Here is a 57,671-nt window from a genome sequence, read left to right as displayed (position 1 = left end):
TCTAACCGGGTACTGAACAAGATGAAGGTTTGGTCCAATCCACATATATACATCATCTAAATCTCCATGGCTCGTAACCTCTTCCATCGGGATCGCTCCTCTGTATGCAACATATTGCGAGCAGACCGGTTGATCTTCGACAAAAAGTTTCCGTGCTTTGGACCATAATCCATCAGCTCCGATGACAGCCGTTCCTGAATGTTGGGACCCATTGGCAGAAGTAACCGTCACTTCCCCTTCATTTTCCACTGTATCAATAATCGTTTGGTTCGTTACCAGTTCGATATACGGGTTATTTTCACAGGCTTCAGCCAGTACTTTATGCAAATCGGAACGATGCAAAACAACATACGGTGCTCCATATCTTTCCTTATAAACATCACCTAAATCCAAAGCGGAAAGCTCTTTGCCTGAAAAGGCATCCATCAGCACCAATCTTTTTGGAAATACTGCAATTTCATTGATTTTATCCATGACGCCTAAACGCTGTAAAACGTTGGTGGCATTTGCTGCAAGCTGAATCCCTGCACCAATTTCACCAAATTCGGGAGCTTGCTCCAAGACTTTTACATACTGTTTTGTTTCTGCGATTCCTAAAGCAGTTGCCAATCCGCCAATTCCTCCACCGATAACGATGAATGGTTTTTTTTCTGTGTTCATCATCAATTCCCCCTAAATTAGTTGCTTTTAGCCAAAGTTGCGAAACAATATATAAGTAAGCGTTTTCATTCGACTGGCATATATATTCATCAGGATCAAGATGAAAGCTGCAAACAGATTATTTTCAAACCAAAACCGGCCTGAATTCACTTTCAACCTTTTGGAAACCATTGTTTGCTTCAAATGCCTGTTGCTGTTCTAAATCGAATCTCTCCATTATCGGTAGGTCGTTTACCGAGAATAAGTAAGAATCCGCTTCTGCAATGTGCTCATGCCAAGCCCAATTCGGAACGACGAAATAATCTCCCTTGGACCAGTCAAAACGCACTCCATTAATGACCGTATAGCCTGAACCTTGGTGCACTTGATAGATTGTGGAATGGGTATGGCGATGTGCTTTGGTATGGAAACCTTTTGGAAGTTTCTGCATCCATGCCCCCATCGTCGGATTGGCCGTTTGTCCATTTGAAGGATTGATATATTCCACTGCAAAACCTTCATATGGATCTGGTTCAAAGTTCATTAATCCTTCTATCGCTGCTTTGGTTCCTTTCCACTTGTAGTTGGCAAGCGGTGCCACTTGTGAATAACGGTCGGATACTGGACGAACCATCCCGCCTTGATAACGGAGCTCCGAAAAATTATCCGGCCGTTTAGGCGTTTCAATCCGGTCTGGGTATGGTTCAAAGAAAGTGCCGCCTATGGAATAGATAGTTGGAATATCAAGGGCGTCCATCCAAATCATCGGTTTTTCGCCAACATGACCATGACCATGCCATAGGTTTTTAGGCGTGATCAAGAAATCTCCTTCTTCCATGAAGATCCTTTCTCCCTGCACGATGCTGTAGGCACCTTCACCATTCGTAATGAAACGGAGAGCACTTTGAGAGTGACGGTGTGAAGGAGCCACTTCACCTGGCAACAACAGCTGAACCGCTGCATAAAGCGTTTGTGTTGTCGAAGCCCATCCCCATGGCTGACGATAAGTTAAGCCAGGGTTTTGAAAATAAATGGCCCTGCGCTCCCCTCCTCGATCAGGTGTGAAGATTTCTGCTGCTTCCATCAACTTTTTTGTCAAAAGCTCTTCTTTCCATAAATAAGCATGGGCATGAGGTTTAGGTTCATGGTCCATCAGGGCGGGAATGGCTTCCCACAGAGGCCCAAGGTTATACTGCTGGATATCCTTTGTAAAATCTTTTACGATTGTACTGTTCATGTATTCCGATTTTTCAGCCATATTAATCCCTACTTTCTTTTTTATCTTTCCTCACTGGATTTTAGAAAGATTTCGCTTGATTTGATCATAGTGTCCTGAAACATGCTCATCGATGAAGTGATCCACAATATAAGAAACTGGTTTGTTTCCGAATTTAGCGAAATTCCGGTGTGGCGATTCTTTAGAGAGTGCTTCTTCTTCTAAATTCCCAAGCCTGCTCTCCACTTCATATTTAAGCTCCTCCACTTGCTTCAAGACATCATCAACATCAAGTTTGTCAATATCACCGACTGCTGCCAATCGGGCTGGATCTTGCAATCCACGCCCCCATTTGGCCCCAGGCTTTGCTATTACCGTTTCCACTTCACCTAACCAATAAGGAATGGCTTCAGCTAAATGGGAAAGTATCTGCATGATGGACCATTCCTCTTCTGTAGGCTTTAATCGGATCGTCTCTTCCGGAAGGTTTGCGGCTGTCTCAAGAATGTGGTCGATTGATTGTTGAACCGATTGGATTGATGTCCCGATCTCATGATAAGCCATTTTATTTTCCCTCCCCGACACGTCGAACACGGTTTTCAAGATAACCTATTTTGTCGATTTCGATTTTGACAACGTCACCATCTTTTAAGAACACTTGTGGATCACGGGCCACTCCTACCCCACCAGGTGTTCCTGTAAGAACAATGTCACCAGGTTCAAGCGTCATTAAATTCGATAAGAATTCAACTAAATATTTCACATCGAATACGAAGTTGGATGTATTCGTTTTTTGGCGTTCCTCACCATTTACAGTTAATCGGACATTTAAGCCAGATGGATCGGGTAGCTCATCGGATGTGACTAACCAAGGACCCATCGGAGCACTTCCTTCAACCGTTTTCCCTTGAAGCCATTCAAGTGTACGCCTTTGGATATCACGATACGTAACATCATTGGCAATTGTATAACCCGCTACATAATCAAGTGCATCTTCTTGTGAAACATTACGTGCCTTTTGTCCGACTACAAAAGCGAATTCCGCTTCATAATCCAGTTGTTCAGAAATCGGGAAAAACGGAATGTCATCCTGCGGACCGATTACTGTATTGGCGAACTTTGCGAATACCACAGGGAATGGCGGTAATTCGCGGCCCATTTCAGCAATGTGCTCACGGTAGTTATGTCCTACACAAATAATTTTACCTGGCTTTTGGACAGGTGCCTCAAGCTTTATATCTTCAATTGGATGTATCAATTTATGTCTGAATGAATCACGATTGTTAATTGCGTAGTCAGCAGCCTTTTTAGCGATGGAAAGGCTTTCATTCCCTCCCTCTAAAAATGCCTCCATTGTTGCAGGTACATATGCCTCAGCGATTTGTTCACTGCGAAGTTTCCCTTCGCTTTCCAGAAGCGCTTGATAGGCATAGTTCAAGTCAACTACTACATTATTCGGGTAAATTGCACCAATACGTTTAAATCCTTGAATACTGAAAGTTACTAATCTCATATTTCATTCTCCTTTATTAATCTCGATTTTTTAAAGAACCTCTTCTTGATGCCACGATCCTAATTTGCGGGATAATTCTTTTAGATTCACTTCACAAACCAGAATACGAATGACTGTGCATCTACCAATTTCACTTATAGATAACACTGTTCACTATTTATATAAATAATAACTTAATTTTCGGAATATTGTCAAGAAAGTATTGCAAATTTTTGTGCAAATGTTATCATCTACACCATTATGACTACTTCGGAATCAATAAAATGGTCCGCTAAAGTTATTTATTTAAAAGGAAAGTATATTGATAGCTTCAAGCAGCCTCCGGTTTTTCTTGCTAAATTTCATTTAAATTTTAAAGATTCTGATATACTAGACCTAAATTAAACTGATTAGGGAGATTGACATATGGAAATCGTAAAATCTGGTTCGACAATCCAATCATTACAAATAGGTATGGGCATTATCGATTTACTTGCTTCCCAAAGAAATCCTTTAAGATTCTCTGATATTCAAGAATTAACGGAAATAACGAAGAGTAATCTCTATAAATATTTGAATACTTTGACTCAACTCGGGTTACTTTATCGTGATAAGACAACAGGTATGTATCACCTTGGGAGCAAATTGATTCAATACGGCATGGCAGCCATCGGAAATGAGGACGTCACGAGCAGAATAACCCCTTATTTACAGGCAATCAGTCACCATACCTCTTGCACAGTCCTTTTTTCCGTCTGGACATACGATGGACCAATCACGGCAAAAATATGGAATTCCAACCAAAACTTAAACATCGGGGCCCAGTTAGGTACGCGTCTCCCCCCATCATCCTCTTCAGGAAAAGTATTCACAGTTTTTCAGGATCCTTCCTTGACAGCGGACTGGATTGAAAAAGATCGTCATGTTACAGGCTCGTTCCTTAAAGAAACAAATGAATATGATGAAATTCGGAAATACAAAATAGCTTTTGCCAAAGAGCCTCTTGTACCATCTGTTTCCTCAATGTCCATTCCAGTTTTTAATTATAATTCAGAATTATTGGGAGCGATCACTGCCGTTGGATTCACTGAAAGCATTCCAGATCATTACGAAGATCCCTTAAGCCATTATTTAAGAAAGAGCTATTTGGAAATTTCGAAAATTTTCGGTTTTACCGCTGAATAGAAAAAAGCAGGAAAAAGGATAGCGATCATTCCTTTTTCCTGCTTTTTAATTTTTCATGGCTTTCGCTGATATGTCCATATCCGGTTATGATTAGACGTTTCAGGAAAGGCATCCCCTGCATCAAGCTTAACCATTTTCGGATTCACTACCGTGCTGCCCGTTTCACCGATTTCTACATAGGTCCCATTATTAGGTGCCTTCTGGCCTGGCTTAAATTGACGATTTTGCCCCATAGATTTCACCCCTTTACATGCTTTCCTTGTTATTATTACCAGGTTACTTTCTTTCATGTCTGAAAAATTAAGGAATACAGGAAATTCGGCTGAATTAAAAAAGCGTCTGTTCTCTGAGCAGACACTTAGACTGATAGACCCAAGTATTGATCCATCCAGTTATTATTTCTCTAACTGCTACAAATAAAATCAAAAAGGTTTCGGAATGGGACCATTCCGAAACCTTTTTTTCTACAAACTGAGCGACTGCTCTCTAAGCAGACACTTTTTTGGTTAAGACATTAAATCCACTAGAACCGCCTTTTGGGCATGAAGACGATTTCCTGCTTGGTGGAAAACGACGGAATTCGGTCCATCGATGACTTCAGCTGTTACTTCTTCTTCCCTGTGAGCAGGGAGGCAGTGCATGAATAAATAATCTTCTTTGGCATGTTTCACAAGTTCACTATTGATTTGATAATCTTTAAAGGCTTCTAAGCGAATACTATTCTCGATTTCCTGCCCCATGGAGGTCCAAACATCGGAATAGACGATATCCGCATCTTTTATAGCTTCTGAAGCAGAGGTTGTCACCACAATTTCACTGCCAGTCTCTTCTGCCACTTTTTGAGCATAGGCAACGACCTTTTCATCAGGTTTGTAGGCCTCAGGACATCCAATGGAAAAATCCATTCCCATTTTTGCGCAGCCGACCATCAATGAATTGGCAACATTATTGCCATCTCCGATATAACTCATCTTCAGGCCTTTTAGCTGCCCTTTTATCTCGATGATCGTCAAGAAGTCAGCAAGTACCTGACAAGGATGTGCAAGGTCTGTTAACCCATTGATGACTGGGATAGAGGCATTTTCCGACAACTCTAGGATTTTTTCATGCTCGAAGGTACGAATCATGATTCCATCAATATATTCGGAAAGGACTTTTGCAGTATCGGAAATAGTTTCCCCGCGTCCAATTTGCAAGTCATTACCACTTAAGAACAAAGCGTGTCCGCCAAGCTGCATCATGCCAACTTCAAAAGAAACACGGGTACGGGTAGACGATTTTTCAAAGATCATCCCCAGCGTTTTCCCTTTTAAAGGAGTATATTCCTCGCCAGCTTGCAATTTGCCTTTAATGGTCTGTGCCAGCTTTAACAAATCCGCTATCGCAGTGGGTGTTGACTCCTTCATGGTCAAAAAGTCTTTTCCATTTAAAATCTTCGCTTGTGTCGGTGTCGTCATTGAACTCATACTTGTGACACTCCTTCCGAATATGATACAAGCCATTCCTGAAGCGAAATAACCCCTGGATCAGCATTTTCTAACGATTGTAGATAGGCTTTGAAAGTCTCTTCTTCCGTAAATGCCAGAAGGCGATATTTTGCTGCCATTAACCTTAGCTTCTTATCTTCTTCTGTTGTTCCATATGCCAAAACGACCGATGCATTCCCTTCATTTAACCATTTATCAAAATTTGAATCCCCTAGTGTCAAACCTGCTTCACTGATTTGCACTAGCAAATCTTCGCTTAATTTGACTGATTTGGATTGATAAACACCTGAATTATGATTAGCATTTTGAGCATGGAATACTTTTGTCAATGCTTCTTTTACCGTTACTCCGATGGCGATTCCTTCACCAGTTGATTTCATTTCCGGACCTACCTTTGAATCAAGGCCGCTTAGTGCAAATGTAGAGAATACTGGATATTTGACGACTGCATATGGAATTTCTTCCATTAAGCCCGTTTTTTCGAACACATTCGACAATGAATATTTCCCAAGCAATATTTTTGTCGCTATTTGCACCAAGGGTACATCGGTGACTTTACTGATGATTGGAATTGTCCGACTGGCGCGAGGGTTTACTTCCAATACATATACACTATTTCCTTCAATCACGAATTGAATGTTCATAAGTCCTTTATAACCAAGCTCGATTACTAGTTTTTTCGCATATAGGGTCATTTTATCTTTGATTTCATTGGTTAATGATTGGGCTGGCAGTAATGCCATGCTATCCCCTGAATGGACGCCTGCTTTTTCTACATGTTCCGCAATGATTGGAATATATACATCATTTCCATCAGCAATCAAATCGATTTCGGCTTCTTTCCCTGGAATATAAGAATCGATCAATACGGGGTATGCAAGTGCAGTCCCATTTTCCATTCTATTCAATAAGCTTTCCTTGGAGCGGATGATTTCCATTCCTTGGCCGCCAATTACATATGATGGGCGTAAGAGTACTGGAAAACCGATAGCCTCTGCACGGTCAATTAATTGTTCTTCACCATAAGCCATCGAACCCGGTACATGAGGAATATCCAGTTTTTGAAGAAGCTGATAAAAACGATCACGGTCTTCTAATTGATCGAGTGTATCGAAGGAAGTCCCCAACAAATTGATACCGTAATCTTCCAGACCTTTTGCCAGGTTTATCGCAGTCTGCCCACCAAATTGGACGATAACATCTTCAATACCTTCCGCTTCTATTACATTAAGAACGTATTCCAGAGTTAACGGCTCGAAATAAAGGCGGTCTGCCGTGGCAAAATCCGTACTTACCGTTTCCGGGTTATTATTAATCATGATCGTTTCAACATTTTCATCCTGGAGTGCATAAACCCCGTGAACGGAACAGTAATCAAATTCTATTCCCTGTCCAATCCGGATCGGGCCGCTGCCAATCATCAAGACTTTCTTTTTATCCGTTTTTTTCTGTTCGTTCTCACCGAAATATGTTGAATAGTGATAGTTAGTATGTGATTCGAACTCGGCTGCACATGTATCAACCGTTTTGTAGACAGCCGTAAGGCCAAGTGACTTCCGGTGCGCTCTCACTTCCAGCTCGCTTACATTCCATACGGAAGCAAGATAGCGGTCTGAAAAGCCCTTTTCCTTATATGACTGCAGTTCTTCCTTTGTTACCTGATCGATTCTCCTAGCTTCAATCTTCATTTCGTTTTGGATCAATGAATCAAAGGATTTAAGGAAGAAATAATCTATGGTTGTGGCTTCATGGATTTCTTCAATCGTCACGCCTTTTCTAAGCATTTCAAAAATGACAAATATTCGCTCATCAGATTTTTCGGCAAGCTTCACCCAAAGCTCAAGAACGGTTTTATTTTTCAGCGATGATAGCTGCAGTCCATTCGTTTTTAATTCCAAAGAATCGACGGCCTTTTGGACTCCCCCCTCAAAACTGCGGTGTAAAGCCAGCACTTCACCTGTCGCCTTCATTTGTGTTCCCAATTTGCGGTTGGCGGTCTTGAATTTATCGAATGGCCATCTCGGGAACTTCACCGCTACATAGTCAAGAGCAGGTTCAAAGCTTGAATATGTGCTTTTCGTTACAGGATTGACGATTTCCGATAAATGGTAGCCAACAGCAAGCTTTGCAGCTATGCGTGCTATGGGATAGCCTGTTGCTTTGGAAGCTAATGCCGATGAACGGCTGACGCGTGGGTTTACTTCAATTAGATAATATTGTTTGCTTTTCGGATCAAGTGCGAATTGAATGTTACAGCCGCCTATGATACCTAAAGCAGAGATGATTTTAATTGAAGCGGAACGAAGCATCTGAAACTCATCGTCCGATAAGGTCTGTGATGGTGCCACAACGATGGAATCACCAGTATGGATCCCTACCGGATCAATATTTTCCATATTACAGATAGTGATGCACGTATTGATGCCATCTCGCATTACTTCATATTCGACTTCTTTAAATCCAGCTATGCTTCTTTCAATCAAGCATTGTGTAATCGGGCTTTCTTGGAGTCCGCCCCGGACAAGTTCCTTAAAGGTATCCAATGAATCAGCAATCCCACCGCCAGTGCCGCCGAGTGTATAAGCGGGACGAACGATGATCGGGAAACCGATTTTTTCGGCAAAAGCTATCGCTTCTTCAAGAGTATGGACAATTGTACTGTCGGGAACGGGTTCACCTATTTCAAACATCAGCTCACGGAACAGTTCACGATCCTCCCCTTTTTTGATGGAGTCGATCGGAGTTCCCAATAATTTGACTTTATATTTTTCAAGTACTCCAGCATCATCCAATTGATAAGCAAGATTCAATCCTGTTTGACCGCCTAATGTAGCCAGCAGGCCATCCGGCTTTTCTTTGGAAATGATCTTTTCCAGTACATCAACTGTTAAAGGTTCGAAATAGACAGCATCCGCATTCATATCATCAGTCATGATTGTTGCCGGATTGTTGTTGACCAGTATGACTTTATATCCTTCTTCTTTTAAAGCGAGGCAGGCCTGTGTACCTGCATAATCAAATTCGGCGGCCTGCCCGATGACAATTGGCCCCGAACCAATCACTAAAATGGTCTGTATCGTGTTGTCCTTAGGCATAGGCTTTTTCTCTCCCGCTATAATCATTTATCATTTGTAAAAAGTCGTTAAAAAGAAGTGAACTCTCGATGGGTCCTGGATTAGCCTCCGGATGGTACTGGGTAGTGAATATTGGCAGGTTTTCATGCATAAGCCCCTCAACTGTGCTATCATTCACATTCCTGAATCTCACTTGAAGAGATGTTCCTTGTAAGCTCGGTTCATCAACCTCATAACTATGATTTTGAGAACTCATATACACCTGTTTCGTTTTCAAATCGACCACGGGCTGATTCGCACCCCGATGTCCAAACAGCATTTTTTTTGTATTTCCCCCAAAGGCTAGGGCCGTTAATTGATGACCGAGACATATGCCCATCGTCGGGAAATTCGTAATGACCTTCTTTATGTTTTCTAAAAGGTATTCAAGCTGTTTTGGATCCCCAGGCCCATTTGAAAGCAAAATACCATCCGGCTTCAAGTCCTTGATTTGTTCGAACTCAGTATCGAATGGAACGACTGAAACTCGGCAGCCTTGTTCAATCAAAGAATCCAATATGGATTTTTTATAACCGAAATCAATCATCACCACATGCTTGTCGCCTTCTCCAAAGCTCTCGACCACCTTTGTGGATACCTCAGATACATGGGCTGATAAACAAACCTGGCCAGGTTTGATAGAAAATTTTTCTTCGGCTGTGATGACAGCCTGCATGGAACCTTCCTGTCTTATATTTTTAACGACCGCTCTTGTGTCAACATGGCTTAAAAGCGGAATGTTCCACTTGTCTAAATATTCACCAAGTGAATATTTAGCTTGATAATGGGAATGGCTCATATTCCCTTCATATACAATAACACCGGCAACATGTGGCTTCTTACTCTCAAAATCATTTTCATTGATTCCATAATTTCCGATTAGAGGATATGTGAAAACGACAATTTGGTCCTTATATGAAGGATCTGTCAATACTTCTTGATATCCGGTCATCCCTGTAAAAAAGACAATCTCTCCATTGATTGCTTTTTCAGTCGATTTAGTCAGCAGTTCCCCTTCAAAGACGGAACCATTCTCTAAATATAGAAAGTTTTTCATGATCTTCACCTCTTTAGATGCTGTATATTTATATATAGAATAGCATAATTATTCATTTTGTTCTATAAAAATTCATTAAATTTAAATAGTTTGTTTTATTGCCAATATTTTTTTAATTTTACTTATCGCCATATCGATTTCCGATTCAGTAACTGTCAGAGATGGGAGTAAACGAAGCACTTTAGGACCTGCACTCAACACAAGTAAGCCCTCTTCTTGAAGTTCCATTAAAAACCCCTGAACATCCTGTTTGCATTCAATCCCGACCATCAACCCCAGTCCGCGAATCTCTTTAACTTCTTCCGATTCCTTTAACGCTTTTGCCAATTCACTCTCAAGGTATTCAGCCTTTTTCACGGTCTCTTTTAAAAACCCTGATTGGAAAATTTCCTTTAAAACGGATTCTGCTGCTGCAACACTAATGGGATTACCTCCAAATGTGGATCCATGACTTCCAGGGTTAAAGAAATCCGACAGCCTTTCCTTTCCAATCATCGCACCGATTGGCAGGCCATTTCCCAGCCCCTTTGCTGAAGTGATGATGTCGGGTTGGATATTAAAATGCTGGAATGCAAATGGTTTCCCTGTACGTCCTATCCCAGTCTGAATTTCATCAATGATAAGAAGAGCTCCGTGTTCTTGGCATTGAGTTTGAATCGCATCCAGATAGGATTGCTGTACAACATGGATGCCGCCCTCACCTTGAACTATTTCAATCATTACAGCCGCCGTATTTTCATCTATGGCTGCTGTCATGGCATCATTATCATTAAATGGAACATACTCGAATGAAGCTAGCATCGGTCCGAAACCAGTCTTTATTTTTTCCTGTCCCGTTGCTGCCATCGTTGCAAACGTACGGCCGTGGAAAGACTGCAAACATGTGACGATTTTGCTTTTCCCAGTAGCTTTACGCGCTAGTTTGATAGCTGCCTCATTCGCTTCGGCTCCACTGTTAGCAAAAAATACCTGGCTTAAACCGGAGGCATCTGCCAGCATTTGTGCTGTCCGTTCCTGTATGGAACTTTGAAACATGTTCGATACGTGCCAATATTTATTAAGCTGTTTGGTGACTGCCATTTTTACCAACTCGTGGCAATGACCAAGATTCAAAACCCCGATTCCGGATGTGAAATCCAGATACTCTTTACCTGTTGTACTCGTAATCTTCATTCCTGACGCTTTTCTAGGCTCAATGTTCCACCTTGCATATGTTGGAAATAAAGAACTCATTGAAATACCCCTTCTTCCTGAAGAAATTTCGTACCGATGAATTGTCCGCCTTGATAAAAATGATCTTTTCCACTAACGATCATCACTTCTTCAACCCCTTTATTCAGCACCGATAACGCAGTATTGACTTTCGGAATCATTCCTCCATGGATACTTCCATCCTTTATCAAATCCTTCGTTTCCGTTTCAGTCAATTCCTCAATGATCTGTTCATTCTTTAAGACCCCTTTAACATCGGTCACAAATAAACACATGTCTGCAGATAGCGCCTTCGCTACAGACCCAGCGGCCATATCAGCATTCACATTTAATTTAGTACCTTCTTCGGTAGTTGAAATTGGCGTCAATACGGGACAATAACCATTTTCGAATAATATCCCAAGTAATTCAGTATTGACTTTTTGTATCTCGCCTACAGCTCCAAGTTTTTGTTCATCGATATACTCACCTGTGAGAATCCCGCCGTCAGAACCACTTAAACCGACAGCCTTAATTCCGTGTGCTTCCAATTTATGAACGAGACTGCGGTTAGATTTGCCTGCCAGCATAAGTTCCACAATTCCCATCACTTCAGAGGTCGTTTTTCTTAAACCATTTTCAAAGACTGGTTCAATTTCATATTTTTCAAGCATCGAATTTATATCAGGGCCGCCTCCATGAACAAAGACAATTTGGTAGCCACGGTTTTGTAACTCTATAACACTATTGAAAAACGACTCCGATAACTCATTGATGATACTGCCGCCGCACTTTATGACTAATATGTTCATTATTTTCCCCCCTTACGAACGATAGCTTCCGTTTATTTTTACATAATCATAGGTTAAATCGCAGCCCCATGCCGTTCCGGATTCATTGCCATCTTTCAAATAAACATGAATGATGATACTTTCATTTTCCAAATATGCTTTGGCTTCTTCCTCAGAAAACAGTACTGGCTCACCATCTTTAAGTACGACAATATCACCAAAAACAATCGTCGTTTGATCCGGATTGAATCCCACTCCGCTTCTTCCCATCGCCGCAATGATTCGTCCCCAGTTTGCATCCGCGCCAAAAGCTGCCGTTTTCACTAGATTTGATCCAACGATCGTCTTCGCCATCATTTGTGAATCTTGCTTCGTAGGCATGCCATGAACATTCACTTCTATCAGTTTTGTGGCACCTTCTCCGTCTTTCGCAATTTGTTTTGCTAAATTTTCGGATGTTTGTTTTAATAATTCCAAGAAGACAGACCATTCTGGATGGTTAGCTGTCAAAGGTTCATTTTTCGCTTCCCCATTCGCAAGCACTAACACCATGTCGTTCGTTGAACAGTCACCGTCAACCGTAATTTGATTGAATGTATCGTTGGTTATGGAAGATAGTGCTTGCTGTAAATCATTCGGTTCGATGACGGCATCCGTTGTAATGAAACCGAGCATTGTTGCCATGTTTGGATGAATCATTCCCGAACCCTTCGCTGCTCCGCCCATTTTCACGGTTTTACCGTCTATAATTGTTACATAACCACAGCTCTTCGTTACAATATCCGTTGTTAAAATGGCGGTACCAAAATCATCGGCAGCTTCAGGTGAATTTTCTGGCTGCAATGACTCTATCCCTTTTCTAACTTTTTCCATTTCCATGAATTCCCCTATTACTCCGGTAGAAGCCACTGCAAATGAATGATCCTCCATACCGAACTTTTGAGCCGCAAGCTTCCTCATTTCATATGCATCTTTTAGACCCTGTACTCCTGTACAAGCATTCGCACAAGCACTATTCACTACAATGCCGTGAAGTTTTCCAGAAGCGGCAATGCTATCTTTCGTTACATTGATTGGAGCGGCTTGAACAACGTTTTGTGTATAAACCGCGGCGGCCGACGCTGGAACATCGGTAAAAATGATGCCAACATCCTTTTTGGAGTAGCGCAATCCTGCATGGACACCTGACGCTTTGAATCCTTGAGGCATTAAAATGTTTCCTTCTTGAATTTGTTTAATTTCTTCAACTGGCTGTAGTGTATTCATTATTTCCCTCCAAAGTTTATGGATATAGCGGACTGTTCCATAGTCCTGCCGTTTCTTCTAGTCCCATTAATATATTTGCATTTTGAATGGCCTGCCCTGCAGCACCCTTCACTAAATTATCAATAACCGAAACTACCGTTACCCTACCTGTTCTTTCATCATATGCGACACCAATGTCGCAAAAGTTCGATCCATATACCTGTTTCGTGGATGGGAAGCGATCGAGCGGCTGTACCCGGACAAAAGGATGGTTCTCGTATACTGTTTCGTATAAATCCTTTAATTCAACATTTGAGGTTTCCCGATTTACCTTTATATACATCGTTGCCATAATACCTCTTGTCATTGGTACCAGATGGGTATTAAAGGTAATAGGTTGTAAATCAGCTGACCATCGTCCAAGCTGTTGTTCGATTTCCGGTATATGTTGATGTTGATTTACCTTATATATCTTAAAGTTCTCATTCATTTCACTATAATGTGTAACGGCCGAAAGTGATTTACCCGCCCCTGAAACCCCGGATTTTGCATCGATGATCACTTCTGCAGCTGCTCCGGCCAATCCTTCTGTGAATAGGGGGGCAAGGCCTAAAAGTGATGCGGTTGGGTAGCACCCTGGATTTGCAACAATCGCCGCTTGCCTTATCGCTTCAGCATTCCATTCAGCCAAACCGTATACGGCTTCTTCAATAATATGCTGTGGCGCGGCTGTTTTTTTATACCAGTGTTCATATTCACCTGGGGTTTGAAGCCTCAGGTCTCCTGATAGGTCGATTACTTTAATGTCAAGGTCCGAAAATTCCGAAATCAATTGTGAGGAAACACCAGAAGGAGTTGCAAGAAATACAATATCGGATTTTTTTGCAATCGCCTCCGGATCAATTTCTTCTAATTTATCTTTCATATGCATTAAATGTGCATTTTCTTCATATAAATTTCGACCAAATTGGGATGAAGTATGCAAAGATTTTATCTTGAATTGCGGATGATTATTCAAAAACCTTATTAGTTCCACTCCTCCATAACCCGTTGCACCTACTATTGATACGTTCATAAAACCATCTCCTATATTTCAAGTACCTGTCATTCTTTGATTATACTATTATATGACTGAATAAAAATAAAATCAAATGTATTTTTATAAATTTCTAAACTTAACTTCCAAATGAAAAATTACCCATTTAAACTTCTATAATTATCCAAAGTTGTTGACTACTAGTGTTTTTTCCGTTTAAATCAAAGGTAGTGTAATAACGGTATTTGAAAGGTGGTCATACACATGAATGGTTTTTCGTTATCTAATCGGCTGCATGCAATTTTAGATAAGAGACAGCAAATTAAACATTTGGAAAAAGGGTGCTTCCTTTTTCAGGAAAGCACCCCAGCAAGTGATTTGTATTATATTTTGAAAGGCAAAGTAGAATTGAGTAAGGTTGTTCCCGACGGCCGGGAATTAACTATACGAATTTGTTCGGAGAATGATTTGGTTGGGGAAACAGTCCTTTTTTCTCCAAATCCTAAATATATGGTGAATGCAAAAATGTTGGAAGATGGAACTGTTGCGGTTATTTCCAAAGAGGCATTAGAGGGGAAAATCGCCTCCGATAGCCAGCTTGCAGTTGAAATGATGACATGGTTATCCGCTCAAAACCGTAAAAACCAGGCTAAATTCCGCGATATGCTCCTGCACGGTAAGAAAGGTGCATTATACTCCACCCTCATCCGTTTATCAAATAGCCATGGAACTGAAGTTGAAGGCGGTAAAGTTATCAATCTTCCATTTACAAATCAAGAACTCGCCAATTTTTGCGGCACATCCCGCGAGGTAGTCAATCGGATGCTCGCTCAATTAAGGAAAAATAATGTCATCTCCATTAAAAAGGGCCGCATTACGATTCTTGACTTAGACTATTTGAAACAGGAAATCGATTGTGAAAACTGTCCAATAGAAAACTGTACCATCGATTAAATCCTCCCATAATAAGCAGCGAAATACATAATGCCTTACGATCATAAAATGATCGGATTAATTTTCAGGCTCATTCATCCCTAGGACCATTGAATTATTTTCATTATTATGGGATTCGAATAAAATAATTTCACAATCATCTAAAAATGCATAAAATAAGCATAAAAATCCTTTTAAGCAATTTGGCAAGCATCAGTTGCTCTTATCGACTATACATATTAAATGAAGGGATGGCATAGTGCCATCCCTTCATTTTTTTTCATTCATTCAGACGGAAGTCCTTATTGTTTTGTTACCCTCCAATGAATGACATTTCGATTTTTGCATGTTTCTTCAATGTCCCGGCTTCACGCTCATCTGAATAGCGGTCGTCCCTATGGTTCCAAAGCGATATGATGAATCCAGTCAATTCTTCATCTGTCATGTCGGAACGGATTAATGACTTCAAGTCTTGCCCCTTTCCATTGAACAGGCATGTATATAAACTTCCATTAGCTGAAAGGCGTGCACGTGTACAACTGGAACAAAAAGACTCTGATACGGATGTTATGAAGCCCACTTCTGCAGTAGTGCCCTTATAACGAAAGCGTTTTGCCACTTCTCCGAAATAATCTTCTTCAACCGGTTCAAGCTCGAATTCGGTTTGGAGCATCTCGAGGAGTTCTTTTTTCGTAATGACATTCTTCAGCTGCCAGCCATTTGTATGTCCGACATCCATGAATTCAATATAGCGTAATTGGACGTCCTCTTCTTTACAAAAACGGGCCATCGGCAGGATTTGAGATTCATTGGCTTCTTTTTTCACTACCATATTCACTTTAACGCCAAGCCCTGCTTCTTTGGCAGCAGCTATGCCTTCAATAACCGGCTTTATCCCGATATCTCTGCCGTTCATCTTCTTAAAAAGTTCATCATCGAGGCTGTCTAAACTGATATTCACCCTCTTTAAACCAGCTGCCTTCAAATTCGCGGCATGTTTTTTCAGGAACACACCATTCGTGGTCAATCCTATATCTTCAATACCTTCAATTTTAATGAGCTCTGAAATCAGTGTGGCAAGATCTCTCCGGAGTAATGGTTCCCCGCCTGTCAATCTTAGTTTTTTCACTCCTAAGCTTGCAAATATCTTTGAAAGCCTTACAATTTCCTCATAAGATAAAAGCTCACTTTTAGGCTGGAACTGAAAATTCTCATGAAAAATTTCAGCTGGCATGCAATACTGACAGCGAAAGTTACACCGATCTATGACTGAAATTCTTAAATCCCTTAGTGGCCTGTCCAATGAATCTTTTATATGACTGTTCAATTAACCACTCCTAGCCATAAGTATTAGAAAAAAACCAGACCATAAAAAGTGGCTCCATTGAATGGATTCACTGTTTTTTGACTGGCTTTATATTTCTATTACAACATGGTCATTATTTGATTCCTAATGCAATTTTAGCATACCTGGACATCATGTCTTTCGACCATGGCGGACTCCAGACGATCTTCACATCCGTTTCCTTGACTTCTGGAATATCTTCCAGAACCAATTTCACTTGATCGACAATCGTCCCAGCAAGCGGACAGCCCATTGAAGTCAATGTCATCGATACTGTAGTCAGACCTTCCTCATCCATATCCACGTCATATACCAAACCTAAATTCACGATATCTATACCAAGCTCAGGGTCAATGACCTGCTCCAAAGCCCCCAAAATAATGTCTTTTGTATCTTGATCCACTTCAATCACTCCTTTATGGAAAATTTCTTCCGTTTTAGATAGTCGTTGTCCATTTGGACCTTAACCTATCTCCGTATTAGAATCATAACAGATTTTGAATGAGCACTTAAGCTTTTTGCACTGTTGGCAGTAAATATTTCGCGAACCAGTCTGCAGTCATAAGCACGCCTTCTCTACTGACCCTATGTCCTGCCTTAGGGTCGAGGATAAAATCAATTCTTTCATTTGCATCATTATACCCTGCTTTGACCCCTTCATAAAAGTGATATGCATGTTGATAAGGCACAACTGGATCCTTAGCTCCATGCCAAAAAAGAAGCGGGCGGTTGGAAAGCTTATTTTGATTAAGACTCAAATCAAATGGCTTGAGCTGTTCAATCACTTTGGCTACTTCCTCATCAGTAGCGGGGAAATTAACTTTCCTTTTCTTAATCTCCTCCATTTGGAGCTCTGCATACGCGACATATGATGGGTTCCCCATTAAACTTACTCCGGCGGATATCCATTCATAAGCAGCCAGAGCCCCATTCGTAACTATTCCCCCCATGGAGGTACCCGCTACACCAATTCTGTCAGGATCAATTAATTTTCTGGATAATAAATCATCCTTCATCAAAGATATATCCTGGATGGTTTGTAAAACCATTTCCCAAAACCGGGGCATCATTTGAGAATCACTCAAACCAGCTCCCCTTTTCCCATGATGAATTACATCGGGAAGAAGAACACGAAACCCCTTCTCAGCCAATAAATAAGCATAGTGAAGATTGTGTTCCTTTGCACTTTGATAACCATGTATAAAAATAATAAGCGGCAATTCCTGATGGAAAGTGGTTTGCTCACTTAAGTGTAATACAGGAATATGTCCAATTTGCTCATTTTCAATTATTATCAATTTAACCCCTCCGGATGCTTTGTTACGATCTTTACCTAAAAGAAGTTTCACTACCTTCTCAAAAAGGCATAGGTTTCCTCATTCCATTCCTTTAAACCTATACTTCGCTTTAAGTATTATAATCCTGCATATTAATATCATACAGGAATGCATAAAGAATGAAAAAGATTTACATTTACTTTAAAATAGCCTTAACAATATTCGCATATAATGAAATAAAAAGAACAGAAGGTGTTTACATGACTGAGAAACATTTAATCGTCTTGGATCTTGATGGTACTTTACTTACAGATAAAAAAACAATTTCTCCAAGGACTAAACAAACACTACTGAAACTAAAAAAAGATGGGCATGAAGTTATGATCGCCACCGGTCGTCCCTTTCGCTCAAGTGAACTTTATTACCGGGAATTGGGATTGACTACACCCATCGTTAATTTCAATGGCGCTTTCGTCCATCACCCATTGCTGACAAGCTGGGGGGTATATCACTCCCCATTGGATATAAATGTTGCGAAAGAGATTGTTGAAGCGTGCGATCATTTTCAATATCACAACATCATCGCCGAAGTCCGTGATGACGTTTATGTCCATTATCATGATGAAAAGTTGATGGACATGTTCAATGTAGGAAACCCCAACATGAAGACGGGTGACTTGCGCAATTTCCTTCAGGATTCCCCAACTTCGATGCTAATTCATACAGATAGTGAATTTGTAGGCCAGATTCGCCAGCATTTATCCGATGTCCATGCAGAATTGGTCGACCATCGCCGCTGGGCAGAGCCTTTTCATATCATCGAAATCATTAAGAGCGGGTTAAGTAAAGCCGTGGGTCTAAAACGGGTATCCAACTATCTGGAAATTCCTCAAAACAGGATAATCGCTTTCGGTGATGAAGATAATGATTTGGAAATGCTCGATTACGCGGGAACCGGGGTTGCTATGGGGAATGCAATCTCACCAGTAAAAACGGTAGCAAATACAACTACATTGACGAATGAAGAAGATGGCATAGCCGTCTTCCTCGAAGAAAAATTCAATATAAAACCGTAAAACGACATTTTTTACCTTCATAATATCTCTCTTACAAGTTCAAACTAATATGGACAGCAGCTTCCTTCTGTTGTCGACAACGCTCAGAATCGGAGGAGATAAGTATGGGTAAAAGCAGTAAATCTAAACGATTTGTACAGCAGGGCAAAGAAAGTGTTGCCAGGCATGCCGAAAAAATCCCTTATCACACTACGTTTGAAGAAGCTGAAAAAGACAGGTTGAGAATTATGTCTGAACAAAGCTATGGTGGCTTCTAATGGGAAACAAATTATTCCAGAAAGCTAGAGAATTTGTTGAAGAAGCTCTCCACTCTGAGCATGATGGTGACCAGCATAAGACTGAGGATGTCGCTAGAAACGCTCTTTCATCGGCCTTTGCCAATACGACCGAGGCCGAAAAAGAACAACTGCGAGAACTCCAGGATGAACTGGAAAACCACTCGAAATAAAGTGAAAGCCTCCAGGATTCCTGGAGGCTTTCATTATGTTAAACATGAATTGTTATTTTGTTCCTTTTCGCCTTTTTGTCCAATTTCCCCGCCTTTACGCCCTTCTTCTTGTCTCCCATTTTTTCTTCGTTAGCCATAAGGTTTAATTTGGCGCTTCAATATAAGATTTAGCCGATTTGTACACGCAATAAACTTAAAACGCCGAAAACTTTCCTTTTGTAAAAGTGGTGTAATGGCCTTAATTGTTAATTTCATTCCCTGCGGAAGGTACCAACGATGCCTGAAGTTTCCATTATGTTTGTGAAAGCGTGTGGATCCACTTCCTTGATGATCTTTTCAAGGTCATAAAGTTCATACCTTGTAATGACAATCAATAACATTTCCTTATTTTCGTTAGTAAACGCCCCTTTTGCCGGAATCCTTGTAATTCCACGGACTAACTGCGCGTGGATTGCCTGTTTAAGTTCTTCGCTTTTCTTTGTAATGATCATCGCTGTAAGCTTTTCATGACGAGTATGTATCGCGTCCACAACACGGGTCGATGTGTAAAGGGTAACGAGTGTATACAAAGCTTTTTCAGGTCCATAAACAGCGCCTGCCGTAACAATGATCACGCCATTCAGCAGAAATAAATAAGTACCTACAGGTTTATCTTTCTTCCGTGATAGAAGCATGGCGATAATGTCCATTCCGCCAGTCGATGCACCGTACTTCAAGGTGATTCCCACACCTACTGCAGCTATGACTCCGCCAAACACCGCATTCAATAATATGTCAGGTGACCAGCGAGTAATCGGAATGACTTCCATAAAAAAGGACATCAAGACAACGCTGAGAAAACTATAAAAGGTAAAGGACTTCCCAACTTTTCGCCAAGCAATGATCGTTACTGGAACGTTCAATAAAAGCAATAGAATGCCTGTCGATACATCAAAAGGTGCAAAAGAACCTATCATCCTCGATAGTAGCTGAGCCACTCCTGTAAAGCCGCTTGCATATACGTTTGCCGGTATTAGAAAAAAGTTCATCGCGATAGCATTTAGTAATGCTCCGACCACAACTATGATAATTTTCTTCATTTCACCACTGTACATCCTAAAAAACCTCCATTTCACCCTTATCCTATTATCTTTTTACCCTTAATTATTTATTCTATTTACGTAGAGATTGAATTTTTACCGTTACGTGCTACACTAAAAAGTAGAGTGGTCACTCATTTTCTAAAAATTGTAAAAAGAAAGCAGGTGTATTATGGCTATCACAATTCTTGCAGATAGTGCATGTGATTTGCCATTGTCTTTCTATAAGGAAAACAATGTATCATTAATCCCTTTACAAGTCCATCTTGATGGGAGAAATTATGAAGATTTACTTACTATTAATTCTCACGAAGTCTATCAGGCAATGATTGAGGGAAAAGCCCCGAAAACATCGCAAGCTTCTCCAGAATACTTTATAGAACTCTTCACACAATTTGCTAAGGAGAAAAAACAAGGAATATATATAGCCTTTTCCTCTGAGCTATCTGGTACTTATCAAACGGCAGTGATGATTCTTAATCAGGTGAAGGAAGAATACCCTGACCTTGACATAGAAATCGTCAATACCAAATGCGCCTCGATGGGAGTCGGTTTAATTGTAAAGAAAGCAGCCGACCTAGCAGCAAACGGTGCCTCTAAAGAAGAAATCCTAGCTGACATCGAATTACGCACCAGACATATGGAGCATCTTTTCACTGTAGATAATCTTGAATATTTGGCGCGTGGCGGTCGCATCTCCAAGACCTCTGCCCTTGTAGGCGGTTTATTAAACATTAAACCGTTATTGCACGTTGAAGACGGAAAGCTTGTTACGCTTGAAAAGATACGCGGCAAAAAGAAATTGATTAAACGTGTAATCGAATTAATGCATGAAAGAGGCAAAAATTTAACAACCCAAACGATTGCCATCAGTCATGGTGATGATGAAGCAACGGCCTTGGAATGGAAGGAAGCCATTCAAAATGAATTCGGGACAACCGATTTCATGATCCATACAATTGGCTCCGTCATCGGTGCACATGCCGGTCCTGGTACAATTGCCCTCTTCTTCTTAAACGATACCCCTGAGAAATCATAAACATACATACTCCCTTCCATTATTGTGAACAATATATATTGATCATGATAATGGAAGGGAGTTTTCACTTTGTCAAAAACAACTGATAACAATAAAAGGCCAAAAGATAACCAAGCGATAAATGCTGAAAAAAATAGCGCATTTCAGGAAAACCTCACTGCAGGCAAGCATTCCTATTCGAAGAAAACGGACCATAAATGAAGCTCGGGGCTAGTCCCCTTGCTTTTTTAATAGGCTGTCACCGCTTTATCATATGATTTATATAGTTGTCTTCCCATCACACTTTCTCTATAATAAAGGAAATAAACCCTGCTGGAGGTAAGTGATGGCAAAGGAAAATTCATTTGATATTGTTTCGAAAGTAGACTTTTCAGAGGTAACGAATGCAGTTACCATGGCTATGAAGGAAATAAAGACCCGCTATGATTTTAAAGGGAGCATAAGCAGTATCACCATTGAAAAAGAAGACCTGGTTTTAGTGTCAGACGATGAATATAAGCTTGACCAGTTGAAGGATGTCCTCATTGGTAAACTCATTAAACGTGACGTACCGATCAAGAATCTGGACTATGGTAAGCTAGAAGGTGCTTCTGGTGGTACTGTCCGTCAACGGGCCAAGTTAATTCAAGGCATCGATAAGGAACAAGCAAAAAAGATCAATACCATCATTAAAAATAGCGGTCTTAAAGTGAAAAGCCAAATCCAGGATGATCAAATCCGGGTTACCGGCAAGAACCGGGATGATCTGCAAGGAATTATTTCCGCGATACGAGGCGCTGAACTGTCCATTGATGTACAATTCTTAAATTACCGGTAGTAATAAGGCCTCACCTGCTCAGGTAGGCCTTTTTTATATGCAGCTGCTGCCTCTATTGTTTGTTGATACCCTCTTTCCCCTCAAATGAATCTCCTTCATAGAACATGGAAAGACTAGTCATGTTCCCCTCGTTAAAACCTTAAATAATATACCCAAGGACAATTTTAACCATTTTTTACATGTTTTGTTTTTCCAAAAAGAAGGAATAGAAATAGTGTAGATAATTAAACAGGAGGCGTTTTAATCTTGACTAGTCAAAACCAAAATCAAAACAAACAAGGATTTCCACCTCAACATCAACAGCATCAGCCTGGTGTGGAAACAAAAATGGAACCAAACCCTGATTCAGTTAAATCTGCCTACAAAGGAAGCGGTAAATTAAAAGGGAAAACCGCAATCATAACAGGAGGAGACAGCGGAATAGGTAAATCTGTTGCCATTTATTACGCTAAAGAAGGAGCAAATGTGACAGTTGCATACTTGGATGAACACGAGGATGCTAAAACGACAAAAGAATTGATCGAAAAAGAAGGACAGAAATGTTTACTCATTTCCGGGGATATCGGTGATGAAGCCTTCTGCCAGGATGTCGTCAATAAAACGGTGGATGAATTCGGCGGTTTGGACATTCTAGTCAACAACGCTGGAGAACAGCATGTGCAGACAAGCATCCTTGACATTTCTGCTGAACAATTGGAAAAAACGTTCCGCACTAACATTTTCTCGTTGTTCCACTTAACAAAAGCTGCATTAAAGCACCTTAATAAAGGAAGCAGTATCATTAATACAACCTCTATCACAGCTTATCAAGGAAACCCAAAACTAATCGATTACTCTTCAACGAAAGGTGCAATTCTAGCATTTACAAGAGCCCTTTCGAACTCCATTTCTAAAGATGGAATCAGAGTGAACGGTGTTGCGCCAGGCCCTATCTGGACACCACTGATTCCTGCCTCATTCGGTGAAGAGGATGTTGCCAAATTCGGTCAGGATACTCCAATGGGTCGCGCAGGGCAGCCTGAGGAATTAGCACCAGCCTATGTATATTTGGCAAGTGATGATTCATCTTATGTCAGCGGACAAGTCATCCATGTAAACGGCGGGACCGTTGTAAATGGATAAGGCCTTAACTTCCTTAGCGACAAAAGCAGTGGACTTCGCAAATTGAAATCCACTGCTTTTACTTTTTTCAAGCAGGATATTTCCAGTTTAAACGGAAATATATGTATGAGAAGGAGTTTGTGCCATTTGAAAGATATTGTAGATCCATGGTTCACCGTTCAGGAATTGGACTCAGAAACGTTCGCAATTAGTGAATATGGTCATTGGGAGAACGTCCACTCCTTTTTACTACTTGGGGAGACCAGGGCTGCGTTAATCGATACAGGGTTAGGCATCGATTCGATTAAGCGAATTACGGACCAGCTTACCGATCTTCCTATTATCGTCCTGACCACACATGTGCATGCGGATCATATTGGCGGTCATGGGGATTTTGATACAATTTATGTTGATGGTGATGATGCCGATTGGCTGATCAATGGCATTAAAGGTTTGTCTTTGGAACAAATAAGAAAAGAAATGGCTCGGGATATCACCATACCCGTCCCGGAATCATTCGACCCTATGACATACAAGCCATTCCAAGGGTACCCTGATAAGCTCTTAACAGATGGGGAAACCATTGATCTTGGGAACCGCAGTTTAGGCATTTATCACACGCCTGGGCATTTACCTGGCCACATTTCTATTTTGGATAATGAAACAGGTTATTTATTTACTGGTGACCTGCTTTATTCAGATAAACCAGTTTATGCATTTTACCCATCGACAAGCCCTGAAGACCTTGTGAATTCGTTAGAAAAAATCGCTAAGCTCCAGGAAGTCTCCAAAATCTATGGCGGACACAACCAGCTCGGCCTCGAACCAAGGATTCTTGAGGTAGTCCTCGAAGCCATTCAATATCTTAAAGATAATAACTTAGTCAGACACGGAACCGGTGTACATACATTCAAAAGTTTCAGCGTGCAATTCTAGCAAAAGGGGTTAGGAGGTAACATTCCGAACCCCTTTTGAAATTCCCTTTGAATTTTGCTCAATATTAAGGAATTGGGTCTATACGAGCCCACTATGTTAGGCCATTTTGGACCTTGCCATGTCCAATTGGCCATCTTCTTTACATTCATGGCAGCGAAAGTGAGGACTGCCCGCAGAAAGCGAGCCCTACGTTCCAATCGACGTTCAAATTGTACAAGCCATAAAAAAACTGTAGACAAACTCGATTTTCATCGAGTTTTGTCTACAGACTGAAAGGGCATTACTTTTACGTAATGCCCTTTCGTTTAATAAGTCAGGGCCATCGCACCTTGCTTGATCGGTCTGCAAGAATGCCTTTCCACGAAATGATGTGGAATGATGGACCCAACAGGAGTATCTCCAGTTTGCAGCATTTGAATGATACCCTTAGCGGCCTGATATCCCAAATCGAAAATATTAATATCTACAGAAGTCAGGGCAGGCAATGATAGTTCAGAGAAAATAACGTTATTGAAGCTTACGATGGACATTTCTTCTGGAGTGCGAACGCCCATCTCGCGAAGTGAATGCACGATGCCAAGTGCCATAAGATCATCACTGACCACCAAAGCAGTTGGCGGTTCATCGATGGCAAGCAATCTTTTTGCAGCTGCTTGTCCACCTTCATGCAAAAAGTCTTCATGCAGGGTATATTCCCTCCTTCGATCGATCCCAGCCCTCTTCAAAGCCCGTTCATATCCTAATAGGCGATCGTGCGTCATCACAAGGGTTACATCGCCTCCGATGAATCCAATCCTTTCATGTCCTAGCTGAATGAGATAATCTGTTGCCTGTTCGGCTGCCAAGACATTATCGTTATCAACATATGTTATCTCCTCGAGAAAATCATAGGGTTTCCCAATGATGACAAAAGGAAAATCCCTTGCCCTCAAATAGGTCAGAATGTGATCGTTCATCCTGGAATACATCAGGATTATTCCATCCACCATCCCCCCCTGCACCATGTTTACGACTCCTTCGTAGATTTCATCTTCGGTTTTTCCCGTGCCTAGCAACAGGGAATAATGGTTTTCCTGAGCTCCCTCACTAAGACCCTGGAGAATCGTTGGAAAAAATGGATTTTGATAATAATCATTTGACGAACTTGGCAGGACCAAGCCAATGATCCTGGTTGATTGATTGGCAAGACTACGTGCAATGAAATTTGGATGGTACCCTAATTTATTCATCGCCTTACGTACCCTTACCTTTGTTTTTTCACTTATTCGAGGATTATTTGCAATCACCCGAGAAACTGTTGAAGGAGCAACATTCGCCAGCTGTGCCACATCTTTTATTGTGATGGCCATGCATTTCCCCTCTCCCCTCTTAGCCTTTATTGACTTCATTCCAAAAAAGGTGAATACCAATAAACACTTCACTAATAGATTTTATAATTATACATTTGTATGTATTCATAATACACTCAGTCCAACAGATATATCCATACTTTTTTTTTCCACTCGTCCATATTTCAGAAAATACTGACTTTTCCGTTTTTTCCACCCCTTTTTTTAAAATTAAAAAGAAGCTGATTTTGGATCAGCTTCTAAAAAAACGACAAGCCTTTTGGAAGGAAAGAAGTCAGACGACTAACCACATAGGGTTTTAAGGTAATATACAAGAAGTCATTTAAAGGTCAATAACGATAAATCCTCGTTTCATATGGCCGTAAATCAATAACGGACCCTTCAGGACAATCATCATAATTAGCTAGTAATAGTTCCAACTTACCCCAATGGGAAAGGTTGATTTGGTGGTGATTCATACTAAAGTTACATACTACCATCACTGAATTTTCATTCATACTTCTTGTATAAATATAAAGCTCAGGGTGATCTTCCCATAATAATTCATATTCCCCATAAACAAGGACCTGATGTTTTTTTCGAAGTTCAATCATCCTTTTATAAAAATGATAAATGGATGATGGGTCATTCTTCTGCTGTTCTACATTAATGGCGCGATAATTGGAATTAACCCTCATCCAAGGTCTTCCGTGCGTGAACCCACCATTTTCATTTTCATTCCATTGCATCGGGGTTCGTGAATTATCACGGCCGCTATGCCAGATAATGTTCATGATTTCATCATGCGGACGGCCTTTGGAGGTCTCAATCCGGTAAAAGTTTTTCATTCCAACATCATCATAATCATCAATCGAATCAAATTGGACATTCGTCATACCTATTTCCTGACCTTGATAAATAAAAGGTGTCCCTTGCATGAAAAAGTATAGAGCCCCAATCATTTTTGCGCTTTCCAACCAATATTGATGATCATTTCCCCATGTCGATACACTTCTCGGCTGGTCATGGTTTTCAAAAAACAAAGCATTCCAGCCTTTGTTTTTCATCACTTTTTGCCATTTGGTCATTGTGCGTTTTAACCCCTGAACATCAACATCGTGATTCTGTCCCCTATTCCAAAGTCCAAGATGTTCAAATTGAAATATCATATTGAATTTCCCATTCAATTCCCCAACCCAATCTTCAGCCTGCTCAATCCTGACGCCATTGGCCTCACCGACCGTCATGATATCATACTTAGAGAAAGTCTCTTCTTTCAACTCCTGAAGGTAATCCAGAATCCCATCCTGATTGGTGTGCATTTCAAACGCAGGTACATACTGATGCCAATAAGGATTGGGCATATCCGGCAAGCCCTCACGCTTATGAATATGAGTGATAGCATCAATCCGGAAGCCATCAATTCCCTTGTCGAGCCACCAATTTACCATTTCATACAATGCATGTCGTACATCAGTATTTTTCCAGTTTAAATCTGGCTGTTTTTCGGCAAATAAATGTAAATAGTATTGATTGGTCCTTTCATCGAACTTCCAGGCACTTCCGGAAAAGATACTTTCCCAATTATTAGGCTCCCTTCCGTCCTGACCATCCCTCCAAATATACCAATCCCGTTTAGGATTATCGCGGGACGAACGTGACTCGACGAACCATGGGTGCTCATCACTTGTATGGTTCAAAACAAGATCGAGTATCACCTTCATCCCACGTGCGTGAACATCTTTCAATAACAGTTCGATATCTTCGATTGAACCGAACTCATCGGATACGGCCTGATAATCACTAATATCATAGCCATTATCAGCATTGGGGGACTTGTAAAATGGACAAATCCAAATAACATCTATCCCTAATTCCTGCAGATAATCGAGCTTTGAAATCAATCCTTTTATATCTCCGACGCCATCACCATTACTATCCATGAAACTGCGCGGGTAAATTTGATAGCAAACCGCTTCTTTCCACCAGGTCTTATTCATGCTGTACCCTCCCGATCCTGTTTTCCACAAAGCCTTAGGGACAATGTTTGGCAGCTACCGACATCGAGAGGTATATGATTATTTTGGTTGGTTCCGTTTTGAACGCTTAATAACCAAAGCAATGAATATACCAAAAATGAGAAGAACCAATCCTATAACTAACAGGTAAGGAATATTAATAATCGACTTAGGTGAAAGTGTGTAGACTTCCGTCGTCTCCCTGTCGATTACGATAGAGTAGCTGTTGTCCTTACTGCGGACCAGATCCCCATTCAGCATACCTCTCAACTCTTTATTCTTTTCAAGTTCCTTTTCAGTAAGGTTTATCGTTTGAGTTTCAGTCGTATTGTTCATGGCGACGACAATCGTTTCATCATCATACACACGCTTGAAAACCGAAGCTCCACCTTTTTCATATAAAAGCTCCAAATCCCCTTTTATCAATGCTGGGTACATGTCTCTGAGATCGGAAAGCTTTGTTATATATTCGACCAATTCCTGTTCTGTCTTAAAATTCATCAATTTATGATTATCCGGGGCACTATCGCCATTTAAGGCTATTTCCGATCCATAAAATACGATTGGCACTCCTGGCACCGTATAGAGATATGACAGAGCCATTTTCCATCTGGTACCTGGATTTTCGTTATGATCGGCTGCATCCTTAGTAAATCGGGGCATTCCCTGAGTGTCCATGAACAATGCCTGAGGAGCATTTCCCCCAAATTCATCTTCACTTTTCGCAAATGCATTAAAAACAGGTTTAAATTCTTTATCGGGTGCAGCAAATGCTTTCCGTAGCTCGACATTTTGCGGATAAGCCATAAAAGCATCGATACCCGTCTGCTTGTAGCTTGAAATCAAATCGGCATCACCTTGTACATCTCCTATTGTATAGAAGTTTGATTTTTCAGATTTGACTGCATCCACAAATTCCTTCCAAAAATCTTTTGCTACGTATTGGACTTTATTTAAACGGTATCCATCAATATCGGTTTCCGTAATCCACCATTTGGCCGCATCAAGTAAATATTTCCGCGTTTCATCATTGTCTTGATTCAAATCCGGAAGACCATCAACCCATCCTGTTTCCAAATCATCCTGATTTCCGTCCTTGGAAATCTTTTTTTCTTCATGGAACCAACCTTGTTTTTCAGGGTCTGTCAGCCATGATGATTCAGGACCCACATTATTAGCTTGAAAATCAATGATCACCTTCATATCGCGTTTATGTGCCTCATTCACGAGTTTTTTAAACTCTTTAATTGTCCCATAGTGTTTATCCGTTTTATAAAAATCGGTCACCCAATCACCATGATAACCATTTTCATCATTAGCGAAAATCGGTGAAAGGATGATAGCGGTAAAACCCATATCTTTTAAATAATTCAGTTTCTTCGTGACACCTTCAAAATCCCCACCATTAAACGCAGAAGGGTCATTGACATTCGCGTCTCCATTATTTTGTATATTACCATCGAAAAATCGGTCGACTAATAATGAATATACGATTTCATCCTTCCAAGTTCGTTGTTCTTTTTCAGCTGCTCCTACTGGAATGGCGTAAAAAAGAAGCAACGGAATTAAAGCGAGTGATAACACTCTTTTTCTCATATCCGCTCTCCTCCTAGCTATCTCTTTACGCCTTTAAGATTAGCCTTTTGCCCCCTTAACGTCAAATCCAAATTATAAAAAACTTTACACTAAAGGGACAAATTGGAGCTACTGGTTACGCTTAATGAATGGAATAAGCAGAACACGATTTTAACGTTCTTTTTTTATCGTCTTCACAGCTTTATCCAAAGCCCTTTTTGGTTTTGCTTTTTCAGTGGATATATCTTCCATGGCAGAATTCATCGGTCCCCATACCTTATTCATTTCCGGAATATTCGGCACAGGTTCAGCGTATTGTATTTGTATGCTTAAGGCTTGTGCCCTTTTATCTTCATTGATTGCTGGGTTTTGTTTGATTGCCTTATTTGGGGGGATTTCCCCTGTTTTTTCATAACGCTGGATTGCATTATCATCGTTTGTCAAATATTCCACTAACTTCGTAGACCAGTAAGGATGTTTAGTGAATGCTGTTACATGCCAGCCTTTGATTTCCATGAACGTTTTCATTGGCTGACCATTTGGCAATTTTGGCAAAGGGGCAATTCCTGTATCCTTTCTCTTGGAAAATGAGTTACCGTCACTCATGAAAGAAGCCAAATTCCCTTGATCAAATAACTTCCCGATCGCAGCCTCGTCGCCTTTTGGAATCAGATCCGCTTTATACCATTTTTGGATGTACCGAGCCCCTTTTATTGCACTCTTATTATTCAAACCAATGTCCGAAGGGTCCAGATTTCCATCCTTATCTCTAAATACATAACCTCCCATTCCAGCCATCACTCCATACGCATCATGGAAATCATTCCATTTGGCATAGTAACCATACACTTTCCCTTTTCTTGATTTCTTCGCCATTTTATATAGGTCATCCATCGTTTCAGGAGCTTTAGCCATCAATTTTTTATTATAAATGAAAACGGAAGTGTTCACGGATTTCGGCAATCCAAATACCTTATCCTGATACATTTCCCCCCTGATTGAAGATTCAATGAAGGCATTTATTACTTCTTCATTCACCTTCACTTCCTGAATTAGGCCTTCCTTCACGATACGCCCGACTTTGTCATGGGAAAAAGTAACAACATCCGGGGCTTTTCCGTTTCCGATTGGCCCATCACGACGAAGCCGGTGATACATCTCGGTAGCTATTTCCAGCTCTTTATGCTCAACTTTGATTCCATATTCTTTTTCAAATGCCTCAATTACTGGCTTTAGGGCCTCGGCTTTACCTTTTTCCTCCCAAATGATCAATTTTTTCGGCTTCGCTTCATTACTGGCTTCTTCGTTTTTCTTATTTTCTTTCACTACTTTATTTTCCAAATCTGAACTGGATCCACAAGCACTTACAATAACGATCAAGAACATGGACATGAAAAAATGAAAAATCAGCTTCTTCATTTTTATTCTCCTTTTTAAAATGTTTATTTTATCATGTCCAAAAGCACCAAATAATACTGTTTTTCAGTTCAGCCAATCAAACAAAGTTCCTAAATGAAAGCGGCACCAAACCTATTGTTATCATTATATGAACAGCTTTGGTTTTTACAACATTTTCCTCGACGTATTTATTTCCTTGTAGTGATGAACACTTTTTGTTATTTTTTAGTTAATAAGTGCTTCTTTCAATTAAACTTGGGTATATGACCATATTGAAAAAAACACTTAAACCCGGCTAATTATAACTACATAGAGCCCTCCCTCATAAACAGCCTGAAGTTCCCTTTTTCAATTCACTTCCTCAAATACTTATAGAATTGGAGTGTTTTCAATGGAATTTTCATCCATACACCATAGACCTAATGACAATTATAGCTATCCCATCAACACGGAAACCCTACATATCCGCCTGCGTACGAAAAAACAAGATATCTCCTCAGCCGGATTGATTTTTGGGGATCCATACATTTCAGATAATGATGGTCAATGGCAGTACGAAGAACTTCCCATGAGTTTATCAGGCAGCGATAACCGTTATGATTATTGGCATATTTATGTGAAGCCCCCCTACAGAAGAATTCGATATGGGTTCAAGGTATCCTCAGAAGATGAAAGTGCCATTTACACGGAAAAGGGTTTCTTTAAAGAACCCCCCAGAGATCCTGGGAGCTATTTCGCGATTCCTTATCTACATCAAAATGAAATATTCGGAGCACCAGAATGGGTCAAAGATACGATTTGGTATCAAATTTTCCCTGAACGATTCGCGAACGGAAACCCAGACAATGATCCGGAAGGTGTGATACCTTGGGGAAGTGAAGAACCGGCTGTGGATAATTTTTTTGGCGGGGACTTCGAAGGAATCATTGAACATTTGGATTACTTAGAGAAGCTCGGCATCAACGGAATTTATTTCACGCCAATCTTCCATGCCTACTCCAATCATAAATACGATACGATTGATTATCGGAGTATCGATCCGCAATTCGGAACGAAGGAAACATTGAAAACACTAATAACCGAATGCCACAAACGGAATATCCGGGTCATGCTGGATGCCGTTTTTAACCATAGCGGCTACTATTTCCCCCCTTTTCAGGATTTACTCGAAAAAGGGGAGAAATCAAAATATAAGGATTGGTTCCACCCACACAGCTTTCCTCTTAAAGGAGGGGAAAGGCCAAATTATGAAACATTCGGTTTTTTTGAATCGATGCCAAAATTGAATACTGCGAATCCTGAGGTGAAAGAATATCTGCTCGAGGTCTCGGCTTATTGGATCAAGGAGTTCGATATAGACGCCTGGAGGCTCGATGTGGCAAATGAAGTCGATCAGCCATTCTGGCGTGAATTTCGAACAACGGTGAAAAATATAAAGCCTGACCTTTATATTCTTGGGGAAATTTGGCATGACTCGATGCCATGGCTTCGCGGCGATCAGTTCGATGCGGTCATGAATTACCCGTTTACCAACCAAGTTTTTCGCTTGGTCGCTTCACAAACCATCAATGCACGCGAGTTCACAGAAGAAATGACAGCCATCTATCACAGTTATCCTACCAATGTTTTTGACGTGACATTCAATCTTCTTGGAAGCCATGATACACCGCGGATTTTCACGGATTGCGGGGAAGATCTAGCTCGAACCAAGCTCATCCACGCAATCCTTTTGACATTCAATGGCAGCCCTTGTATATACTATGGAGATGAAATAGGCTTAACCGGAGGCATGGATCCGGGGTGCCGAAAATGCATGGTCTGGGAAGAAGAAAAACAAAATACCGAGCTTTTCAATGAAATTAAGACATTGATCCTCTTGCGAAAAGAAGAACGATTACTTGCCAATGACGGAAAGTTCAAATTCCTTGATACAGCCGGAAATGAAAATATTGTGGCATACCAAAAGTATAATGGAGAACGTTCTGTCCTGATCCTCATCAATCCGACGGATGTCCAGCAATCCTTTACCCTACCTTTTGATTTGAAAGGACGTACACTAACCGATTTAAGAACAAAAGAAACCACACAGGAAAGTAAAATTGAATTGGGCGGTTATCAATATAAAATTCTCGCATTCAATCATTGAGACAATGAAAACGGGGCAATGAAAATCATCCGCCCCGTTTTTTCAATCGATTATTTGGATATCATATTCTTTGAACCATACATGGGTTTGTGCTAAGTGAGCGAGCAACTGTGGACCTGACATCAATTGCCCGAACCATGGCACTTTAAAAGCGGCACCTTTGGAATCTACTATATCCGTGAGCTTCTGTTTATCAAAGAACTCATGCAGGACCGAATTTTTATCCTTCAGCAAGTCCTTCAACAACGCCTGCACACGGTCTGTATATATAGGGTTATGGGTTTTTGGGTATGGACTTTTTTTGCGATACAATACCTCATCGGGTAAAAGCCCCTCCAACGCTTTCCTCAGAATACCCTTTTCACGGTTGCCTTCCATTTTCATTTCCCAAGGAATGTTCCATGCATATTCAACAAGGCGATGATCGGCAAATGGGACGCGGACCTCTAGACTGGCCCCCATACTCATCCGGTCCTTCCGGTCAAGAAGCGTCGTCATGAACCATAATAAATTCACATAGAAAAGCTCTCTCCGCTTTGCTGCCACACCATTTTCCCCTTCCAATTTGGGCGTTTCGGCAAGGGTGGTAAAATAGGCTTCCTGCGCATATTCCTCAAGCTTCAATTTCTCACGCCATCCCGATTTCAATAAAGACACCCGCTCATCGGTCGATCTCATCCAAGGGAATCCGGCACGATTCAAATCATCCTCACGATGAAACCAAGGATAACCGCCAAAAATTTCGTCCGCACACTCGCCAGACAGGCCTACGACAAAATCCTGCTTGATTTCCTTACAAAACCAAAGTAAAGAAGAATCGACATCCGCCATGCCTGGAAGGTCCCTTACAAGGACAGCCTCTGTTAAATAATCCGTTAACTGCTCTTGAGTGATGATCGATGAATGGTGAACCGTGTTAAAGGTTTCAGACATCTTATTAATCCAATGCCCATCAGAGTTAGGCTGAAAATCATTTGCCTTAAAATAGCGTTCATTATCTTCATAATCAATGGAATACGTATGAAGCTGGCCTTTCCCTTCTTTTTGATAGACGTTTGCTGCAATGGCTGTTATGGCGCTTGAGTCAAGCCCTCCTGACAAGAAAGTACAAAGTGGAACATCAGATACCAGTTGCCGCGTCACTGCGTCCTCGACAAGGAAGCGGACCTTCTCGGCCGTTTCATCAAGGGTATCTCGATGTTCTTCGCTTTTCACATTCCAATATCTCCAAATCCGGAGGCCTTTCCTTGATAAGGTAAGCGCATGGGCAGGCCTTAGCTCCTGGATATTATGAAATACTCCTGAACCTGGCTTTCTGGATGGACCAACACCAAAAACTTCAGATAGTCCACTGCGGTCGATCTCCGTTTTAACATCGGGATGGGCTAGAATCGCCTTCAATTCCGATCCAAAAATGAACCCGCCGTCCCTTTCCGCGTAAAAGAATGGTTTTACCCCCATCCGATCTCTTCCAACGAATAATTTCTGTTCCTTTTCATCCCAAATCCCAAACGCAAAAATCCCATTGAACAAGTCAATGCATTTTTCTTTCCATTCTATATAAGAAGTTAGTAAAACTTCTGTATCAGAATGACCGTTAAAGGAATATCCTTTTAATAATAGCTGTTTACGAATATCCTCGGTGTTATATAGCTCTCCGTTATAACAAAGCGTATACCTGCCGTTTTCGTGATATTTCGTCATCGGCTGTTTTCCGCCTTCCGCATCGACAACCGTTAACCGTTTATGACCAAAGGCAACATGGGCTTCGCACCAAACATTTTCCTCGTCTGGCCCCCGCTTTGCCAACGTTTTTGTCATGTTTTCCAGTGTTTTCGTTTTTGTCCGTAAATCTTTTTGAAAATGCACCCAGCCTGTTATCCCACACATTTTAAATTTCATCCTTTCTATCCGGACTATCAAAAAAATATTGGCTCCCTGTCTTAAAAAGATTTACAGTTCCATATTTGTAAATTCGAAGACCATTGCAAAGAAGATTTAAGTATCGATCAGCATCATTCCGTAAGACCCCCTGCCACAACGCCCGACGTTGTTAATGAATTGTTGAGCAAAGTATCCCGTGTTTAAACATAGCCTATGCAAAGACGGAAAGATGGTTATTTGTCCATAATATTTTAAAATATACAGTTATATTTTCATTGGATTTTGACTAAAAAGTAGGTGAGGATTCCACTATTGGAGGTATATGTATGAGTCAGCAACAACGAATCAAGTTAATGAACAGGCAAACAAGAGGCTTTACCGAAGGAACAGTGGAAAATATCAATCAACAATGGATTTTTTTCGATGATGAAACTGATGAGGCGTGCTCCATTGAAGACCACGTTGATAGCATCATTGAAGTGTACAGGGGTGGGCGCTGGCGGCAAGGAGTTATTGAAGAAGAGGGAAAAATCCTGCTTCACCGGGAAATCACCTTCTTAAGGGAAAATGAGCCCATTCGGATTCGCAAAAAACTGCTCTACTCTTTTGAACGTTTATTGGAAGAATTGAACGACGATTCCTTTTTCCAATTTGTAACGACCTTGAATTCACTTGATTTTTCTATTTATGATTGTATATATAGCTATAATCAGCTCACTTTTTTAAGGGCAGTCCCTAACCAGTCCGGCGTGAATTTCTTCACCTTTGATAACGAGAGCCAAATATGTCTCGTTCAGCACCATTTTTCTTATGGTAAAAAAGATCACGATCGTTTTGAATTCACACTTAACACTGGAAAAAGGATCGTCATTGAGAAAGTGAATTCACAATAACTTGTAAAAAAACGGGTAAATGAGATTTCCTCATTTACCCGTTTCCATTCTGTATTAAAAAAAGTCCATTCCCTGTGGCAGGGAAAGCCCTAAATAAAGGACGAATACAAACGCAACGATGAACAATATCCACATGGCACCTGTGCTTTTCCCTTTTTTCGTACGGACCAACACCATTTCCATCGCCGCAATCACGATGATTCCGACAATCATTTTCACTGCGTAAAAACCAAAATCCGTGATCAGCATTCCGCCTGTAAGGAAAATCAATAGATAGAATAAACGTGTTATCATATGTAGCATTTTTGCTTTCGGATTTCCGCTTTTAAGCATCGAATATGTGACAAAGAAAAGAATGATTCCGATAACCCAAGCTGTAATATGAATATGTGTAGTCATTTTTTTGCCCCCTCGTTCAGTTTCCATTTCATCATATCATAGGCTTTTACAAAAAAACAAAACTAAGATTCAGCTGAATAGGTAAAATCAACAATTTAATGAACATCATTTACATTTCTTCTCATCTAGTCATCATCGACGCATAACCGGTTTTTTACCATATGTAACAAAACGCCATAAATATTCAATCGGTCCGTATTTATACAGACTCATCCACAATAAGGAAAGCAGCATTTGCAGGCAAAACAGGGCTAAAAGGAAAACAAATCCAGTCGTATATGAGACTGATCCATATAAACCAAGGCCATATGAATAAAAAATGGCCGTACATACGATCGATTGGAATAAGTAATTACTCATCGACATCCTTCCGATATACGAAAGGGACCGGAAAAGAAGGGAATCTCCTGCTTGTTCCGCCAAAAGCGCGATTGCCGTGATATAAAAAATCGTAAATAGCGGTCCGCCGAAATAATCCTGAACGAATATCGTACCAAAATGGTATACCGTCACATATGGCAGGATCTTAATCGGCAAACCCAACAGCAAGCTTACGATCAATATCGCTTTCAACTGTCGTTTATATTGATTAATATTTTGGAGAAAGCCTTGCTTTGCAACGCCTGCTCCAATTAAAAAAAACGGAAAAATCGATAAGAAAAGGATAATGGCATTAAAAGGGTTGTTCACCATATACCAATCTAGTGCCCTTTGAGTCATTATTTCCGTAAATGTACCAGATTGATAAACTTCCAAAGACTGCTTCATCATCGCTGAATCAGTCGTCATTTCCATTCCTTCCCTATCAAATATGCCCATTATAAGAAATAGTGAACCCAATATAGCAAAAGGCAGAACATAACAAACCGAGCCTAGCAGAATTAAAGTCCTGCCCTTCATCTTATAAAAAAACAAAAATGCAAACCCAAATACAGCATAATTAATAAGGATGTCCCCATGCCAGATGAAGAAGGCATGAATGCACCCAAGTACCAGCAGGAAACCTAGCCTTTTCGTAAATAGTATAGGAAATGAAATGCCCTTTTCTTCACTCCTAATAGCCAATATGACGGCCCCGAAACCGAACAGAAACGCAAATAAAGGATAAAAGCTGGCTTGTGCGGCTACATCACTGAATCTGTACAAAATCCCGTCCCATCCTTCGGACCATCGTTCAGCACCATCTATGTATAAGAGCGGGGAGTGGAAAGCAGGCATATTCACTAAAAAAATACCTAAAATGGCTAACCCACGTAAAACATCGATGCTTACGATCCGTTTACTTTCCTGTATAGGTACAAACGTGCCCTTCATAGATTCACCTCTCTTATCCATAACAGATTTAACACCACTTCTATAACCTCATTGCCTCATCTTTTACCACTGTTGCCACTTTTTGCTTTTTTATTAGTATGACAAACAAGCTACCCAATAAGCAAAAGATTCCTGCAAGGAAGAATGCCCATGTATAAGAGTAGAATATTTTGAAGAGAAGCCCCCCGCCATATGCCGCCACTGCTGCACCCGCCTGATGCGCCGCGAATATCCAACCGTATACAATCCCGCTTTTCTCCAATCCAAAGACTTGCCTTGAAATGCTTATGGTCGGAGGCACTGTAGCTATCCAATCCAAGCCGTAAAAAACGGAGAAGGTGATCAATAGCGCGATTGAGCCTTCTTTTAGCGCAAAAGGAAGCAATACGAGGGAAGCACCTCTTAGACCGTAATACCAAAACAACAACCAACGGTTATCAAAACGATCTGATAACCACCCCGATACAGTCGTACCAATCAAATCAAAGATCCCCATGAAAGATAACAGTGACGCTGCCATAACAACCGGTAATCCAAAACTAATGCAGTAAGAAATGAAATGTGTGCCGATCAGCCCGCTCGTTGAAAGTCCACATATAAAAAAACTTCCTGCCAATAACCAGAATTCCTTTACTCTCACTGCTTCAATTAACGACTGAAAAGCCATACCGATGGGGTTCTTCTTTTGGACTGGAACAGCCTTTTGGATTTCCTCCACTAATCCATATGGAAGAATCCCAGCTTCCTTCGGATCGTTTTTCATGAATAAAAGGATGATTGCCAGCATGATTAAGCTAAGGACCAAAATTAAACCAATCGCCCATCTAAAAGAGTAATTCTCAATGATGATTGCTAAAACCGGAAGTAAAATGAGCTGACCTGTTGCCGTACTTGCCGTTAGTATCCCGACTGCCAGCCCCCGCCTCCTCTCGAACCAACGATTTGCCACATATGGGCTCAATACCGTTAAAAACACTCCAGACCCCAAGCCAATGATAATCCCCCAAATTAGAATGAGCTGCCACTCATGCTCCATGAAAAAAGTGAGGAAAATCCCTGCCAATAAAGTTGACATGGCCAACACCATCATTTTCTTTAATCCAAGCACTTCAATTAGAGCAGCCATGAATGGACCCGATAAACCATAAAGAAAAAGACTTATAGCGAAGGCTAAAGAAATGACGGACCGGTCCCACCCGAACTCATTTTCAAATGGTACGATGAATACTCCTGATGATGATCTAACGATTCCGGCTACAATAATCGAGAAAAATGTAATGATTAGAATCACCCAGCTATAATGAATACGTTTCAATGTTCTCCCCCACAATCCAAAAGTAAACATGATGAAAAAAGAAAAATCATAATAATTTGAAATATTTTATAATAGTAACACTTTATCGTTAAACAAGAAGCTTTTTTATCGAAACAAATTCCAGTCATCATCTTAAGAAGTCAAAATGAATGATTTGATTATAATGGCATGAGTTCCTGTGGCTGTGATTACGAAAGGGGACATTCATCATGGTCAAAGGGAGCCCCCACCTTCATTTCCCGTCAGGATCCATATCACACCAGATCGAATGGACAAACCAAAAAAAACGCTGATCATTACTGATCAGCGTTAGCGAGCTCAATTGACGAATCTGCCTGTTTTCCCCTTAGATTCCCAGTAATCGTTACGAAGATGGATTTTTTGGATTTTTCCCGATGCCGTTTTTGGAAGCTCATCGACGAACGACACACTGGTGACTGATTTAAAATGGGCCATTTTTTCTCGTGTGAAGGTCTTTATATCATCCTCTGTTAATTCCACACCCCTTTTTAGCACAATGAAGGCATGCGGCGTCTCTCCCCACTTTTCATGCGGAACGGCAATGACTGCCGCTTCAAGAATGTCCGGATGTTCATAGAGTATTCCTTCCACTTCTATGGAAGAGATATTTTCTCCGCCACTTATGATTATATCCTTTTTGCGGTCAACGATATCAACATTTCCATTTTCATCGATTGTTGCCATATCCCCAGTATGCAGCCATCCATTTCTCAGTGTCTGGTTGGTCGCTTCTTCATTTTTCCAATAACCTAACATCACACCATGACTGCGGACGATGAGCTCCCCGATATCCACGCCATCACGGGCTACTTCCTCACCATTTTCATGTACAACCCTTACCTCACTGCCTATGATGGGATATCCGGCTTTCGCCTTCATTCTATATTTTTCCTTTTCCGAAAGATCATCGAATTCAGAACGAATCAGCGATATCAAAGTTACCGGTGTTGATTCAGTCATTCCATAAATTTGAATGAATTCCCAACCTAACTCTTTTTCTACCCTTGTAACGAATGCAGGGGGCGGAGCGGAACCCGCAACAACGATTCGGATATCTTGCTCAATCACCGGAACATTCCGTTCATAATATTGAAACAAAGAATTCAGAACCGTTGGTGCCATATGCATAATGGAAACCTTATGCTTTTCAAGTGCATCAAATATTGTTTCGGGTGTGGTTTTCCTCAAACAAATTTGAGTGGCACCATTTGCCGTATAATAAAATGGGGCACCCCAACCATTTACGTGGAACATCGGCAGTACATGCAAATATGTATCGCGGTCATTGACTCTGAAGTGATGCATCGCACCTAGGGCATGCAGGTAATTGTTGCGGTGAGTCAGCATCACCCCTTTGGGATTTCCTGTGGTCCCGCTTGTATAAAGAAGGCTCGAAACATCATTTTCATCCACTGACTCCCGATTAAAACTCCTGTTATCATAACTTTCCAGCCAATAGTTGTAATCGATTTCATTTATCTCTTCACCTTTATAATGTACAATTATGTGTTCCACCGATTCAAGTTCATCCTTGACAGGATAAATTAGTTGATACAATTCCTGATCTACGAAAAGAACCTTGGACTCACTATGGTTCAAAATGAATAAATAATCGGCAGGCTTCAAGCGGATATTCAATGGAACGATTACGGCCCCAAGTTGAAATACTCCATAAAAGCCTTCAAGCATTTCAATTGAGTTAGGTGCCAAATATGCCACCCTATCACCCTTTTTGACTCCAAGATCCCTTAAACCATTTGAAAGCTGGTTTACACGGCCGTTCAACTCTAAGTAGGATAAAACCTTGTCATCTCCAATGATGGCTTTCTTATCGCCATATAGTAAGGCTGCTCGATCTAAGAAATGCGATAATACTAATGGTACGTTCATTTCCTCACCCCTCATTTTATTTAAAAATTCTGAATTAGTAAACATTTTACCATATCTGTTCCCATTCATCCAATGACACTCTTACCTGTTATACAACAACAAATTGATAGGCAGATGAATCACATCAATCTTGAGTTGACATACAATACATTGATACTCCCTTCAGTGTAGGCTCATCGCCTTGATTTAAGGGTAAAACCAGAATAATAAAGGGTGATTTTTCTTGCCGGCCATCGTAGGAATCGTTCAAGTCATCAATGTCAGTAACAGTGGAGTTGTCCATGTTGGTGACGTCTTTAAAATTAGTCCATATTCCGTTGCGAAAACTTTTTCGGGTGCTGGCTCGTTCAATACAGGTGAATCCATATCACTATATAATGCCTATAGCACCACAAATACAAATGATACAGATGGTATTGATCAGCCACTGGTCTTAAATCTCTAATGTTTTTAAGAAAGGAGTCAGCATGATCTTTAATATTCACCAGACCATACAAATCAATATGATAAAAATTCAAAGTATCGCCAATTCATCCGTTTTTCAAATAGGAAGTGCCGGGGTGATTAAACCATATTCCACATTAGCCAATACCGGTGGATTCACTGAGCCTGCTCCCGGAGTTGAAGCTGATGTAACCCCATTAACCAGTTTCGTCCCATTTAATCGTCCTAATTCATAGGCATTCACCTATTTCCATACTTTTCATATACTGTCATAAATGAATTTATCATATTGTGAAGGTGAGGTGTTGAATCGTGAATCAGGATCTATATTCGTACTCCATCCAAATGCAGTGTTATCTTGAAGCCCAGGATAAACGGATCATGAAACTTGAACGCGAACTCAAACGCCTGACAGATGAACTTGCCCAACTGAAAAGCAAACCGCCAATCCATGTAGATAAAATTGAATATAAATTCGATCAGTTAAAAGTCGAATCTTTAGATGGAACGTTGAATATCGGCTTAAACCCCAATGATCTAAACAACATTGATGAATTTGCCGTCAACAACCAACCCGTTCCACCTGCACCGAACCTATTTCCAGGCAGAGAAATCGTTGTCCAGGAAATTCACAACGATATACTTTCAGACTTGGAAAATATGATCCACGATGCGGAAACCCAGTTAAAAGTATCATTGGAACCATCTTATCATGACTTCATTAAGCAGGACGTCGAACGCCAGCTTCATCAACGAATCAATATGTATTTCGATAATCTTAATTATGCGGAACGTGCACCAGAGCAACGGGATAATATCAAGGAAAAAGTCAGGGAAAAGGTTAAATCCGATATTCAAGCTGCTTTATTTCAATTCATTACCCATTCACAAACCGAGACAGGAGGAAATCCAAATGGAGTTTAATGTAATCAATCACCAGCTTTGCGTAGGTGATATTAAAATTATCGGTGTATCAAGCTCTGCTTTATTTCTAATAGGGGATGTGCAAACGGTCCAACTATCTTCCGCATTCGATACACCTCCGGAATCCCTTATCATCGGACCAACCGTCCCATTTGCTCCAAAAGGATAAAAGAGATGTTTTCAAGAACATCAAAAGTAAAGTCTTTATCTGCCAAGACAATCCTTTTTAGCTCCACCATGCAGATTGGAGACTGTTCTTATATTGACGGAAACTCATTTGCCTTGGCAATCCAGAAGAAAAGCGACACTTTCGATTCAGTGGATGTTCATTTCGAAGACTATGACATTTTTAAGAAACCATTTTATATCCCTAGATTGAATGAACCCGTCATATCAAGATTTTCAAATCCGAATCCTTTTATTCATGTTGGCAACATCGACGTAATCGGGGTATCATCTTCAGCTGTTGTCGGTGTGGGGAATGTCGGTCATATACGTATGGAATCCAGAGTGAAACACATTCGGGAGATTCCTAAAAAAACCGAAAAGACACCAATTGAGGATTCAACCCACACCCCTTAAATGTTAAAAGGAGGAATTTATATGCCAGCTATTGTCGGTCCAGTCCAAATATTCAATGTCGCGGATGGAAACCTGTTATTCGGGGATGCAGCCGTCATTTCGCCGAAGTCTTCCAACAAAACTGTCACCGGATCCGGTTCATCTAACACTGGTGCGATCGTCTTTACGGCCAATGGGCTGAATGGAAGCAATGTCCTTGATGTCAATGGGGTCGACCAACCCATTGCAGGGAATAATTAGTCAAAGAAAAAGTCTCCCATATCCGGGAGGCTTTTAAATTTGGCCTATTTTTCTATCATGTTAAATACTTGCTCCACATCTTTATCACCCCGTCCTGATAAATTAACGATCAGGATATCATCTCTTGTTAACTCTTTTGCTAACTTCATGGCGTAAACTAGAGCATGCGAGCTTTCGAGAGCTGGGATGATCCCCTCTGTTTTGGATAACACCTGAAAAGCCTCAAGAGCTTCTTCCCCTTTTACCGTCACATACTCCGCTCGTCCGCTATCTTTCAAAAAACTATGCTCGGGTCCAACACTTGGGTAATCCAAGCCGGCCGCTATGGAAAATGTCGGTTTTGGCTGCCCATGCTCATCCACTAACGTCAAACTTTTGAATCCGTGCAATACTGCCGGGACACCTTGCGAAATACTAGGGGCTTCAATTGGTTCTACACCAATTAAACGGACATTTTCTTCTTTGATATAATGTGCAAAAGCACCAATCGCATTGCTTCCCCCTCCTGCGCAAGCAATGATGGCAGTTGGGAGCTTTCCTTCCTTTTCAACGATCTGGCGTTTTGATTCTTCACTTATGATTGCTTGAAAATGCTTAACGATCGTTGGATAGGGATGCGGGCCCACTGCTGAACCAAGCAAGTAAAAAGTATTTTCATAGTTTTGCACCAAATCATTTAATGCCTCATCAACGGCATCCTTTAATCGCCCCTGTCCCTTTTCGACCGCTACAACTTTTGCCCCCAACAATTCCATCCGAAAGACATTCAATGCCTGCCTCTCCGTATCCAGCTTACCCATATAGATTACACACTCTAAGCCGAACATCGCACATGCTGTTGCAGTCGCTACACCATGCTGTCCAGCGCCAGTTTCTGCGATGATGCGATTAGCACCCATCCGTTTAGCGAGCAGGATCTGTCCAATCGCATTATTAATTTTGTGAGCACCTGTATGATTCAGATCTTCACGCTTCAAATATATTTTTGCCCCGCCAATCTTTTTCGTTAAATTCTGTGCTAGGGTCAACGGGTTTTCGCGTCCGACATATTCTTTCAGATAATATTGAAACTCCTCAATGAATTCCGGGTCATCCTTATATTTCAGGAATTCCGTTTCTAAAATATCCATAACTTCCTGTAGTTCACCCGGTACAAAGCTCCCACCGAACTCACCAAAGTATCCCCTGCTCTTGATCTCACTCGTCATACTCTTCTCTACTCCTTTAAAAGGTATTTTTCTCCTCTAGTATATAGTAATTTTTTATATTTTTTCAAACTATTCTGTTTATTTGGTGAAAATCGAGTTTGTCTACAGTTTTTTTTGCTTGTTCAATTTGAACGTTGATTTCCAATCCAGGCACTCGCTTTCCGCGGGCGGTCAGGGAGCCTCCTCGCTTGCGCCTGTGGGGTCTTCCCCTAGACGCGCTTTTCCCGCAGGAGTCTCGTACCTTCCGCTCCAATCAACTTTGAATATTAAAACTTAAGGTGATGAGGATGCTTTCTAAACATGATTTTATTCAGCGAGATCAATTTGAAATGCGCCAGTGCGAATAAGCGGAAATTTGAAAAGAAAATCGTTCGCAAGGAAACACGTGCGTATCAAGGACGACTTCAAGAAGAAATATATCAAGACCATGAAAACCATAATAAAAAACCTTTTCCACCGGATAAACTTAATAAGGAAGAAACCAAAGAAATTAAACAAAGTACAACTGACCGTGAGAGTGGCTACTATGTCAAAGATGAACGAACAAAACAGTTTGCCTATTCATCTCATGCGGTACCGACCGCAATGGTTTTGTACTGGGGACAATTGTAACACCTGGAAATACGCATGATAGTCACATCTTAGAGCCACTTGTTGGACAAGTAATTGAAAAAGTTGGGAAACCAGAAGCTTTTGCCGCAGATGCAGCTTATAAAACACCGGCGATTACAAGCTATCAATTTGGTAATAAAATAACACCGGCTTTACCGTATACACGTCCTCGAACAAAAGAAGGATTCTTCTGCAAATATGACTATGTTTACGATGAACATTTTGATTGTTACCTTTGCCCATCGGGCGAGATATTAAAGTACACAACAACGAATAAAGAGGGCTATCGTGAGTACAAATTACCAAAACCCATTTTTATCAAAGTGTACCCAAAGTAAAGACCATCAAAAAGTAGTGACACGTCATATTTGGCAAGATTATATCTGCGTCATCATCAAGATGTAAAACCTATCTATGCGAAACGTAATGAAACGATTGAGCGTGTTTTCGCAAATGCAAAAGAAAACCATGGCATGCGTTGGACTACTTTAAGGGGACTTAAAAAATTGTCGATGCAGGCGATGCTCACTTTCGCTGCCATTAATAAAAAGAAGATGGCCAATTGGACATGGCCATGTCCAAAAATCGCCTAACATAGTAGGCTCGTAGAGATCCAATTCCTTAATATTGAGCAAAATTCAAAGGGAATTTCAAAAGGGGGTTCGGAATGTTTTAATTCCGAACCCCTTTTGTCTACAAACTGAGTGTCCCACATAAATGGGACACTCTGTCTCTCTTATAATTCCAATAAATGCGATCCGTCAAAGAAAAACAAGTAACGGCTGGTTACTTTCTTATTCAATATCCCTTCAACAGCCCTCGTATATAGCTGAAGCTGCATCCGGTATCGATTGGCAAGGATTTCTTTAGCCCCTTCATACCCGCTAGCAAAACGGCCAGTGATTGTATCCGTTTTATAATCGAGTAGCACAAGACCTTGTTCATCCTCAAAGATACAATCAATCACACCTTGGATAAGGATCTCCTCATCGCCAGTTGCCCAATCGCTGTAAGCCTCTTTTGCAGGCACCGACATCGTAAATGGCACTTCACGGCGAATGCTCCCGGCCCTCTGCATTCTTTGGCCGATTTCACTGTCAAAGAAATCGACAATCGTTTCCGGATCCACAGCTTCTTTCTGTTCCTCCGTCAACAACTCTCGTTGAATCAAGTCTACCATCAGTTCCTGAATCGATTGAATGGTAATCTCTTTAGATAGATCAATATGCTGCATGACTAAATGTGTAATCGTACCCCTTTCAGCAGGTGTCAGTGACTTTTCTTGCATGAAAGTCGGACGCTTCGTGATGGGACGTTTAAATTTACGTAACAACTCCGTGGAGCTTTGCTCGTCCTTCAATTCATATTGACGTTTTAGTTCAGAAACGGATTGTTTGGAACGATACACCGTCGCCTCATGCTCGGGGTACTCCCATTCGAGCTGTTTTTTGATATCATCATAAAATTCGGAAACCATCGCGACCTTCTCTGATTTTTGGACATGATCGAGTATTTGCTCCTGTACCAGTGCCTCTTCCTCATCCAGGACAGCAAGTTCTTCACTCGGAATGACGGAAATGGACCAATTCGATGGATGCGACTCCATTTCCAAGCCAAGGCCTGCAGCACCAAGGGAATCCCGATGCCGGACAAGGGATGGACCAATCCAATCAAGATAGCTTTTTGCACCTGCCCGTACATAGTCCTTTAAAAGCCAATCTCCATGTGCCGCATTACTTTCCCAGTTCTGCTGCGTTTTTTCTGCATCATTGATGCTGGCAATTAAATAAAGCTTTTCTTTAGCTCTAGTAAGTGCCACGTAGAGGACACGCATCTCCTCGGCAATTAATTCAAGTTGCTTTTTTTTCTTAAAAGCCAATTGAGGGAGGGATGGATAAGTTATCCGTAATTCGGAATTCACATACTTAGCCGCAAAGCCATAATCCTTATCCAGTAAATACGGCTTGCGTATATCCATCATATTGAATTGCTTGGAAAGACCGGCAAGAAACACGATCGGGAACTCAAGACCCTTTGACGAGTGAATCGTCATCAGGCGGACTACATCTTCCTGTTCCCCTAAAGCCCGGGCTGCCCCTAGATCATCTCCACGTTCTTGCATCCTTTCTATGAAACGCAAGAAACGGAACAGACCGCGGAATGAACTTGCTTCATATTGCCTTGCCCTGTCATACAAAGCTCTTAAATTGGCCTGGCGCTGTTTACCACCTGGCATCCCTCCTGCAAAATCATAAAACTGCGTTTCGCGATATAGAAGCCAGATCAAATCTGATAATGCTTCCTGTCTGGCAAGCTTCCTCCACTTTACTAGCTTTTTATAAAAAGTTGAGGCTTTTTCATATAGCCCGGGATGTTCTTCCGGGTCACTCTTTCTGTAAAAATCAGCTAATGCTTCGTAATAGCTCCCTGTATGGAATAAACGCACCTGTGACATTTCTTCTTCATCCAGCCCGACTATAGGTGAACGGAGAACGGAAGCCAATGGGATATCCTGCTGCGGATTATCAATCACCTTCAATAAGGAAATCATGATGGCCACTTCGGTCGCTTCAAAATACCCTGTCGACAAATTGGCATAGACTGGAATCCCCTGCTTTTTAAATTCCTCCATGATTTGCGGTGCCCATGGCATCGAGCGAAGAAGAATGACCATGTCACGATATGTGGCAGATCTGTACTTTTTGGTTTTCGTATCATATATCCGATGCTTTTCGCCTATAGCCTTTTTAATGAGCTTAGCCATTTGCCTTGCTTCAAGCTGCGCTTTTTCAAGTTCCTCAGCCTCAAACCCGCCATCCGATCCTTCCATGTCCGAAAGGGTTCCCGAATCGGCGGTTCCATCAATTAAATGGAGTTCAATTGGGTTTGGATCGTCTTCGGGATATGGGGCACCTTTCTTCAATTGGGCATCTTCATCATAATCAATCTCACCGACTGTAATGCCCATCAACTGTTGAAACAAGAAGTTCGTCCCATCGAGAACTTCCTTTCGGCTCCTGAAATTGCGGTTTAAATCTATTTTAAGTCCGGACTCAACACCATCATGGGTAAAACGTGTGTATTTTCCAAGGAAGAGATTCGGTTCCGCAAGCCTAAAGCGGTAAATGGACTGCTTGACATCGCCTACCATAAACAGATTCCCATTATATTCGCCGTCAGCCGTCACCAGTTTTAAAATGGATTCCTGAACAAGGTTCGTATCCTGATACTCATCTACGAGAACCTCCTTGAACTGATTCCTGTATTCGATGGCTGCCGCTGAAGGTTTTCGTTCGCCATCCACAATCTCCCCTGTCAAAATCCGAAGACAATAATGTTCCAAATCAGCAAAGTCAACTAAGTTCTTTTCTGCTTTTGCAGCAAAGAATCGATCGTCAAACTGTTTAACAAGCATTACAAGTGTATCGACATAACCCTTGAGCTCCCTTATATCGCGCAGATAGCTTTCCGGTTTTCGGGAAAATAACTCTTCCTGTAACGATTTGATGATCTTCTTCGCCTTATCGCGATACTTGGTAGCCTCATCCGATACTTCCTTGATAAAATCTTCACCAGTAAGCCGTTTTGCCGTTCCAAATTTCACGTTTTGGATTTCTTCATAAAGAGAATTCCAGGATTGGTCTTTCACTTCCGAAAGTTTTGCAACCAATGTCAAATCGGCTAAATAATTCTCAGCCCTTGGTGCCGGCCCCCCAGGGACTTTTGTCAACGCAAGCGACCGTTCCAATAAATCCCTGGCAGTGTCCAGTTGTAAACCAATATCGAATTTCAATGAATCGATAAACGAAAGATCATCAATCCCATCATCATCAGCCAATTCATACATGCTTGCTGCACCATCGAGCCATCTGTCCGGGTCAGGGTTCGATTGCGAAAAGTCATGCAGCGATCGAACTATATTCTGAAGTGCATCATCATTTCGATCGCTTGTAAAAGCATCCACCAAATTAAAGAACTCATCATTATCATTTTGGCCATACTGTTCCTCGAAAAGTTCTTCCATCACTTCATCACGGAGTAGCTGGATCTCTGTAGAGTCTGCAATCCGGAAGCCTGGGTCGATTTCCGTCAGGTAATAATACTTCCGGATCACCTCTAAACAAAAGGAATGAAGTGTGGAAATCGAAGCGCGATTAATCAAGCTCAACTGCTTCCGCAGATGCTGTGAATGCGGATTTTCATTGATCGCTTTTTCTAATGCCTCGCTTACCCTATGGCGCATCTCGGCAGCCGAAGCATTGGTGAATGTAACGACGAGCAGTTCATCAACATCGATTGGATCTTCTTCTGAAATGACTTTTTGGATGATCCGATTGACCAGCACCGCAGTTTTCCCTGAACCTGCAGCCGCCGCAACCAGAATGTCCTGATCTTTAGCCCATATCGCCTTCCACTGATCTTCCGTCCAGGTCACGTCTCCTGGCAGAGCAGGGATTTTCATTTTACTCATCGCTCTCCCCCTCCCCTCTTAATAGCTCAAGAACATCATTTTGTTTCTTCTGTGCTAAATTCCTAAATTGATTCTCCTCGAGTGACTGGTCGAATTGGCATACCGATTTAAAGGAACAGAAGGTGCACGGCGTTTTTTCCTTTAATTTATATGGCGTTATTTCCACATCACCATCGACCATTCGATCACCAGCCTCCTGATACACGCGGCGCACATGATGATTCAGAAGCGAAAACTCTTCCCTGCTGGCTACTTTGGAAGCCGCCAGGAGCGAACCATCCTTTTTAAATCCAGCTGGAATAATATCCGACTTACCCGAATTTTCAATATCAAGCGAAGTATCCATCATCTGAATGACATTTGAATGATTCAGTACAAGTCCATTCATTTTAAAACTTTTATAAATTTCTTCTTCAATTTTATCCAAACTGAGCATTCCCTTTGATTTGACAACAGGATTATGCACATGAAAATACAAAACGCCGGCTGGAATAGCTTCCTTTCCTATTAGCGACTTCGAATGGGTGACGACGATATCAAGGTATGTCAACATTTGCAGCGCAAGTCCATAATATACTTCACTCATGTTCAGTTCCTTTTCACTCGACTTATAATCGAGCACACGCAAATAGACACCCTCACCTTCTTCCGCTTTATCCACACGGTCAATCCGCCCGATCAATTCCATCTTCGTACCGTTTTTCAATGTGAAAGAAAGTGGCGGCAGCTCTCCATTTTTTCCGAATCCGAGTTCTAATCCAATTGGAGCAAAACCGCTCATCTTTGCATGTTCACTTAAGACGATTGAGGCCCGTCCAATCACGTGTTCCAGCTTCCTGCGTAAATAGTGATGGCGGTTCGTACTTAACAAAATCTGATTTTGAAGTTTAGGAGCAAGTTTCTCCACAGCAATTCTAGCCAACTCCAAACATTGTTCCTTCGTCAAAGCAGACCAAGGAATATCATGTTCCTTTAAGTAATCCGAAATCATTTTCAACGCTCCGTGGAACATCTCACCAATATCTGGTGCATCCAAACGGAAAATTTGCCTTTCCCTCAATTTCAAGCCATGAGCGGCATAATGGGAAAACGGGCAGCTATTGAACATTTCCATCCGGGATACACTCGTAAGAATGCTCTCACCATATAATTGCTTGCTTGTTTCCTCTGATAATTTCTTTGTTCCATTTTGATAAAAAAGGCTCGATAAAACCTTGGTTGCTGAAGGACCGGCCTTTTCATCCTCCAAAATGGAATTATATACATCCCACCAAAGTGAGTGGATTGGATAGTTCCTTTTTTTCAGCTGCAATTGGGCAGCGAGGTACGATAGTGCCACATCATAATTCGCCGCATATTTCACCTGTTCCTCAGCAGTCAGATCGGATGGATCGTTCATATAATACACATCGGAAACGTTAAGCAATACGTCCCTTACCCTTTTCAAATAGGATGAGGGTAAAAGTGCCTTCCCTTCCTCATCGGCAAGCGGATATGATAAATAAAGGGCCTCAGCAGGTGTAGTAAAAGCTTTATACGCAGTAAACTCCTCATCAAGGAGGCGCACCTTTGAATTTGGAGCAACATCAAGTCCACCAGCCAGCAGCACCTCACGATCACTATCTGAAAATATTCCGTCAGATAAAGCCTTTCCTGGCAAAACCCCTTCATTCAAGCCGATGACAAAAGCTGTCCTCACATCATCCAGGCGGGATAAATCGAGATTAGCTACTAGGACTTGGTCAATTGCCGGCGGTACCAAAGAATATTCAAGGGACTCCAGACCAGCTTCAATGACTACCGCAAACTGTTTCATGGAAAGCTCTTCCCCGCTCAGCAGTTCAACGAATTGGTCTAGTAAGTCGACAACCGCATTCCACGTTTGCTCATGCTCTCTAGCCGATACCAAATCACCCGCTTCTTCTGCCTCCTGTTTCAGTTTTTCCAATTTTTCCGGTACATGCAATTCCTCAAGATATAGATAAAGGGCCTCACACAATTCCCTGCCATTAGCTGCCTTTTTAACACGTTTTGATAGCTTCAAGATGGGCTCGGTAAATAATTGCTTCATCTCATTCAGCTCTTGCTCAAGCTTCATTTCTTTATCCGTCTGGTTTCGGTCCTCTAGTTCCAGTCCGCGGAAACGCCGGTAGGTCCAACGCTCTTTGGACGTCCACCTGCTTCCTTTAATTCCACGGGCCAGCACATAGTTTTCCAGCTTATCAACCTGTTCGCGCATTCTATCGTGATTTTTTTGCAGCGGAAATAGAAGCTCCGTCTTGATTGCACGAAATACCGGCTCATAACGCCAATATCCATTGATTATCTCCAAAGTCGAACGAATCAGTTCAATCAGAGGATGATTCAGCATGGTCCGTTTGGAATCGACGAACAAGGGGATTTGATAATCCCGAAAAACGGTTTGTAAAATATCTGTGTATGCCTCTCCATTTCGGACTAAAATCGCAATATCACGGAAACGGTGCTGTTTCTTTCTGACAAGCGTCAAGATGTCCCGGGCAACTCCTTCAATCTCAGCTCTGCGGTTAACTGCCTGGGCAATCGTTACATCAGGTGACTGCCCAAACGTCCGTGCAGGACGAATGGCAAAGTAAGTTTCCAGATGATTCAGGCCCGGACTCTTTCCAAACCTTTCCGTCCCTTTTAAGATTCGGTCTTCTGAAATGGGTATACCGTTCCTCAATCCAGCCTGATAAAGGTTATGATAAAGATTTCCCGTTTGCCTGAACAATTGCAAATCATCCGGAGCATATTGTCTGTAGGGCTGATCTAACGTCAGCGAGACCGTTACACTCCTGCACAGCTTCATCATTTCTTCCACAATCAACAATTCCTGTGGCGTCAAGCTATAAAAACCATCGATATAGATATCCGCATTCCTTATATATGAAGACTCAGACATTTTCTCGATAAGCAAAGTGAAATAGTCTTCGGAATCTAAATATTTGCCAACCATTTCATCCTCAAACGCCTGATAGACCAATTCAAGGTCATGAAGTTTATCCTGAATGCCGCTGCCGGAGGGTGATGTTTCGGTCAAATAGTTTTGAATGTCATCCGGTTTGATGCAATACTGCTTGAACTCAGCCAGCATAAGCTCCATCTGTGCAATGAACCCCTGCTTATCAGCAGATCGACGAAACATCTTTAACTCTTCTTTTTTATCCTCCATGATTTTCCTTATCAACATATTAACGCCAACGCTGTTCAAATGGAGCCGGCTCATTCCCCCAGTTTCCTGAAGAACGCGCCAAGCAAGCCTGCTAAAACTGAAAACCTGTGTACGGATCATTCCGGCAAGGCCTGGTGTTTTAATTAATTTATATTCAGATAGAAACGTCATCTGATCAGGAACGAGGTAGATAATTGGATTGCCTTCGGGATTTTCTGCCAAATTGGTGCGAATTTCGCCCAATATATTCGAAGTTTTCCCTGCACCCGATCTTCCCAGTAAAAAACGGAGTGACATCTCTTTTCCCCCTTATACAACATAATATCTAGATCCATCATACCAGAAATACTTTCGTCTTTTTGACTAGGTTTCTGTTTCCAATTAGATTTACATTCTATTATTTTACCGTTTCCCTTTAAAAAATACCAATCGTACGTTCGCGTTTCCTCCAAAAGAAAAAGCCCTGATAATTTTCGGGCTTCCTCAATCATTCTCCTGTAAATTTATAATTGAACTCTTTGATCGGCCAATATCGAACATCGACTTTACCGACAACATTATCAACTGGTATGTAACCAAAGTGACGGCTGTCCGCACTTTCAAGGCGATTGTCACCCATGACAAAAAGCTTGCCCTCCGGGACTGTTGTCATGCCCGTCAATTCCTTTAATGTAAAATCGCCCGTAAAATCCTGTCCCGGGAAACCTTCCTTGTATTTCTCAAGATAAGGCTCATCCACTTTCTCACCATTTACGTAAAGCCAATCATCTTTATAACGAATGCGGTCACCTGCAATCCCTATAACTCGCTTAACATAATCTTCCTGTGCATTCGCATGAAAAACTATAATGTCAAAACGGTTGATATCTTGAATCTGATAATGGATTTTATTCACGACAAGTTTATTGCCGTCTTCAAGAGTCGGCTGCATCGAATCCCCTTCAACATCATAGCTTGAAAAGAAAAATGTACGGATTAAGATGTAAATAACAAAAGCTATCATGGCTGCTTTTATCCAATCGGACAAAGAATTCTTGTTTGTTTTTTCCATCTGGTTCAACCCCTACTACATTTATATACTAATTTATTGTCCTTCTTCTCTCTTCATGCTTTTATTTAATCGGACTTCCAGTCTTTTTCCCACATACCATAGGATAAAGATGACAATCCCGATAATGATCGTACGTACAGGCTTATGTATTAAGGATACCAAATCGTAACCTACGAAGCTGATCGTAAAAATCATCACCGCTTTCCCTCCAACGACTGCAAGTCCATATTGCAAGGGACTTACCTTTGAAAGTCCTGCCACGATATTCACGATGGCCGACGGTGTAAAAGGGAAGCAGAGCAGTATGAACAAAGGACCGAATCCATGGCTTTCCACCCAAACCATCAACCTCTGCACCTGCTTATGTTTTTGCAAAAATCGAAAAAACCTCATTTGACCATATCTTCTAATAACTAAAAAGATCAAAAAAGACCCCGCTACTGCACCAATCCAAGAAAATAAAAATCCCCACCAGAGACCAAAAGCCGTTGCATTTGCAAGCACGAACACCACTAAGGGTAAAAAGGGCAAAAAAGCTTCCAACATCGGCAGTAAGATTCCGGGAATTGGACCGAATGAGCGATATTGCTGAATGAGCGCCGATATATTATCAAGTGTAAACCACTCACGTATAGTATCCAAATCCATAATTATCTCCCTCGACATGCTACTATCAAAGCAGCATAAACTTATTAAAAACCGTTTACTTTAGATATATCACTTTCCCCTGAAATTGCAAGAATTATTATCCATATATCTTCATACTTTCCCTATCTCAGGAAAACATAATCTTGTTAACAAAAATTTCATCATTTATCAAAACTTCTTGCATATAAACTGAAAATACATTAGGATAAACAAATGAGAACAAACGTTCTAATTTTCACAAGATATACATATTAATATTAAAAACGTGCTTTTTTAGAAAGGAGCGGTCATGATGACCCGCATTCCAGAAGATGACCGAAATATGATTGAAAAAGCCATCTACCTCCCTATGGTTATTACAGTCTTAAACCGGGATCTCAAGGTCATCGAAATTAGTCCGTTTAAATTAAAAAGGCCCTATTCGGAACTAGTCGAGCATATATTAAAAGTCGTTCAGGACGATCTTGCCGAGGTACGGCGCTATTTGCGCAAGGAGAATATTATAGTAAGTGAAATCAAACGTGATGAATCCTTCACGATGTATTGTTTTTTATATAAAGGATATGAAGAACATCATAATTATTTCAATCCCCGCCTTCGGAATAAAACGGAAGACTTGTTATGTTATTACTTTTTCGAAAAAAGTCACCATGCTAGGGATATTTAGCGGCTTATCCCTATGCTGCCATCCTCCATGTATGATTATCTGTTAATGATATAGATGCATTGGGGTGTAGGGAAAGTATGACCATTAAAAAACGCATCTCTTCTTTCCTGCTTCTTATAGATGAGTGAGTCAATTTATCATGACCAAGATCGATAAGGCTCACTACCCTCAACTATTGTCATAAACCGTTTGCACATTTAGCTGCTTACTGATTATGACAAACATTTTCGAGGACACAGTCTTAACGAATAATAGGCCGGGCTCGTATGCTCATATTTAATCGGTATTTTACTCACATCTTATTCTGTACATTTAATAAAACTATTCCCCAACACTATCATTTTAGAGTCAGCAAAACGTTTTTGCAAAAGATTGTTATAAGTCTATATTAGAGACAAATGAAAACGTTATCCTTTACCTTACTTTGGTCACGGCAGATGAATAAAACGGCAAATCAATATAATCTCTATCATTATGTATAAAAAGACCTTTGTGAAACATAGAGGTTATCTATTATATTGTGAAGTGAATAACTCACAAACTTATACTCCTTTGTTTAATCGTAAAATCATTGGATGTTAAAATAACCCTCCCTCAATTTAGAAAACTTAGGAGTAATCTATATTGTGGGCTGGAATTAATTATTTTTATAAAAGTACTAACGGTAATAATATTATTTGAAGAGGGAACATGGTAGGAGGGAAACATCACATTTACTAAAGAAAGGACTGAAAAAATTTAAAAAGAAATCGACGATTTATGGAAGTGTTATTTGAAGATTAATAATAGAGCCCTTCTCTTATGAGAAGGGCTTGCTTTAATTTTGACTAAATGCCGTTTGCATCCTTTACATTCCAGTCAGCACTGTTACGATTTTCACAGCCTGGATCCGCCTTCCTTCAATTGCTTGGTATATACTTTGTCATTACCTCTGAAGCCTTGACTCCATTTGCCTCGGAGAACAGATAGAACGATTTCCTCTTTGTTTCCTCAATCCTCTGGATCAGTTTCGTTTTTAAAAAAGATGTCCGGTGCAGCTGGTTTTCAAAAGAACTGCATGATACTTCTATATCGATGGTTTGTCTATTCCTGAATGTGATGGTTGTATGTTTGGAATCCAGGCGATCATAGGATACCACATGCTCATGTGATAACCAGATGCATTGAGGACGCAACGGAGATGTAGTTGGAAAGAAGAAGATCGAACTGGTTGGATCAATTGCAATCGGTGCTTTATGTGTGATGTTTATGAGCTGTTTCGTGCCTTGTTTGCGTCCTTCATAACTTGATCCGAAAAACTCACAGCTTTTCTTTACTATTTCCAAAGGTTTAAACGGGGAGATGAACTCGTCCTCCATTTCAACGATACGGGCATATATTTTACTTCCATAATTAATTGGTGAAACCATTAGTGTATAGGGCGTGATTTCATATTCCTCGATGATTCCCTGACTGTTTTCCTTCATTTTCAATCCACCTCTTCCTCATTACATTAAAAAGTAAAACTATAAACACCATTTTACTTTACCAAACCTTATACTCTTAATCGCTTGTACCCTTCCATTCCCGATTGTATAAAAAGGTGAAGGGAGATAGTAAATATATGCTAAATTCCTCACTATAATAGCACAACCTGTAAAGATAAAAAGCAAGTTCACAAAAAATTAAAAATTCTTTTAAAAAGTGGTCATTTCGTCATCTAAACGACACATTCTCTATTAAGTTTAAATTTTTTTGAATTTTCAGTTGATTTTATCCATTCAAATCCATATACTAATAAAAAGGGTCAGGGGTGGTAACTTTGAAAAATGAAAAATCTTATTCAGAGTCAGTGAAGTCCTTATCAATGAGCGAAATGAAAAACGATGCTGTGGTTCAGGAAATGTTAATTGATATGATTATTCTGGAATCCGTCCTTACTACCAAAAAGAATATCCTTGCGAAACAGATTGATGAAGCCCTGGATATGAAAAACAAACCTTTATTCCTAAAACTAAGTTCTGAAATGAACGTTTTACTGAAACAGTTTGGAAATTAAAATGAATGACTAAAAAACAGCCTGATAATCAAAACAGCCTCCCATAAAGTGGGAGGCTTCAGTTTGTAGACAAAAGGGGTTCGGAATTAAAAAATTCCGAACCCCTTTTTGAGATTCCCTTTGAATTTTTGCCTGAAGTTAGGAGATTGGGGCTCTACGAGCCCACTATGTTAGGCCATTTTTGGACCTCGCCATGTCCAATTGGCCATCTTCTTTAAATTAATGGCAGCTAAAGTAAGCATCGCCTGCATCGACAATTTTTTAAGTCCCCTTAAAGTTGTCCAACGCATACCATGCTTTTCTTTTGCATCTGCGAATACACGCTCAATCGTTTCTTTACGTTTCGCATATATAGTTATTACATCTTGATGATGACGCAGATGATCTGCTTCTTCCACATGTGTTTGCCAAATATGCCGTGTCACCACTTTTTGATGGTCTTTTCTTTCTGTACACTGAGATAAAAATGAGCATGTCGCACAAGTGTGTTTGGGTGATTTATACTCGCGATACCCCTCTTTATTTGTTGTTGAGTACTTTAAAATCTCGCCCGATGGGCAAAGGTAACAGTCAAAATGTTCATCGTAAACATACTCATGTTTGCGGAAGAATCCTTCTTTTGTTCGTGGCCGTGTATAGGGTAAAGCCGGTGTGATTTCTTTGTCAAAGAGGTAGCTTGTAATGGCTGGTGTTTTATAAGCTGCATCTGCGGCAACGGCTTCCGGTTTTCCAACTTTCTCAATCACTTGTTCAACTAGTGGCTCTAAGATCTGACTGTCATGTATATTTCCAGGTGTTACAATCGTTCCCAATACAAAACCGTTGCGGTCTGCGGCCGCGTGGAATGAATAGGCAAACTGTTTTGTTCGTTCATCTTTCACATAGTAGCCACTCTCAGAATCCGTTGTG

Annotated in this window: 52 protein-coding genes and 1 pseudogene (1 of these 53 running past the window's edge); 21 read left to right on the top strand and 32 right to left on the bottom strand. The window is 40.9% G+C overall.

Going from position 1 to position 57,671, the window contains the following annotated elements:
• The 4 genes from AC1DVK_RS15180 to AC1DVK_RS15165 form a co-directional block, all read right to left on the bottom strand.
• Positions 1-660, bottom strand: the 5' portion of a protein-coding gene (locus AC1DVK_RS15180; protein WP_477626807.1) for an FAD-dependent monooxygenase. The gene continues 540 nt to the left of window position 1, outside the view; only the first 660 of its 1,200 coding nucleotides appear in the window; its start codon is at positions 658-660; its stop codon lies beyond the left edge, outside the window.
• Positions 661-784: 124 nt separating this feature from the next.
• Positions 785-1,897, bottom strand: coding sequence for a cupin domain-containing protein (locus tag AC1DVK_RS15175; RefSeq protein ID WP_089363669.1), 1,113 nt, complete (start codon positions 1,895-1,897; stop codon positions 785-787).
• A 30-nt stretch (positions 1,898-1,927) separates the two neighbouring features.
• Complete coding sequence (locus AC1DVK_RS15170; RefSeq protein ID WP_410860723.1) at positions 1,928-2,419, bottom strand: DinB family protein; 492 nt, start codon at positions 2,417-2,419, stop codon at positions 1,928-1,930.
• Position 2,420: 1 nt separating this feature from the next.
• A complete protein-coding gene (locus AC1DVK_RS15165; RefSeq protein ID WP_410860721.1) occupies positions 2,421-3,368 on the bottom strand; it encodes a fumarylacetoacetate hydrolase family protein in 948 nt (315 codons plus the stop codon).
• A 405-nt stretch (positions 3,369-3,773) separates the two neighbouring features.
• Here AC1DVK_RS15165 and AC1DVK_RS15160 point away from each other — a divergent pair, with 405 nt between their 5' ends.
• Entirely contained in the window at positions 3,774-4,532 is a 759-nt protein-coding gene (locus AC1DVK_RS15160) for an IclR family transcriptional regulator (protein ID WP_477626806.1), read from the top strand.
• Positions 4,533-4,585: 53 nt separating this feature from the next.
• On the opposite strand, the gene AC1DVK_RS15155 is transcribed toward AC1DVK_RS15160, so the two are convergent.
• From AC1DVK_RS15155 to argC, 8 genes are all read right to left on the bottom strand, one after another.
• Positions 4,586-4,765, bottom strand: coding sequence for a YjzC family protein (locus AC1DVK_RS15155; RefSeq protein WP_061462081.1), 180 nt, complete (start codon positions 4,763-4,765; stop codon positions 4,586-4,588).
• A 273-nt stretch (positions 4,766-5,038) separates the two neighbouring features.
• Positions 5,039-5,989, bottom strand: coding sequence for an ornithine carbamoyltransferase (argF, locus tag AC1DVK_RS15150; protein WP_061465999.1), 951 nt, complete (start codon positions 5,987-5,989; stop codon positions 5,039-5,041).
• 5 nt (positions 5,990-5,994) lie between these two features.
• Entirely contained in the window at positions 5,995-9,114 is a 3,120-nt protein-coding gene (locus tag AC1DVK_RS15145) for a carbamoyl phosphate synthase large subunit (protein ID WP_477626805.1), read from the bottom strand.
• Positions 9,107-10,189, bottom strand: coding sequence for a carbamoyl phosphate synthase small subunit (locus AC1DVK_RS15140; RefSeq protein ID WP_410860718.1), 1,083 nt, complete (start codon positions 10,187-10,189; stop codon positions 9,107-9,109). Before AC1DVK_RS15140 ends, AC1DVK_RS15145 begins: the two co-directional genes overlap by 8 nt.
• 81 nt (positions 10,190-10,270) lie before the next feature.
• The gene (locus tag AC1DVK_RS15135; protein ID WP_089363664.1) at positions 10,271-11,422 is read right to left on the bottom strand and encodes an acetylornithine transaminase; all 1,152 of its coding nucleotides are present in this window, start codon (positions 11,420-11,422) and stop codon (positions 10,271-10,273) included.
• Positions 11,419-12,192 carry an acetylglutamate kinase gene (argB, locus tag AC1DVK_RS15130; protein ID WP_089363663.1) on the bottom strand — a complete coding sequence of 258 codons (774 nt, stop codon included), beginning with the start codon at positions 12,190-12,192 and terminating at the stop codon, positions 11,419-11,421. Before argB ends, AC1DVK_RS15135 begins: the two co-directional genes overlap by 4 nt.
• 12 nt (positions 12,193-12,204) lie before the next feature.
• Positions 12,205-13,437: a bifunctional ornithine acetyltransferase/N-acetylglutamate synthase gene (gene argJ, locus AC1DVK_RS15125; RefSeq protein ID WP_477626804.1), complete on the bottom strand. Its 1,233-nt coding sequence runs from the start codon at positions 13,435-13,437 to the stop codon at positions 12,205-12,207.
• Positions 13,438-13,453: 16 nt separating this feature from the next.
• A complete protein-coding gene (gene argC, locus AC1DVK_RS15120) occupies positions 13,454-14,491 on the bottom strand; it encodes an N-acetyl-gamma-glutamyl-phosphate reductase (protein ID WP_061462075.1) in 1,038 nt (345 codons plus the stop codon).
• 225 nt (positions 14,492-14,716) lie between these two features.
• Here argC and AC1DVK_RS15115 point away from each other — a divergent pair, with 225 nt between their 5' ends.
• Entirely contained in the window at positions 14,717-15,406 is a 690-nt protein-coding gene (locus tag AC1DVK_RS15115) for a Crp/Fnr family transcriptional regulator (RefSeq protein ID WP_477626803.1), read from the top strand.
• A gap of 292 nt (positions 15,407-15,698) precedes the next feature.
• Here the strand turns inward: AC1DVK_RS15115 and moaA are convergent, their stop codons facing one another.
• The 3 genes from moaA to AC1DVK_RS15100 all read right to left on the bottom strand — a co-directional run bounded on the left by moaA (position 15,699) and on the right by AC1DVK_RS15100 (position 18,028).
• On the bottom strand, positions 15,699-16,712 hold the full coding sequence (gene moaA / locus AC1DVK_RS15110; protein WP_477626802.1) for a GTP 3',8-cyclase MoaA: 1,014 nt from the start codon (positions 16,710-16,712) through the stop codon (positions 15,699-15,701).
• Between the two features lie 112 nt (positions 16,713-16,824).
• Positions 16,825-17,133: a metal-sulfur cluster assembly factor gene (locus tag AC1DVK_RS15105; protein WP_089363659.1), complete on the bottom strand. Its 309-nt coding sequence runs from the start codon at positions 17,131-17,133 to the stop codon at positions 16,825-16,827.
• A gap of 106 nt (positions 17,134-17,239) precedes the next feature.
• On the bottom strand, positions 17,240-18,028 hold the full coding sequence (locus AC1DVK_RS15100; protein ID WP_089363658.1) for a prolyl oligopeptidase family serine peptidase: 789 nt from the start codon (positions 18,026-18,028) through the stop codon (positions 17,240-17,242).
• A gap of 239 nt (positions 18,029-18,267) precedes the next feature.
• On the opposite strand from AC1DVK_RS15100, the gene AC1DVK_RS15095 reads away from it, so the two are divergent.
• The 3 genes from AC1DVK_RS15095 (at position 18,268) to AC1DVK_RS15085 (ending at position 19,531) form a co-directional block, all read left to right on the top strand.
• The gene (locus tag AC1DVK_RS15095) at positions 18,268-19,083 is read left to right on the top strand and encodes a Cof-type HAD-IIB family hydrolase (protein WP_089363688.1); all 816 of its coding nucleotides are present in this window, start codon (positions 18,268-18,270) and stop codon (positions 19,081-19,083) included.
• Positions 19,084-19,187: 104 nt separating this feature from the next.
• Positions 19,188-19,340 (top strand): hypothetical protein, encoded by a 153-nt coding sequence (locus tag AC1DVK_RS15090; protein WP_164468789.1) that lies wholly within the window; start codon positions 19,188-19,190, stop codon positions 19,338-19,340.
• Positions 19,340-19,531, top strand: a complete 192-nt coding sequence (locus AC1DVK_RS15085) for a DUF3813 domain-containing protein (RefSeq protein WP_410860711.1) — start codon at positions 19,340-19,342, stop codon at positions 19,529-19,531. The genes AC1DVK_RS15090 and AC1DVK_RS15085 overlap by 1 nt, the downstream gene beginning before the upstream one ends.
• Positions 19,532-19,782: 251 nt before the next feature.
• On the opposite strand, the gene AC1DVK_RS15080 is transcribed toward AC1DVK_RS15085, so the two are convergent.
• Entirely contained in the window at positions 19,783-20,625 is an 843-nt protein-coding gene (locus AC1DVK_RS15080) for a YitT family protein (protein ID WP_410860710.1), read from the bottom strand.
• A gap of 157 nt (positions 20,626-20,782) precedes the next feature.
• Between AC1DVK_RS15080 and AC1DVK_RS15075 the strand changes: the two genes are divergently transcribed.
• From AC1DVK_RS15075 to AC1DVK_RS15055, 5 genes are all read left to right on the top strand, one after another.
• Positions 20,783-21,649: a DegV family protein gene (locus tag AC1DVK_RS15075; RefSeq protein WP_477626801.1), complete on the top strand. Its 867-nt coding sequence runs from the start codon at positions 20,783-20,785 to the stop codon at positions 21,647-21,649.
• 69 nt (positions 21,650-21,718) lie between these two features.
• Complete coding sequence (locus AC1DVK_RS15070) at positions 21,719-21,850, top strand: DUF3941 domain-containing protein (RefSeq protein ID WP_089363655.1); 132 nt, start codon at positions 21,719-21,721, stop codon at positions 21,848-21,850.
• Between the two features lie 124 nt (positions 21,851-21,974).
• Complete coding sequence (locus tag AC1DVK_RS15065; RefSeq protein WP_410860708.1) at positions 21,975-22,466, top strand: YajQ family cyclic di-GMP-binding protein; 492 nt, start codon at positions 21,975-21,977, stop codon at positions 22,464-22,466.
• A 246-nt stretch (positions 22,467-22,712) separates the two neighbouring features.
• Entirely contained in the window at positions 22,713-23,588 is an 876-nt protein-coding gene (locus tag AC1DVK_RS15060; protein WP_477626800.1) for an SDR family oxidoreductase, read from the top strand.
• Between the two features lie 126 nt (positions 23,589-23,714).
• On the top strand, positions 23,715-24,503 hold the full coding sequence (locus AC1DVK_RS15055) for an MBL fold metallo-hydrolase (protein WP_477626799.1): 789 nt from the start codon (positions 23,715-23,717) through the stop codon (positions 24,501-24,503).
• 305 nt (positions 24,504-24,808) lie between these two features.
• On the opposite strand, the gene AC1DVK_RS15050 is transcribed toward AC1DVK_RS15055, so the two are convergent.
• The 4 genes from AC1DVK_RS15050 to AC1DVK_RS15035 form a co-directional block, all read right to left on the bottom strand.
• Positions 24,809-25,852, bottom strand: coding sequence for a LacI family DNA-binding transcriptional regulator (locus AC1DVK_RS15050; protein WP_410860706.1), 1,044 nt, complete (start codon positions 25,850-25,852; stop codon positions 24,809-24,811).
• 329 nt (positions 25,853-26,181) lie between these two features.
• The gene (locus AC1DVK_RS15045) at positions 26,182-27,831 is read right to left on the bottom strand and encodes a glycoside hydrolase family 13 protein (protein ID WP_477626798.1); all 1,650 of its coding nucleotides are present in this window, start codon (positions 27,829-27,831) and stop codon (positions 26,182-26,184) included.
• A gap of 78 nt (positions 27,832-27,909) precedes the next feature.
• Positions 27,910-29,445, bottom strand: a complete 1,536-nt coding sequence (locus tag AC1DVK_RS15040; protein WP_410860704.1) for an alpha-amylase family glycosyl hydrolase — start codon at positions 29,443-29,445, stop codon at positions 27,910-27,912.
• A 150-nt stretch (positions 29,446-29,595) separates the two neighbouring features.
• Positions 29,596-30,843, bottom strand: a complete 1,248-nt coding sequence (locus AC1DVK_RS15035) for an extracellular solute-binding protein (RefSeq protein ID WP_477626797.1) — start codon at positions 30,841-30,843, stop codon at positions 29,596-29,598.
• Positions 30,844-31,213: 370 nt separating this feature from the next.
• Here AC1DVK_RS15035 and AC1DVK_RS15030 point away from each other — a divergent pair, with 370 nt between their 5' ends.
• The gene (locus tag AC1DVK_RS15030) at positions 31,214-32,968 is read left to right on the top strand and encodes an alpha-glycosidase (protein WP_410860703.1); all 1,755 of its coding nucleotides are present in this window, start codon (positions 31,214-31,216) and stop codon (positions 32,966-32,968) included.
• 42 nt (positions 32,969-33,010) lie between these two features.
• Here AC1DVK_RS15030 and asnB read toward each other — a convergent pair whose 3' ends face one another.
• Positions 33,011-34,858, bottom strand: a complete 1,848-nt coding sequence (gene asnB / locus AC1DVK_RS15025; protein ID WP_477626796.1) for an asparagine synthase (glutamine-hydrolyzing) — start codon at positions 34,856-34,858, stop codon at positions 33,011-33,013.
• A gap of 320 nt (positions 34,859-35,178) precedes the next feature.
• Here asnB and AC1DVK_RS15020 point away from each other — a divergent pair, with 320 nt between their 5' ends.
• The gene (locus AC1DVK_RS15020) at positions 35,179-35,745 is read left to right on the top strand and encodes a DUF2777 domain-containing protein (protein ID WP_089363648.1); all 567 of its coding nucleotides are present in this window, start codon (positions 35,179-35,181) and stop codon (positions 35,743-35,745) included.
• Between the two features lie 54 nt (positions 35,746-35,799).
• On the opposite strand, the gene AC1DVK_RS15015 is transcribed toward AC1DVK_RS15020, so the two are convergent.
• The 4 genes from AC1DVK_RS15015 to AC1DVK_RS15000 form a co-directional block, all read right to left on the bottom strand.
• On the bottom strand, positions 35,800-36,144 hold the full coding sequence (locus tag AC1DVK_RS15015; protein ID WP_061462058.1) for a YisL family protein: 345 nt from the start codon (positions 36,142-36,144) through the stop codon (positions 35,800-35,802).
• A 132-nt stretch (positions 36,145-36,276) separates the two neighbouring features.
• Positions 36,277-37,458: a DUF418 domain-containing protein gene (locus tag AC1DVK_RS15010; RefSeq protein ID WP_477626795.1), complete on the bottom strand. Its 1,182-nt coding sequence runs from the start codon at positions 37,456-37,458 to the stop codon at positions 36,277-36,279.
• A 40-nt stretch (positions 37,459-37,498) separates the two neighbouring features.
• A complete protein-coding gene (locus tag AC1DVK_RS15005; RefSeq protein WP_477626794.1) occupies positions 37,499-38,773 on the bottom strand; it encodes an MFS transporter in 1,275 nt (424 codons plus the stop codon).
• A gap of 318 nt (positions 38,774-39,091) precedes the next feature.
• Complete coding sequence (locus tag AC1DVK_RS15000) at positions 39,092-40,684, bottom strand: long-chain-fatty-acid--CoA ligase (protein ID WP_289320830.1); 1,593 nt, start codon at positions 40,682-40,684, stop codon at positions 39,092-39,094.
• 223 nt (positions 40,685-40,907) lie between these two features.
• Here AC1DVK_RS15000 and AC1DVK_RS14995 point away from each other — a divergent pair, with 223 nt between their 5' ends.
• From AC1DVK_RS14995 to AC1DVK_RS14970, 6 genes are all read left to right on the top strand, one after another.
• Entirely contained in the window at positions 40,908-41,129 is a 222-nt protein-coding gene (locus AC1DVK_RS14995; protein WP_125160987.1) for a spore germination protein, read from the top strand.
• A gap of 22 nt (positions 41,130-41,151) precedes the next feature.
• Complete coding sequence (locus AC1DVK_RS14990; protein ID WP_061462054.1) at positions 41,152-41,364, top strand: spore germination protein GerPB; 213 nt, start codon at positions 41,152-41,154, stop codon at positions 41,362-41,364.
• 76 nt (positions 41,365-41,440) lie between these two features.
• Positions 41,441-42,052, top strand: a complete 612-nt coding sequence (gene gerPC / locus AC1DVK_RS14985) for a spore germination protein GerPC (RefSeq protein ID WP_061462053.1) — start codon at positions 41,441-41,443, stop codon at positions 42,050-42,052.
• On the top strand, positions 42,042-42,221 hold the full coding sequence (locus AC1DVK_RS14980; protein ID WP_061462052.1) for a hypothetical protein: 180 nt from the start codon (positions 42,042-42,044) through the stop codon (positions 42,219-42,221). Before gerPC ends, AC1DVK_RS14980 begins: the two co-directional genes overlap by 11 nt.
• Before the next feature lie 5 nt (positions 42,222-42,226).
• Complete coding sequence (locus tag AC1DVK_RS14975) at positions 42,227-42,634, top strand: spore germination protein GerPE (RefSeq protein ID WP_061462051.1); 408 nt, start codon at positions 42,227-42,229, stop codon at positions 42,632-42,634.
• Between the two features lie 21 nt (positions 42,635-42,655).
• Positions 42,656-42,874 carry a spore germination protein gene (locus AC1DVK_RS14970; RefSeq protein ID WP_061462050.1) on the top strand — a complete coding sequence of 73 codons (219 nt, stop codon included), beginning with the start codon at positions 42,656-42,658 and terminating at the stop codon, positions 42,872-42,874.
• A 44-nt stretch (positions 42,875-42,918) separates the two neighbouring features.
• Here the strand turns inward: AC1DVK_RS14970 and trpB are convergent, their stop codons facing one another.
• A complete protein-coding gene (gene trpB / locus AC1DVK_RS14965; RefSeq protein WP_289320831.1) occupies positions 42,919-44,082 on the bottom strand; it encodes a tryptophan synthase subunit beta in 1,164 nt (387 codons plus the stop codon).
• A 333-nt stretch (positions 44,083-44,415) separates the two neighbouring features.
• Here trpB and AC1DVK_RS14960 point away from each other — a divergent pair.
• Positions 44,416-45,287: pseudogene (locus AC1DVK_RS14960) on the top strand (transposase); the annotation flags it as partial.
• Positions 45,288-45,430: 143 nt separating this feature from the next.
• Here AC1DVK_RS14960 and addA read toward each other — a convergent pair.
• The 4 genes from addA to AC1DVK_RS14940 form a co-directional block, all read right to left on the bottom strand.
• The gene (addA, locus tag AC1DVK_RS14955; RefSeq protein ID WP_477626793.1) at positions 45,431-49,165 is read right to left on the bottom strand and encodes a helicase-exonuclease AddAB subunit AddA; all 3,735 of its coding nucleotides are present in this window, start codon (positions 49,163-49,165) and stop codon (positions 45,431-45,433) included.
• On the bottom strand, positions 49,158-52,655 hold the full coding sequence (gene addB / locus AC1DVK_RS14950; RefSeq protein WP_427088373.1) for a helicase-exonuclease AddAB subunit AddB: 3,498 nt from the start codon (positions 52,653-52,655) through the stop codon (positions 49,158-49,160). The genes addA and addB overlap by 8 nt, the downstream gene beginning before the upstream one ends.
• 190 nt (positions 52,656-52,845) lie before the next feature.
• Positions 52,846-53,409: a signal peptidase I gene (gene lepB, locus AC1DVK_RS14945; RefSeq protein ID WP_289320834.1), complete on the bottom strand. Its 564-nt coding sequence runs from the start codon at positions 53,407-53,409 to the stop codon at positions 52,846-52,848.
• Positions 53,410-53,442: 33 nt separating this feature from the next.
• On the bottom strand, positions 53,443-54,057 hold the full coding sequence (locus tag AC1DVK_RS14940; RefSeq protein WP_289320835.1) for a TVP38/TMEM64 family protein: 615 nt from the start codon (positions 54,055-54,057) through the stop codon (positions 53,443-53,445).
• A gap of 292 nt (positions 54,058-54,349) precedes the next feature.
• Here AC1DVK_RS14940 and AC1DVK_RS14935 point away from each other — a divergent pair, with 292 nt between their 5' ends.
• A complete protein-coding gene (locus AC1DVK_RS14935) occupies positions 54,350-54,724 on the top strand; it encodes a YhjD family protein (protein WP_289337993.1) in 375 nt (124 codons plus the stop codon).
• Between the two features lie 899 nt (positions 54,725-55,623).
• Here the strand turns inward: AC1DVK_RS14935 and AC1DVK_RS14930 are convergent.
• Entirely contained in the window at positions 55,624-56,190 is a 567-nt protein-coding gene (locus AC1DVK_RS14930) for a competence protein ComK (protein ID WP_477626792.1), read from the bottom strand.
• 335 nt (positions 56,191-56,525) lie between these two features.
• Between AC1DVK_RS14930 and AC1DVK_RS14925 the strand changes: the two genes are divergently transcribed.
• Positions 56,526-56,762, top strand: coding sequence for an IDEAL domain-containing protein (locus AC1DVK_RS14925; RefSeq protein ID WP_061462041.1), 237 nt, complete (start codon positions 56,526-56,528; stop codon positions 56,760-56,762).
• A gap of 170 nt (positions 56,763-56,932) precedes the next feature.
• On the opposite strand, the gene AC1DVK_RS14920 is transcribed toward AC1DVK_RS14925, so the two are convergent.
• The coding region (locus AC1DVK_RS14920) for a transposase (protein ID WP_477626791.1) at positions 56,933-57,671 on the bottom strand (739 nt) is incomplete at its 5' end.

Source organism: Peribacillus sp. P4_B1 (assembly GCF_056402395.1).
Note: the sequence above shows the minus strand (reverse complement) of the source record. Positions and strands in the feature narration are given on the sequence as shown.

What these genes read in the sequence shown, in the direction of transcription:
- AC1DVK_RS15175 (WP_089363669.1), bottom strand. Translation starts at nt 1,897, where the DNA reads ATGGCTGAAAAATCGGAATACATGAACAGTACAATCGTAAAAGATTTT.
- AC1DVK_RS15170 (WP_410860723.1), bottom strand. Translation starts at nt 2,419, where the DNA reads ATGGCTTATCATGAGATCGGGACATCAATCCAATCGGTTCAACAATCA.
- AC1DVK_RS15165 (WP_410860721.1), bottom strand. Translation starts at nt 3,368, where the DNA reads ATGAGATTAGTAACTTTCAGTATTCAAGGATTTAAACGTATTGGTGCA.
- AC1DVK_RS15160 (WP_477626806.1), top strand. Translation starts at nt 3,774, where the DNA reads ATGGAAATCGTAAAATCTGGTTCGACAATCCAATCATTACAAATAGGT.
- AC1DVK_RS15155 (WP_061462081.1), bottom strand. Translation starts at nt 4,765, where the DNA reads ATGGGGCAAAATCGTCAATTTAAGCCAGGCCAGAAGGCACCTAATAAT.
- argF (WP_061465999.1), bottom strand. Translation starts at nt 5,989, where the DNA reads ATGACGACACCGACACAAGCGAAGATTTTAAATGGAAAAGACTTTTTG.
- AC1DVK_RS15145 (WP_477626805.1), bottom strand. Translation starts at nt 9,114, where the DNA reads ATGCCTAAGGACAACACGATACAGACCATTTTAGTGATTGGTTCGGGG.
- AC1DVK_RS15140 (WP_410860718.1), bottom strand. Translation starts at nt 10,189, where the DNA reads ATGAAAAACTTTCTATATTTAGAGAATGGTTCCGTCTTTGAAGGGGAA.
- AC1DVK_RS15135 (WP_089363664.1), bottom strand. Translation starts at nt 11,422, where the DNA reads ATGAGTTCTTTATTTCCAACATATGCAAGGTGGAACATTGAGCCTAGA.
- argB (WP_089363663.1), bottom strand. Translation starts at nt 12,192, where the DNA reads ATGAACATATTAGTCATAAAGTGCGGCGGCAGTATCATCAATGAGTTA.
- argJ (WP_477626804.1), bottom strand. Translation starts at nt 13,437, where the DNA reads ATGAATACACTACAGCCAGTTGAAGAAATTAAACAAATTCAAGAAGGA.
- argC (WP_061462075.1), bottom strand. Translation starts at nt 14,491, where the DNA reads ATGAACGTATCAATAGTAGGTGCAACGGGTTATGGAGGAGTGGAACTA.
- AC1DVK_RS15115 (WP_477626803.1), top strand. Translation starts at nt 14,717, where the DNA reads ATGAATGGTTTTTCGTTATCTAATCGGCTGCATGCAATTTTAGATAAG.
- AC1DVK_RS15095 (WP_089363688.1), top strand. Translation starts at nt 18,268, where the DNA reads ATGACTGAGAAACATTTAATCGTCTTGGATCTTGATGGTACTTTACTT.
- AC1DVK_RS15090 (WP_164468789.1), top strand. Translation starts at nt 19,188, where the DNA reads ATGGGTAAAAGCAGTAAATCTAAACGATTTGTACAGCAGGGCAAAGAA.
- AC1DVK_RS15085 (WP_410860711.1), top strand. Translation starts at nt 19,340, where the DNA reads ATGGGAAACAAATTATTCCAGAAAGCTAGAGAATTTGTTGAAGAAGCT.
- AC1DVK_RS15080 (WP_410860710.1), bottom strand. Translation starts at nt 20,625, where the DNA reads ATGTACAGTGGTGAAATGAAGAAAATTATCATAGTTGTGGTCGGAGCA.
- AC1DVK_RS15075 (WP_477626801.1), top strand. Translation starts at nt 20,783, where the DNA reads ATGGCTATCACAATTCTTGCAGATAGTGCATGTGATTTGCCATTGTCT.
- AC1DVK_RS15065 (WP_410860708.1), top strand. Translation starts at nt 21,975, where the DNA reads ATGGCAAAGGAAAATTCATTTGATATTGTTTCGAAAGTAGACTTTTCA.
- AC1DVK_RS15050 (WP_410860706.1), bottom strand. Translation starts at nt 25,852, where the DNA reads ATGGCCATCACAATAAAAGATGTGGCACAGCTGGCGAATGTTGCTCCT.
- AC1DVK_RS15045 (WP_477626798.1), bottom strand. Translation starts at nt 27,831, where the DNA reads ATGAATAAGACCTGGTGGAAAGAAGCGGTTTGCTATCAAATTTACCCG.
- AC1DVK_RS15040 (WP_410860704.1), bottom strand. Translation starts at nt 29,445, where the DNA reads ATGAGAAAAAGAGTGTTATCACTCGCTTTAATTCCGTTGCTTCTTTTT.
- AC1DVK_RS15035 (WP_477626797.1), bottom strand. Translation starts at nt 30,843, where the DNA reads ATGAAGAAGCTGATTTTTCATTTTTTCATGTCCATGTTCTTGATCGTT.
- AC1DVK_RS15030 (WP_410860703.1), top strand. Translation starts at nt 31,214, where the DNA reads ATGGAATTTTCATCCATACACCATAGACCTAATGACAATTATAGCTAT.
- asnB (WP_477626796.1), bottom strand. Translation starts at nt 34,858, where the DNA reads ATGTGTGGGATAACAGGCTGGGTGCATTTTCAAAAAGATTTACGGACA.
- AC1DVK_RS15020 (WP_089363648.1), top strand. Translation starts at nt 35,179, where the DNA reads ATGAGTCAGCAACAACGAATCAAGTTAATGAACAGGCAAACAAGAGGC.
- AC1DVK_RS15015 (WP_061462058.1), bottom strand. Translation starts at nt 36,144, where the DNA reads ATGACTACACATATTCATATTACAGCTTGGGTTATCGGAATCATTCTT.
- AC1DVK_RS15010 (WP_477626795.1), bottom strand. Translation starts at nt 37,458, where the DNA reads ATGAAGGGCACGTTTGTACCTATACAGGAAAGTAAACGGATCGTAAGC.
- AC1DVK_RS15000 (WP_289320830.1), bottom strand. Translation starts at nt 40,684, where the DNA reads ATGAACGTACCATTAGTATTATCGCATTTCTTAGATCGAGCAGCCTTA.
- AC1DVK_RS14990 (WP_061462054.1), top strand. Translation starts at nt 41,152, where the DNA reads ATGATCTTTAATATTCACCAGACCATACAAATCAATATGATAAAAATT.
- AC1DVK_RS14980 (WP_061462052.1), top strand. Translation starts at nt 42,042, where the DNA reads ATGGAGTTTAATGTAATCAATCACCAGCTTTGCGTAGGTGATATTAAA.
- AC1DVK_RS14975 (WP_061462051.1), top strand. Translation starts at nt 42,227, where the DNA reads ATGTTTTCAAGAACATCAAAAGTAAAGTCTTTATCTGCCAAGACAATC.
- AC1DVK_RS14970 (WP_061462050.1), top strand. Translation starts at nt 42,656, where the DNA reads ATGCCAGCTATTGTCGGTCCAGTCCAAATATTCAATGTCGCGGATGGA.
- trpB (WP_289320831.1), bottom strand. Translation starts at nt 44,082, where the DNA reads ATGACGAGTGAGATCAAGAGCAGGGGATACTTTGGTGAGTTCGGTGGG.
- addA (WP_477626793.1), bottom strand. Translation starts at nt 49,165, where the DNA reads ATGAGTAAAATGAAAATCCCTGCTCTGCCAGGAGACGTGACCTGGACG.
- addB (WP_427088373.1), bottom strand. Translation starts at nt 52,655, where the DNA reads ATGTCACTCCGTTTTTTACTGGGAAGATCGGGTGCAGGGAAAACTTCG.
- lepB (WP_289320834.1), bottom strand. Translation starts at nt 53,409, where the DNA reads ATGGAAAAAACAAACAAGAATTCTTTGTCCGATTGGATAAAAGCAGCC.
- AC1DVK_RS14940 (WP_289320835.1), bottom strand. Translation starts at nt 54,057, where the DNA reads ATGGATTTGGATACTATACGTGAGTGGTTTACACTTGATAATATATCG.
- AC1DVK_RS14935 (WP_289337993.1), top strand. Translation starts at nt 54,350, where the DNA reads ATGACCCGCATTCCAGAAGATGACCGAAATATGATTGAAAAAGCCATC.
- AC1DVK_RS14930 (WP_477626792.1), bottom strand. Translation starts at nt 56,190, where the DNA reads ATGAAGGAAAACAGTCAGGGAATCATCGAGGAATATGAAATCACGCCC.